The organism is Cupriavidus yeoncheonensis, from assembly GCF_905397275.1.
Lineage (GTDB): Bacteria > Pseudomonadota > Gammaproteobacteria > Burkholderiales > Burkholderiaceae > Cupriavidus > Cupriavidus yeoncheonensis.
The window spans coordinates 57,079-113,918 of the sequence record NZ_CAJPUY010000013.1; the positions used below are offsets into that span (position 1 = coordinate 57,079).

The following is a 56,840-nucleotide window of genomic DNA, read 5'->3' on the forward strand; positions in this document are numbered from 1 at the left end:
ACAAAGGTGGTCTTGTCGGCGCCCTCGTCGGCAATCGGGACGGCGGGGGCCGCGGGAGCCGCGGCATGCTCCACGACGGGCTCGACCTCGGCAGCCGCGTCCGGTCCTGCGAATACGGTGCGCGTAGCCGTGGCATCGGCATCGCCTTCGCGCTGCACCGCGACCTTGTAGACGAAGTGGCTGCCACCGAACGCAATCAGGTCCCCGTCGTCGAGCGGCACGCCGTGGTCGGTGAGCCGGTGGCCGTTGACGAACGTCCCGTTGGTGCTGCCCAGGTCTTCCAGGAACGGGATGCCGCACTTCAGGTAGATATGCGCGTGGCGCCGCGACAGGTAGTTGACCTGCTGCGGATGGCTGTCGCGGTAGCGCGCGAAGGTGTCGTCGGCCTTGCTGATCAGGTACGGGAAGCCGGTCAGCTCGACCGGCTGCAGGCCCAGGTCGCCGCGCTCGGGCATCAGCGTGACCGCGACGCGTGGCGGTTCCGCCGCGGGCACGCGCGGCGCAAGCCTGACATGGAACGAGAGCGCCGAACCGAAGGAAAGCTCGTCGCCATCGCGCAGCCGCAGCGGGTGCCCGGCGACGTCGGCGCCATTGATGCGCGTGCCGTTCTTGCTGCCCAGGTCCGCGACATAGACGGCCCCATGCTCGGCGAAAATGCGCGCATGCCGGCGCGACAGCGCCGCCGTCAGCTCTTCGGGGTAGGAAATGAAGGGTGCCTCGGTCCGTCCGACGGCGAACAGGTCGTCGCCGATGCGGATCTCGCCCAGCTCCGGACGAGAGACCGGTGTCAGCAGAATGTCGAACTCCTGACCCATCCTCACCGGCATTTCCATGATCAGTGCATCGTCAGGAGCCATGTTTCCAAGAAACCAACAGCGCAGCCTTGACCGCTGCCGCACCGGGGGATGAATCGACAATCAACATAGTAGGCCACGCCTCTCGCTAGTCAATTGGCTGAGTGCCGGCCGTTGCGCGCGGGGTGTCGCCCATGCGGCGCAAACCGCGGGCGTGCCCTGCGCTGGACCGAGCCGATGTATCGTGAACGCTGCCTGGCGCGCCCGTGCCGCACCACCGTCAGGGCGCGCTGTTCGATGCGGCGTTGCGCACTTGCACGTCGGACCAGCCGCCGCCGAGCGCCTTGTAGAGCGTGACAGTATCGGCAAGGATCTGTTGGTGGACGGCCAACAAGGACAGTTGCGCGGTCAGCAGCGAGCGCTCGGTCTCGAAGACTTCGAGCTGCGACACCACGCCTTCCCTGAGCTGCGCCTCGATCTGCGCGGACACCACGCGCAGCTGGTCAACCTGTTGCTGCAACTCGATGCGCTGTTTCTTGTGCGCGTCGACGTTGACCAGCGCGGATTCCACTTCTTCGAACGCGTTCATCACGGTGCGGCCGTAGTCGCTTTCCACGACCTTGACCTGCGCCTCGGTGGTCTTGATGCGGGCGCGAACGTTGGGGTCCAGCATCGGCAGGCTGATGGCCGGCGCGAGGCCGAATGTGAACGTCTTCAGCAAGCTGCTCAGCGCGAGGCTGGCCATGCCGCCGTTTGCGGTCAGGCTGATGCTCGGCAGCTGCGCGAGCCGGGCCTGGCCGACGATGTTGTATGCCGCCAGCACGCGATATTCAGCGGCCACGATGTCGGGCCGGCGCGCCAGCAGCTGCGACGGCAGGCCCGCCGGCACCGGCGGCGGCTTCACGCGGTCCTGCAACTTGCCGGGCGGCACCTTGAGATTGCCCGCCGGCACGCCGACCAGCGTGGCCAACGCGTTCTCCGTCACGTCGCGCGAGCGGCGCAGTTCGATCAGGTCCTTGGTGAGCCGGTTGATTTCCGCCTGCTGCTGCATGACGCGGATCTTCGGCACCAGGCCGTTCTGGAACATGGCCTGGTACGTGCCGAGGATCTGGCCGTTCTTCTGCACGGTGCGCGTCTGCTGGTCGATCTGTTCGTCGAACTGCAGGATCTGGAAGTAAGTCGTCGATACATTGGCGGCCAGCGTCAGGTAGCCGGCGCGCCAGTCCGCCTCGGTGGCATGGAACTCGGCGGTCTGCGCCTGCACGCCCTTCTCGACCTTGCCCCAGATATCGATGTCCCAGCTCAGCTGGGCGCCCGCGTTGAAGCTGCGCACAGTCGTCTGGCTGGTGGTCTTGGTGATGCTTGCGCCCGCGTTGAGATCGACCACCGGCAGCGCGCCGGCCTTGGCTTCGCCGATCTGCGCCTGCGCCACGCGGATGCGCGCGGCCAGCACCTTGATGTCGTAGTTGCCGGACAGCGCCTGCGTGATCAGCTTGTCGAGATACGGGTCCCGAAAGCCCTGCCACCAGTTCGGCTGCACGGTTTCGGCCGGCGATACCGTGATCGACTCCTGCCGCGTCCATTCCGTCTTGGCAGGCGTTTCGGGACGTTCGTACACCGGCGGCCGGAAGTCTGCACAGCCGGCGAGCCATCCCGCGCACGCAGCGGCGGCAACCCATGCAGCGGCACGAGGCGTCCGCGAAACAGTCAGTGGCGATTCGGTAGAGGCGTTGATCACGATGTCTTCCTGCAACCACGCGCGGGACCCCGGCCACCGTGGTGACCGGGCCTGCCTTGCGTGTCTGTATTGTGGTTCGCTGCGGCGCGCGCTCCAACCCCGAAATCGGGGCGGCGGAAATCGGACGGCGACGGCGGTGTGGGTGCCGACGGCGGCGGCTTAGCCGAAGCGGTGGTTCTGCAACGTGGTCATGTCGGGCTCCGATGGGAAGGGAATGCTGGTGTTGCTTTCCGGAGCACTGACGCATGGGGCGTGCCAGCTCCGCGCAGTGCGCGCGGTACTGGCGGCAAATGCCTGGAAACATGCGGGTTTCGGCGGTATCCAGGATTGGCGCGTGCGAACTGGGGTAGCGAGCATGTCACTGCGGATGACGGCCCGCGGCCAACAGTTGCACGACTTCTGTCGGCTGCCAGGCGACAGCCCGGGAGGATCTGCGCGGCGTTCTGCATGCCGCCGCGCGGATCCGGTCACTTCACGTAGATGGTGATCTTCTTGGAGTACACCGGCGGATTGGTCGGGATGTGCTTGTCATCGCCCATCAGCAACTGCAGGGTGTGCTTGCCGGGCGGCAGCTCCACCATGGTCTCGGTTTCGCCGGCGCCGAAATGCAGGTGGTTGCGATCGTTCGGAATCTCCTTGTCCATGGGCGGCAGGTCCGCGTCGATCAGCAGGTGGTGGTGGCCGGTCTTCGGAAACTTGACGTCCTTCGGCGCCACGCCCATGTTGCGCAGGCCGAACCATACGCGAAACGGCTTGCCGGCAGGCAACACCTGCCCGTTGTTCGGAAAGCCGATATACAGGTAAGCGTCGGGCGGTGCCGGCGTCTCGCCAGCCATGGCCGCGGCCGGCAGCAAGAGAATCACGCCCAGCAAGGTAGCAGCTAGCAGCTTGAACATGGTGGATCCCCTTCGCGCTATTTCACCGTGATGGTGATCTTCTTGGAGTAGAGCGGCGGGTCGAACGGCACGTGCTTGGCGTCGCCCAGCAGCAGCTGCAGCGTGTGCTTGCCCGGCGGCAGTTCGATGCGCGCATCGGTTTCCCCCGCGCCGAAGTGCAGGTGATTCTTGTCGGAGGGGATTTCCTTGTCCAGCGGCGGCAGGTCCGCGTCGATCAGCAGATGATGATGGCCGCACTTGGCCGACTCGATCCCCTTGGGACAGACGCCCATATTGCGCAGTCCCATGCGGATCCAGAACTTGCCGCCGGAGATGACGGCGCCGTCGGGTGGCCAGATGATGTACACCTCGGCGTTTTGCGGCGCCGATGTCGGCATCGAGACGGACGGCACCATGGCAACGGCCATGGCCGCCAGCAAGCGGAACAGGAATCGTCTGGACATACGCGGCGCCTCCCGGAGAGTGTCCGAAACCCGATCACGTTGTCCCGCAAGCCCATGGTTCTTCTGGTTGCTTTTGGCCAGCGCTCGGCGATTCGGTATTAGGTTAGAACGGAACCCGGCAAAAAGCGAACTCGCCATGACATCGGCGCGCGGCTGGTCCACGCCACGGATGCGCTGCGCGCCACGGCGCCGCATGCAAGCACCTCCGGATTCACAAACGCTGTGCTATCTTGAAGCAAGCCGACGTCACGGCAACACCACAATGCGCCCAGGCGCCGCCCAAGCGCGCGCATCGGGCTGGCCGCAGTTCCAACAGGGTCCGAAAATGTGGCGCAAACCTCCTGTCGTTCTGGTCGCATCCGTGCTGGGCACCAGCGCTATTTTCGCTGGCCTCGCTGGCCTGGCCGGCCCGGCATCCGCCGGGGGAACGTCGGCGGCACTCGAAGGGGCACATAAAGCGGCACCGATGCTGCTGGCCGGCATCCTGCCCAAGAACAGCGATGAGCAATACGAGCTGACGTTCTGGGAATCGATCAAGAACAGCAACTACGCCGGCGACTACGAGGCCTACCTCAAGCAGTATCCGAACGGTCGCTTCGCAGCGCTTGCCAGGTCGCGCATCGAGCGCCTTGCCGCTGCCAGCGCTCCGGCCGCCAAGAGCCCACCGCCGGAACACGCCAGGCCGGCCCCGCCGCCCGCCGCGGCGACCCCGCCAGCCAAGCCTGCGCCTGCGCCGTCAGCGCCGCAGCGGAGCGCGCCACCCGCCACCGCGGCAGCGCCCGCGGCCGCGGGCGCTGCCGCCGGCGCCGCAACGTCGGCCACGCAGCCCGGGCGCGCGGGCTCGACGGCCTCCGGCGCGGTCAGCGTGGGCGGCGAGCGCAAGCCGGTCGAAGTCAAGGGCGAGATCCACGATTGCCCGGTCTGCCCCGTGCTCGTCAGCCTGCCTGCCGGCAGCTTCACGATGGGCAGCAATGCCAGCGATCCGGCGGAGAAGCCGGCGCACCATGTCACGATCAGCCAGCCGTTCGCGATCGGCCGCTACGAGGTGACCGTCGAGCAATGGAATGCCTGCGTCGATACGGGTGGCTGCGACCGCATCGCCACGGTGGCGAATAGTGCGAAGACCGCGCCGATCCGCGATGTCAGCTGGGACGACGCGCAGCAGTACGTGGCATGGCTGAGCAAGACCACCGGCAAGACCTACCGCCTGCCCACCGAAGCCGAATGGGAATATGCGGCACGCGGCGGCACCGCCTCGGCCTTCTGGTGGGGCGACCAGATGCGCAAGGGCACGGCCAACTGCAAGGACTGCGGCGAGCCGTGGAGTCAGGACGCGCCGGCCAATGTGGGATCGTTCGCGGCCAACCCGTTCGGCCTCTACGACGTCAATGGCGGCGTGTGGGAATGGGTCAGGGATTGCTGGCACAGCAGCTACAAGAATGCGCCGGTCGATGGCCGGAGCTGGGAAGAAGCCAGCTGCGGCGCCCGCGTGATCCGCGGGGGCTCATGGCGCGAGGGCGCGAGCTACATGGTGTCTTCGACGCGCTTCAAGTACAGCGCGAGCGTGCGGCAGTCGCAGAACGGCTTCCGCGTCGCGCGCGACATGAAGTAGCCGCGCTCATGTGGCTCGTTCATGTGGCTCGTTCATGTGGCTCATCACGACGCTCATTTCGCGCGTGTCGAGATCTCCACCAGGTCCGCGCTGATGCGCTCCTGCCCATACTTGTGCGCCATCTGGCCGAGCGGCTTTTCGAGCGCCTTCAGGTAGTCCTGCCACGACTCCACGTCGGAGCGCCGTCCGTCGAACAGCGGTGCCGGCGTGGTCAGCAACACCACCAGTTCCGTGCCGAACGGCCGCGAGATCACCCAGTCGCCGCCATCGCCGATGGTGGCGCTGTAGCTGGCCGGTGCCTGGTGGCCCGGTACCCGCGCGCTGGGGACAAGATGGGCCACATTGCCGTCTGCGGCGAAGTAGTCGACGTACACGTATGAATCCTGCGCGGGGGTGCGCAGCTCGAGCACCAGCGGCGTGCCTTCGGTGAGCTGCAGCTTGTCGCCGCGCGTGCGCAGCGATGACGCGACCGCACCCTCGCGGCGTCCGGACCAGTACGGCGCGATCATGCGCGCGACATCGCACTTGTCCGCGCTGAGCGGCTGCGTATCCACGTCTAGTGATTTCACCCCCGGCAGCGCGTTGAGCTGCTCGCGCAGGCGCGACACACCCACGCTCTCGGCCAGGTAGCCACGCACGCGCACCCTGCCGTTTTCCGGCGAGGTCGCCGCAAGCAGCGAGCAAGGCACTGCGGCCATCACGCGCAACACGGCCGGCATCGAGAATGCCTCGGCCGGCGGACGTACGACGGGAGCCGGTGGTGCCGGCGGCGCAGAGGGCGTAGAGGGCGCAGAGGGCGAACTGTCGGCCTGCGCCACCACCGGCGGCGCCTGCGCCGGCCGGCTGGTGCGCCATGCGAAGTAGCCCACCGCCGACACGCCCGCCAGGGCCGCCACGGCGGCGCCTGCCAGCAGCGCCGAGCGCCGCGGCGCCGATACCCCGGACGCCGCGCTCATGCCCGCCAGGAAGCGATCGACCGTCGGCATGCGCGTCTCGCGGTCCAGCGACAGTGCCTCGCGCAGCGTCTTCCATTGCGTGCGCGACAGCTCGCGCGGCTGCACCGGCTTGAGCCCCGCCGCGCGCGCCTGGTTTGCCGACATGCGTTCATACGGATGCCGGCCGGTCAGCAACTCGTACGTCACGCAGGCCAGCGCGTAGATGTCGTCGCGCGGATCGGGCTCGCGGTGGTCGAACATCTCGGGGCTCGCGTAGGCCGGCGTCATGCCGCCAAGCGAGCCAGGATCGAACACGGTCTTATCGGATTCGTCCGCCGGCGGCAGAAAACCGCGCGCGATGCCGAAGTCGATCACCTTCACTTCGCTGCTGTCGGTCAGGAACACGTTGGCGGGCTTGAAGTCGCAATGCACGAAACCGCGCTCATGCGCATAGGCCAGCGCATGGCTCATGCCGGCGATAATGGGCATGGCCTTGGCCATGGGCATGCCATTGAAGCCGGGCGCCTTGAGGACCTGGCTGAGCGGCCTGCCGGGCAGGTATTCCATGGTCAGGAAGACCACCGGGCCATCGCGGTCGAAATCGTAGACGGTGACGATATTCCGGTGCGCGAGCGTCTGCGCCTTGCGCGCTTCGCGCTGCAGCGCAATCAGCGACTTCGGGTGGCCGCTGAACTGCAGGTTGAGCACCTTGATCGCGATATACGGCTTGCGGTCCGATGCCTCCAGCTTGCGCAGGTCCAGCGCCTTGTACACCGTCCCCATGCCGCCGACGCCGAGGCACTCCTCCAGCACGAAGCGACCGTTCAGCGTATCGCCGACGCCCTTCGGCCGCGATGCAGGCGGCACCGTGCCGACCGCCGGTGAGGTGGCATAGAGCGAGCCGGTCAGCGGACCGGAATCCATGTGAGTGGATTCACCCGCGGGATCGAACTGCGTCGTGCCGCTGCGTTCGATGCGACGCATGACCTCGGCGTACACCGCGGGCGGGAACGGGAAGCGGGTGTTCTCTTCGATGATGACGCGAGCCAGCTGGCTCGGCGTGGTGCGCTCCTGCGCCAGCGCCATGTCGAATGACGCGACGAATTCGTCGTCGGACAGCCCGCCGTTCTGGAACTTCCGAATCAGGTCTTTGACACTGGCCACCGGCGTTGCCCCGATATCGATGCAAGCGAAACGCGCTCACGCAAGCGCCCCATCCACGATGGATACTAGTGCGCACTCTTGGCATCCGCAAACCGCGCGTGCCGGGGCGGCAGCGCTATTGCCACGTTGCGCGCGCACGCGTCACATCGACGAAAGACGCTGTCGGAGGCAAGCCAACAGCGAACATCGAACTGTCGGCAGGTTCCCGACAGCCCGATCCATCCGGCGCGGGCAAGCTTGCCGCATGCCATGCGTTTTCATCCTGCAAAGCCGCCCCGCGCCTGCCGCTCGCGAGTTCCGTGCATGAATGGTCGGCAGCCTGGCATGGCTCGTGCGTCTTTTGCCTTCCCGGGAGACCGCGAGATGTCGACCGGAATGCGTCGCGCGCCGCGCGACAAGTGGTGCGGCGGCCTGCTTGCGCATCAGACCGCACGCCTATACTGAATCGGCGCCGTCCCCGCGCGGACGCGGCGCCGCACGACCGGAGAAAGCCATGGCAGTGATCGTCATCAAGGACCTGACCGAGAACGTCGACCTGGATCGGGAGGCCATGAGCGCCATTCTCGGTGGCAGCCGCAGCGGCGGCGCGAGTGGACGCGTGTGGCACGGACTGCGGCAGCGCGGGCCGTCGCGCCTGGTTTCGTATCCGCAAGGCTGGCCGGCAAATCCTCACGTCCGTCCGCTGGAGCGCATCGAGGGCAAGCTGCCCCGCAAGTGACGCGCGGCTTCGACGGCCGCCGGAAATAGAAAGCCCGCCATGGCCTGGCGGGCTGGTTGCGGACGGCCCCGGACTTCCTGGGTCAACGCCATCAGCAGTTCGGTCATTTCTTGTCGAGCAGGCTTCCCATGACTCCGCCCATGACGCGGACGCCCCACCGGACCACCCGGAGGTTCGAAGGAATTCTGGCAGTGACGACAATGACCGCAATGCTCACAGCGAGCAGTGATTCAGTATCGCTGTAGGAGGCCAATACGGGAACTTTATTGTCCGCCCCGTGCGAGCACCCCGTGCTCGCGCCTTGAGTATAGGCCGGCCCCTCCTGCTTGCAACCCGCAATTGGCACTGCACGGGAGTGAGTGCCAGCGCCCGGCACGCGATGTACCGCCGCGCCGACATAACTGGTTACCTTTTCGCAGCGCAACAATTTTTCACGGTTCTGTTATAATTCGCGCCGTGAGTTTCGCAACTGTGAGTTCCGCCACCCGCCAGGCACATCCCGCCAAGGCGCATCCGCTGCCCTCCCAAGCTCTGTTTATCCGCTGCCGAACGTGGCTTTTGCCTTGATTCAGTAGCCGACAGAACGCACCGCTCACCGACGTAGCCTCGTCTCCGATCCTGTTGAACAGCCTGAACTGAGCTGTTTGCCTGCCAGGGACCCAGCGGCTGGCCTAGCGCCTGCCGACCCCCTGCCTGCCGCCGTACTGTCAGCTGAGTCTGTCGTAACGGCCTCACCGATTGGCGCCGAAGCCTTTTTAAAGACTTTGCACTGCGCCCACCCCTATTTCGTTTGCGTTGCAGGGGTGCACCATGCACTTTTGATCATTACGACATGACCCAGCACGACACTCGTGCGGAGCAAGCTATTGCCTCCGCTACCGACGCTTCGATCACTTCCGCCGCCCAAAGCCCGCTCGACAAGCTCGACGCCATGCTCAACGGCCCGGAAGAAACCACCAGCGCCGACGCAGCGGAGAACGGTTTTGCCGCGCTTGGCCTGGATCCGGCCATCCTGCGCGTACTCTCCGAACTGAACTACAACAATCCGACGCCCGTCCAGGCGCAGGCCATTCCCGCCTTCCTGGCTGGCCGCGACCTGCTGGTATCGAGCCAGACCGGCTCGGGCAAGACGGCAGCGTTCATGCTGCCCGCCATCCAGCGCATCAGCGAAAAGCCGGCGCCGAACCGCCCGACCGAACCCGCCAAGCGCATGAAGGGCAAGCGTCCCCGCCCGTCCCCGGCACAGCCTGCGCTGCTGGTGCTGACGCCCACGCGCGAACTGGCGCTGCAGGTGACCGAAGCCGCCGCCAAGTATGGCCGCAACATGCGCCGCATCGTCTGCGCCAGCATCCTGGGCGGCATGCCCTACCCGAAGCAGCTCGCCGCGCTGGCCAAGATGCCGGACATCCTGGTCGCCACGCCGGGCCGCCTGCTCGACCACATCACGGCTGGCCGCATCGACCTGTCGGCACTCGACATGCTGGTGTTCGACGAAGCCGACCGCATGCTGGACATGGGCTTTGCCGATGACATCGACGCCATCGTCGACGCCACGCCTGCCAGCCGCCAGACGCTGATGTTCTCGGCCACGCTGGACACGCGCATCGCGCAACTGGCTTCGCGCCAGCTGAAGGATCCGCAGCGCATCGAGATCGCCGCGGCCCGTGCCGACCAGAGCCATATCGAACAGCGCCTGCACTTCACCGACGACATGTCGCACAAGGAACGCCTGCTCGACCACCTGCTGCGTGACGCCACGCTGAAGCAGGCCATCGTGTTCACGGCCACCAAGCGTGACGCCGACTCGCTGGCCGAGCGCCTGTCCGACACCGGCTTTTCCGCCGGCGCACTGCATGGCGACATGACCCAGGGCGCGCGCAACCGCACCCTGACGGCACTGCGCCGTGGCAACCTGCGCGTGCTGGTGGCCACCGACGTGGCCGCGCGCGGCATCGACGTGCCCGACATCACCCACGTGGTGAACTTCGACCTGCCCAAGCAGGCCGAGGACTACGTGCACCGTATCGGCCGTACCGGCCGTGCCGGCCGCTCGGGCGTCGCCATCAACCTGGTCAACCACGGCGACATGTTCCAGTGGCGCCGGATCGAGCGCTTCACCAACCATCGCATCGACGCCTCGGTGATCGAAGGCATGGAACCGCGCCGTTCGCCGAAGCCGCGTGCTGGCTTTGGCGGCGGCGGCAAGCCGGGCGGCGGCCGTGGCAATGGCGGCGGCTATCGCGGCGGCGAGCGCAGCTTCGGTGACCGCAACTTTGGCGAACGCAAGTTCGGCGGTGAAAGCCGTGGCTTCGGCAATCGCGGCGGCCAGGAAGGCGGCGCCCGCAGCTTCGGCGACGACAACCGCGGCGCCGGCAACCGTGAAGGCGGCTACCGTGGCGGCGAGCGCAGCTTCGGCGATCGTAGCTTCGGTGATCGCAAGGTCGGCGGGGTCGGCGGCGAAAACCGCGGCTTCGGCAACCGCGGCGGCCAGGAAGGCGGCCGCACCTTCGGTGACGACAACCGCGGTTTCGGCAACCGGGAAGGTACCGGCTACCGTGGCGGCGAGCGCACCTTCGGCGACCGCAACTTTGGCGATCGCAGTTTTGGTGACCGCAAGGTCGGCGGCGATAACCCCCGTCCTTTCGGTGACCGTGGTGACCGTGGCGGCCGTGATGGCGGCCGCAGCTTCGGCAACCGCGAAGGCGGTTTCGGTGGCCAGCAGCAGCGCAATAACCGTTCGCGTTTCGAGCGGTAAGGCACTGGCGGCGCCGCGCGCGCCGCTACAGTGATGAAGGGCACCCTGCGGGGTGCTCTTTTTTTTGCTTTCCTTCGGGTCAGCCCGGGGCTGGAACCAGTTCTACATCGAACAGGTCCGGAACCCCACGAACGCGAAATCGTCCTCCGGCAACAACGCCACCCGCGCCCGCACATGCCGCTGCCGCAAGGAACTGACAAACGTCGTCCCCCGCACCGCCTGATGCGTCCCGAAGCTCGCCACCATCTCACTGTCCGCCGGCGACGCCGCAAACCCCGCATACGGCTCGTACGGAGAAGCCGTCCACTCACGCAACATGCCCCACTGCAACCCGCGGTTCTGCAACGCCGCGAGTTCCCACTCCGCTTCCGCGGGCAGGCGTCGGCCGGCCCATCCGCACCAAGCCTGCGCTTCAAAAAGGGAAACGTGCCGCACGGCCTCGTCGGGATTGAGCGTGCGCAGCGTGCCAAAACGCTCCACCATCCAGGTACGCGATTCCGGGTGCCGCGACCAGTAGCGCGGCGCCGAGCGCTCCTGCGTCATCAGCCACTGCCGGCCAGCGGTCGACCACCAGGCCGGGTTCTCATAGCCCCCGTCCTCGACGAATTCCAGGAACTGCGCGTTGCTGACGAGCGCGGCGTCGATCTCGAATGCCGGTACATAAGTGGGCTGCGGCGGCAGTTCGTCCGGTTGCGCATAGCCGTCCGGATCCGACCAACCCTGCTTGAAGCGGCCGCCAGGAAAATGCAGCGTGCCGGCATGCGAGACCGAGATGCCCGGTCCTGGCGCGACCGGCGCAGCGGGTGCCAGGCCGAGCGCCTGCAGCAATGCAGCCAGGTTTTCCGCCTGCCCGTCTTCCAGGAAGAGCGCGCGGCGAAAAGGATAAAGCGTGAGGTCGCCATCGTCCGGCAACAAGGCCAGGCGGCGCAGCAGGCCATCCAGCACATCGGACGCGTATTGCTTGACCACGGCCACGTCGGGCAGGACGATTTCCCATCGCTCGTCCGGACCGATACGGTCGGGGTCGAACCATTCATCGGCACCGTCCAGCCGCGACGGATCGGCGGCCACGGGCACCGGCACGCCACCGCGATCCAGCTGCCGCACGCCGCGCAGGCACCACCATTCGGCATGCCAGGCGATATACCCCAGCGTCCACAGCGGCGGATTGGCATCGTGCTGGCGCGGTACGTCCCAGCCCTTGCGGGTCTGGCCGAAGGCGGCCAGCCAGGCCAGGGTGCGGCTGCGCGCGTCGACCAGCGCCTGGGCCAGTCCTTCGCGGGGCAGGCGCCGGGCGTCGGACCAGCCAGCCTGGCCGCCACTGAAGTAGAAATCGGGAAGCATGGAGAAGCCGCTCATCGGGTAGACATCCGTTCGGAGAGGGCGAAGGCGGGCGGCCGCCCGCCATGGCAGCGGCCATTATGACACCAGGCAGAAGACGCTTCAGGCGCGCGCGTGGAACACCGCGAACCAGCCCAGCGGATCGGTCCAGTACACCGGGTCGTCGAAGCCGGCCGCTTCCAGCAGCAAGGCGAAATCGCCAGGCCGGTATTTGTAGGAATCCTCGGTATGGATGCGCTCGCCTGCGCCGAACCTGCGCTCGCCTCCATGCCAGCGCACCCTGACCGGCGCGCGCGCCTGCAGGTGCATCTGGATCCGTGACGCCTGGCGGTCGAAGCTCGCGACATGGCACCAATCGTCGACGTCGAAATCCGTCTCGACAATGCGGTTCACATTGCGCAGCACATTGCGGTTGAACGCGGCCGTGACGCCCAGCGGATCGTCATACGCGGCGACCAGTGTGCTCTCGTCCTTGACCAGGTCCACGCCGATCAATACGCCGTCGCCACGCCCTGCCGCGCCACGCAGCCGCTGCAACAAGGCGAGCGCGTCGATGGGTGAAAAATTGCCGATGCTGGAGCCCGGATAGAAGAACAGCCGCCTGCCGCGCTGGACGCTGCGCGGCAGGTCGAAGCTGCCGCACAGGTCCGCGCCGAGGCCGAGCATGGGGATGGCCGGATTCTGCTGCTGCAGGCACGACAACGTGCCGCGCAGGAACTCCACCGAGATGTCCAGCGCCACATACTGCGCCGGCCTCAGGCTGCCGAACAGCCGCGCGGCCTTCTCGCAATTGCCCGCACCCAGGTCGATCAGCACGCAGCTGCTGCCCGCACGCGCGGCAATGGCGGGCGCGGCGCTGGCGAAGATCGACGCTTCGGTACGCGTCGGGTAGTACTCGGGCAGGTCGGTGATCGCTTCGAACAGGCGCGAGCCCAGCACGTCGTAGAAGAACTTCGGGCTGATGCTCGCCTCGGACTGGCGCAAACCGGCCAGCACCTGACCGCGCAGGGCGCTGCTGTCTTCGTGGTACTGCTGGATGAATTCGGGCTGCGGCGGGACGGTCTTGGGCCCGTGGCCGTTGGCCACGGTCACGAGCGAGGGATGGCCGTCGTGCGCGCCGGCTGCGTCCCTGGCGTCTCGTGCGTCGTTTGCGTTGCGGTGGCCGAAGCCGGATGGATTGGCGGAGCGGGAACCATTAAGCGGGGTCGGGACAGCCGGCATGACGTTTCCTTGTGTGTGGTTGTGGGTCCACTTCTTGTTCCCCCAAGGCGGACGCGTCCCTGCCTGCGTGGGCGCGCCGGGTCCGGGATGCGCCGCCTGTGCTGTCCGGGACGCATCGGCCGAAAACCGATCTTCAAGCATAGGTGCCACATGGCGAATGTGCTTGCTGCAATGCAGCAATCCCCGCGCGGGCTTGGTGCCACAGGCGAACATCTGGCTCGCCCCCGTATCTTCCCCAATGCCGCCAGGACACAACAATTCGTTTATAATCCCGCCCAGCGCGGAAGCACTCTGGTCCGCGTCCCTTCAAAGGGGAGTAGCTCCGGGGCCATGCCCTTAGCACAATCGTCATTCCGAGACTGACGTCTCCGGTTGTGCTGACACTGGTGCGCAGACCGCGCCAGGCGTCGAGCAAGACCTTTGCAACCTGGAATCATGGTTTGCAAAGGCGACCCCGGTCCCCCCCGTCTCACTCCATGACTCCAGGCGAACCAAACGCGCGTTTGCGGCTATTCGTACTTGAGGAGAGTTCATGGAGTGGTTTACCGATCTGTTCACGATGCAGTTCCTGACGGCACTGCTGTCCATCGTCGTCATTGACCTGGTGCTGGCCGGCGACAACGCCATCGTGATTGCCCTGGCGGCGCGCAACCTGCCGCCGCAACTGCAAAAGAAGGCCATTGTCTGGGGCACCGTCGGTGCCGTGGTGGTGCGTTCGGCCATGACGATCGGCGTGGTCTGGCTGCTCAAGATTCCGGGCCTGCTGCTGATCGGCGGTCTCGCGCTGGTGTGGATCGCCTTCAAGCTGCTGTCCGACGAGGGCGACGGCGAAGGCCATGGCTCCGGCGCTTCGACCCTGTGGGGCGCGATGAAGACGATCATCATCGCCGACGCGGTGATGGGCGTGGACAACGTGCTGGCCGTGGCCGGCGCCGCGCACGGCAGCTTCCTGCTGGTGGTGCTGGGCCTGCTGATCAGCATCCCGATCGTGGTGTGGGGCTCGAGCCTGGTGCTCAAGCTGATGTCCCGCTTCCCGGCGATCATCTACATCGGCGCCGGCGTGCTGGCCTTCACGGCCGTGAAGATGATCGTGCACGAGCCGCTGGTCAAGGCGTTCTTCGAAGCCAACCCGGTGATCAACTGGGGCCTGTACGTGCTGATCATCGGCGGCGTGCTGGGTGCCGGCTACCTGGTGCAGAAACGCCGGGGTCAATCCCAGGCGCAGCAACCGGCCGGCAGCCACTAAGGCTCGCGGCCAAGCCAGGGCCCGCCCTGGCCGCCCACCGGAAGGGCCGCAAGAAGGGCCACCCGAAGGGGTGGCCCTTCTTGCTTTAAAATGCCAGCTTTGCGGGCCCGTGCCCGCGTCACTTCTTCCCCGCCCCGCGCCGATGAAACAGTATCTCGACTTCATGCGCCATGTGTACGAGCATGGCACCGAAAAGGCCGATCGCACCGGCACCGGCACGCGCTCGGTGTTCGGCCACCAGATGCGCTTCGACCTGCGCGAAGGCTTCCCGGTGGTCACTACCAAGAAGCTGCACCTGAAGTCGATCATCCTGGAACTGCTGTGGTTCCTGCAGGGCTCGACCAACGTGCGCTGGCTGCAGGAGAACGGCGTTTCGATCTGGGACGAATGGGCTGACGAAAACGGCGAACTGGGCCCGGTCTACGGCTCGCAGTGGCGCTCGTGGCCCACGCCCGATGGCCGCCACATCGACCAGATCACCGACCTGGTGAACCAGATCCGCGCCAACCCGGACTCGCGCCGGCTGATCGTCTCCGCCTGGAACGTGGCCGACATCCCGCGCATGAAGCTGCCGCCATGCCACGCGTTCTTCCAGTTCTACGTGGCCGACGGACGCCTGTCCTGCCAGCTCTACCAGCGCAGCGCCGACATCTTCCTGGGCGTGCCGTTCAATATCGCCAGCTACGCGCTGCTCACGCACATGATCGCGCAGCAGACCGGGCTGGACGTGGGCGACTTCATCTGGACCGGCGGCGACTGCCATATCTACAGCAACCACTACGAGCAGGTGCGGACGCAGCTTGCGCGTGAGCCGCTGCCGCTGCCGACGCTGAAGATCGTGCGCAAGCCGGACAGCATCTTCGACTACCGCTACGAAGACTTCGAACTGGTCGGCTACCAGTCGCATCCCGCCATCAAGGCACCGGTGGCCGTATGACGCTGCTGACCCTTGTCGTCGCCCGCGCCCGCAACGGCACCATCGGCCGCAACAACACGCTGCCGTGGCGCTTGCCGGAAGACCTGGCGCATTTCAAGCGCACCACGCTGGGCGCGCCGATCATCATGGGCCGCAAGACCTGGGACTCGATCGGCCGACCGCTGCCGGGGCGCCGCAATATCGTGGTGAGCCGCAATACCGCGCTGAAACTGGAAGGCGCCGAAGTGGCCGGCTCGCTCGAAGACGCGCAATTGCTGTGCATCGGTGTCGAGCAGGTGTTCCTGATCGGCGGTGCGCAGCTCTATGCCGAAGCGCTGCCCAGCGCGGACCGGCTCGTGGTGACCGAGATCGATGCCGATGTCGAAGGCGATGCGTTCTTTCCCGCCATCGACCGGGCGCAGTGGGTCGAGACGTCGCGCGAGACGCATCACTCGGAAGCGAATGGCTTCGACTACGCCTTTGTGACGTACGACCGGCCTCCCTCGGGTGAAGAGTAGTCAGCCCGCAAGCCAGGCAATATGAAAGCAGGTGCGATCGGCACCTGTTTTTTTTGGGTTGGTCGCGGACGCCGCAACGCTCTTGACAGTCGGATCATCAATCTGTCGCCGATGCACGAACAGCCGCCGCGAGGTGTTGGCCGGCAGCCAACATGGCCTTGCCGTCCTGGTCAGGCCACGGGCGCACGGAAAATCGTATTTCCCCTTTTCTTTCAGGGACTTGAGATACCCGGAAAGGGCTTTGACCCGCTCTGGCACACCCTGTGCGTATATGCCTGCGAGCGCAGCAAACGTGCTCTCAGCCAACCAGCCAGCCATACCCAAGGAGTCGATCATGTCCCTGACCATCCAGAACCTCCCGCTCGAACAAGACCTTGACCGCGCCAAGATGGGCGCAGTGCGCGGCGGCAGCCTGTTCCTGAACAGCGCCGTCAATGCCATCGCCGGCGGCGGCGGTGTCATGTTCGCCAGCCCCAACACCATCGTGGCGCCAGTCACGCAAGTCGATGCCTCGACCCGCACGGACGTCGACATGAAGAGCGTCATGAACTCGATCAACAATGTGGGGGGTGTCGTCGCGGCGCTGCAGCACTGAGCCACGCGACCGGAGCGGAGGAAGGGATCGGAGAAGCCGGCGCCAGTTCGCGCTATCCGTCCCATGCAGGGCCCGGCAGCGGTACGCCGGGCGCAAAAAAAGACCGCCCGATTTCGGGCGGTCTTTTTTTGCTCTGGCCGGGGCAGCGTGCCGTCAGTTGCCGGCGATCGTCATCTGTTCGATCAGGATCGAGCCCGTCTCCTTGGTGCCGCGCACCAGGGAATCCGAGCCGATGGCAACGATCTGGCGGAACATCTCGGCCATATTGCCGGCAATGGTGATCTCCTCGACCGGATACTGGATCTCGCCGTTCTCGACCCAGTAGCCCGAGGCGCCGCGCGAATAGTCGCCGGTCACGTAATTGACGCCCTGCCCCATCAGTTCCGTCACGAGCAGGCCGGTGCCGAGCTTTTTCAGCATGCCGCGGAAATCGTCGCTGGCGGTGGCGAGACTGCTGGTCAGCGTCAGGTTGTGCGAGCCGCCGGCGTTGCCCGTGGTCTGCATGCCGAGCTTGCGCGCCGAGTAGGTCGAGAGGAAGTAACCCTCGACCACGCCGTCGCGCACGACGTCACGCTCGCGGGTCCGCACGCCCTCCTCGTCGAACGGCGCGCTGCCCATGGCGCCGGGAACGTGGGGCCGCTCGTGGATCTGGATATGCGGGGCGAACACCGCCTTGCCCAGCGTGTCATGCAGGAAGGTGGACTTGCGATACAGCGCGCCGCCCGAGACCGCCTGCACGAAGGCGCCGAGCAGGCCGGCGGCCAGCGGTGCTTCAAACAGCACCGGACAGCGGCGCGTGGACAGCTTGCGCGCGTTCAGGCGGGCCAGCGCGCGTTCGGCGGCATAGCGGCCGATGTCTTCCGGCGCGGCCAGCGCCAGCGGCGAACGCTTGGACGAGTACCAGTCGTCGCGCTGCATGCCGCTGCCCGAGCCGGCGATCGGCGCGCAGGAAATGAAGTGGCGCGAATACGGATAGCCGCCCGTGAAGCCGCGCGTGGTGGCCAGCACGAACTGCGAATGCTGCGCCGATACGCTTGCGCCATCGCTGTTCTTGATGCGCGGCGACACCGCCAGCGCGGCGGCTTCGGCGCGGCGCGCGATGTCGATGGCGCCTTCGGCATCGATGGTCCAGGGGTGGAACAGGTCCAGGTCGCGCGGCTCGCGTTCGAGCAGTTCTTCCTCGGCCAGGCCGGCGCAGTCGTCCTCGGCGGTAAAGCGGGCGATGTTGTAGGCCGCCTCGGCCGTGGCGCGCAGCGCGGCCGGCGAAAAGTCCGAGGTGCTGGCATTGCCGCGGCGCTTGCCGATCAGGACCGTCACGCCGACCACCTTGTCGCGATTCTGCTCGATGGTCTCCACCTGCCCCTTGCGCACCGACACGGACAGGCCGCTGCCCTCCGAGATCTCGGTCGCGGCGTCGGTCGCGCCGAGCTCGCGTGCCACACGCAGCACATCGGCCGCCATCTCGCTGAGCTGGGCCTGGGTATAGGTGAAATGCGCGGTCTGTTCGGCGATGGAATCCATGCTGGGCGGTGTCATCAAAGGTGCAAGCGGGAATCATAGCAAGATAAAATGCCGTCCATGACGCGAAATTCCCGTAATTCCCCCGGCTCCCGCTTTCCTGGCGCCTTTGCGCCGGAACCCGATATGGACGAGCCCAAAAGCAAGTCGCAGAAGAAGCGCGACATGACCGCCCTGCAGGCCATTGGCGCTGAACTGGAAGCCCTGCCCAAGGACCGCCTGACGCGCGTCCCGATGCCCGAAGCGCTGGCCGACGCCATCCACGAAGCACGGCGCACCACCAGCCACGAAGGCAAGCGGCGGCAGATGCAGTTCGTGGGCAAGGTCATGCGTGGCCTGGAAGACGACGAAGTGGACGCCATCCGCGGCGCCCTCGAAGGCTTCAAGGGCACCAGCAAGGCCGAGACCGCGCGCATGCACCTGATCGAACGCTGGCGCGAGCTGCTGCTGGCCGACGACGCCGCGCTCACCCGCTTCCTGGGCGAGCACCCCGGCAGCGACGTGCAGACCCTGCGCAACATCATCCGCAGCGCCCGCAGGGAAAAGGAGCAGGCCAAGCCGCCGCGCTACTTCCGCGAGCTGTTCCAGGCCATCAAGACCGCGCTGGAAGCCAAGGACGGCGCGGCAGCGGCAAGCGAGCAACCCCCTACCCCGGAGCCCGACGCATGACGCAGACCACGCAACCGATCGCCCGCAACCACCCCGACGAGCTCGTGGTCGGTTTCGTCTCGATTTCCGACCGCGCTTCGGCCGGCACCTACCAGGACGAAGGCATCCCGGCGCTGCGCGAATGGTTTGGCCGCACGCTGACCTCGCCCTGGCAGGGCGTCGAGCGGCTGATCCCGGATGAGCAGGCGCTGGTCTCGCGCACGCTGATCGATCTGGTGGACGTCGCCGGTTGCGACCTGGTCCTGACCACCGGCGGCACCGGGCCCGCGCGCCGCGATGTCACCCCCGAAGCCACGCTGGCGGTGGCGACCAAGGAGATGCCCGGCTTCGGCGAGCAGATGCGCCAGGTCAGCCTGCATTTCGTGCCGACGGCGATCCTGTCGCGCCAGGTGGCGGTGATCCGCGAAACGGCGAGCCGCGCGGCGCTGATCATCAACCTGCCGGGCCAGCCACGCGCCATTCGCGAAACGCTCGAAGGCCTGCGCGACGAGGCCGGCAAGCCGGTCGTCCAGGGCATTTTTGCGGCGGTGCCCTACTGCATCGACCTGATCGGCGGCCCCTACGTCGAGACCGACGAGAGCGTGGTGAAGGCCTGGCGGCCCAAGCAGGCGATCCGCAGCAAGCCCGCCGCCTGAGCGGCAGCAAACCCCGGGGCTTAGCGCAGGCCCAGGTAGAGCCCCACCGGCACGAACAGCACGGCGGCAATATTGCCGAGCATCACGATCGATGCCACCTGGTCCGGCTCCTGCCGGAAGTGGTCGGCCACCAGGAAGTTCAGCACCGCTGGCGGCAGCGCGGCAAAGACGAAGAGCAGTCCGCGCTGCAGCCCGGTCAGCGGCACCCAGTGCGCGAGCGCCAGCGCCACCGCGATGCCCGTGAGCGGACATGCGACGGCCCCCACGATCCCCATGCCCCAGTTGCGCAGGCTCACGTCCTTCATGCGCACACCAAGCGCGAACAGCATCAGCGGGACCGTGGCATCGCCGAGCAGCTTGATGGACTGGTAGACCGGCTCCGGCAATGCGAACCACGGCTTGGCCAGCGACAGCCCCACGCCGGCCACGGTAGCCAGCACCATCGGGTTGCGCGCGATCTGCGTGATCGAAGCATGGCGGTTGACGATCTTCATGCCGATCGTGAAATGCATGAGATTCGATGCCGCGAACAACGCCACCGCAGGCGCCAGGCCGGCCGGCCCGAAGGCAAAGACCGACAGCGGCAGCCCCATGTTGCCGCAGTTGTTGAACATCATCGGCGGCACGAAGGTGCGCGGATCGACCCGCAGCGCGCGCGCAACGATCCACGCGAGCACGCCCGAGCCGATCACCACCGCGATCGCGCAGGCCAGCAGCACGAGCTGGTCGGCCAGCACGAACTCCTTGCTGACGAAGGCCGACACCACCAGCAGCGGCGCGATCACGTCCAGCGTCGCGCGGTTGATGCCCGCCATGTCCGGGTGCGCCTTGCGTCCGTACAGCCAGCCCACCAGGATGATCAGGATGACCGGCGTGATGATGGAGACGATGCGGGCAAACATGGGACGGGCTGAGCGGGCGGAGCGAAGCTAAGGCGGCCCGCACGATGCAGGCGGGCGGCGTGACCGGCCGCTGGCCGGCCCGCCGGTTCTTGTTTATTGCGCGGCGGTGTCGGCGCCCGGCGTGGCGGGCGCTGCAGGTGCAGCCGGTGCAGCCGGTGCAGCCGGTGCAGCAGGCGTATGGCGAATGAAGTGCGTGCGGTAGTAGCGCAGTTCCTCGACCGACTCCAGGATATCGGCCAGCGCCGTATGCAGCTGGCGCTTGACGAAGCCCTTGTGGATCGCCGGCTCCCAGCGCTTGCACAGCTCCTTGAGCGTCGACACGTCCAGGTTGCGGTAATGGAAGAACGCCTCCAGCTTGGGCATGTAGCGCGCCATGAAGCGGCGGTCCTGGCAGATCGAGTTGCCGCACATCGGCGACTTGCTGGCCGGCACCCAGCGCTTGAGGAAGGCCAGCAGCTCGGCTTCGGCCTGCTCTTCGGTCAGGGTCGAGGCCTTGACCTTGTCGATCAGGCCCGAGCGGCCATGGGTGCCTTTGTTCCAGTTGTCCATGCCGTCGAGCACGGCGTCGGACTGGTGGATCACCAGCACCGGGCCCTCGGCCAGGATGTTGAGTTCGGAATCGGTCACGACGATCGCAACCTCGATGATGCGGTCGTTTTCCGGCGACAGGCCGGTCATCTCCATGTCCAACCAGACCAGGTTGTGTTCACTCTTGACGGATTTGGTGGCGGATTGGCTTGTCATCTGGACTGCGGTGTCTGGCTGTAGGGAAAAGCGCCGCGGAAGTCCCGCGCGCGCGAACAACTTATAATTCTCGCATATCGTCCGTCGTGTCCGTCGCAGCGCACCTGCGGCGCCCCACGCGGATAACCTGCGCAGCGTCGGTCACCCGTGGTCGCCACTGCCTTCGCCAACAAGGCTCCTGCCGATGTTCACCCTCATATTCCTCGCCGCGCTGGTCGTCATGGTGCTAACCAAGCTGTGGCTGGCGGCCCGCCAGGTGCGCCATGTTGGCCTGCACCGCAACGCCGTGCCGCCCCGCTTTGCCGACACCATCGCGCTGCCATCGCACCAGAAGGCAGCCGACTACACCATTGCGCGCACGCGCCTGTCGATGCTCGAGGTACTGGCCGGCGCAGCGGTGCTGATCGGCTTCACCATGCTGGGCGGGCTGCAGTGGCTGAACCAGTTCTGGCTCGGCATGTTCGGCCCCGGCTATCCCTACGGCGTGGCGCTGATCGCAAGCGTGGCGCTGATCGGCGGGGTGGCGGAGCTGCCCTTCACGCTGTATGGCCAGTTCGGCATCGAGGAGCGCTTCGGCTTCAACAAGATGACGCCCGGCCTGTGGCTGGCCGACATGGTCAAGATGCTGCTGGTCGCCTGCGCGCTGGGCCTGCCGCTGCTGCTGGCGGTGCTCTGGCTGATGGACCGCGCCGGCAGCCTGTGGTGGGTCTGGACCTGGCTGGTGTGGATGGCCTTCAACCTGCTGCTGCTGATCGTGTTCCCCACCTTCATCGCGCCGCTGTTCAACAAGTTCGAGCCGCTCGACGATGAGTCGCTGCGCCAGCGCATCGAGGCACTCATGCGGAAATGCGGCTTTGCCAGCAAGGGCCTGTTCGTGATGGACGGCAGCAAGCGCAGCGCGCACGGCAATGCCTACTTCACCGGCTTTGGCGCGGCCAAGCGCATCGTCTTCTTCGACACGCTGCTCTCGCGCCTGTCGGGCGACGAGATCGAGGCGGTGCTGGCGCATGAACTCGGCCACTTCAAGCGCCGCCACGTGGCCAAGCGCATCGTCGTGACGTTCGCGCTGAGCCTGGTCTTCCTGGCCCTGCTGGGCTGGCTGTCGACGCGCACGTGGTTCTATACCGGGCTGGGCGTGGCGCCCAACCTGGGCGTCTCCAACAGCGCGCTGGCGCTGGTGCTGTTCTTCCTGACGCTGCCGGTGTTCACTTTCCTGCTGGGCCCCCTGTCCAGCCAGTCGTCGCGCCGGCACGAGTTCGAGGCCGATGCCTTTGCCGCGGACCAGACCAACGCCAGCCACCTGGTCTCGGCACTGGTCAAGCTGTACAAGGACAACGCTTCCACGCTGACGCCCGACCCGCTCTACAGCGCGTTCTACTACTCGCACCCGCCCGCCGCGCAGCGGATCGACCGACTGCTGGCGCACGCATGAGCCGCACCAGCCGACACCGTATCGCCGGCGGTAATACCGGCACCGGCAAGACCGCCGAAGGCGCCCTGGTCATTGCCGCGCACGGCCGCCACTACGTGGTGGAGCTGGCCGACGGCACGCACATGCACGCGTTCCCGCGCGGCAAGAAGAGCGACACCGCGGTGGGCGACCATGTCAGCGTGGAACGCACCGCGGTCGACCAGTGCGTGATCACCGCCGTCAGGCCGCGCAAGAACCTGCTGTACCGCTCTGACCAGTTCAAGTCCAAGCTGCTGGCGGCGAATATCGACCAGGTGGTGGTCGTGCTGGCCACCGAGCCTGGTTTTTCGGAGGATCTGCTCGGGCGCGCGCTGGTCTCGGCCGAGGCCATGGAGATCCGCCCGCTGATCCTGCTCAACAAGACCGACCTGCCCGACCGCCTCGACGATTCGCGCCGCAGGCTCGCGCTGTACCGGGACCTCGGCTACGACACGGTCGAGCTGTCGGTGCACGGTGCCCCGGACGATGCCCTGGCCGCGCTGAAGCCGCGTCTGGCCGGGCTCGCCAGCATCCTGATCGGCCAGTCGGGCATGGGCAAGTCGTCGCTGCTCAACCTGCTGATCCCGGGTGTGGAGGCGCAGACGCGCGAGATCTCGGCCAAGCTCGATTCCGGCAAGCACACCACGACCTTCACGCGCCTGTACCACCTGCCGCCCGAATGGGGCAACGTGGATGGCCACGGGGGTTGCCTGTTCGATTCGCCGGGCTTCCAGGAATTCGGCCTGCACCACCTGAGCGAGGGCATGCTGGAACGCGCGTTCCCGGAATTCCGGCCGCTCCTGACCGAGTGCCGCTTCTACAACTGCCACCACGTCAACGAGCCGGGCTGCGGCGTGCTGGCCGCGATCGAGAACGGCGGCATTTCGGAGCGCCGCCACCAGCTCTACACGCAGCTCCTGCACGAATCCAGCCAGCAGAAGCCCTGGTAGCCGTGGTAAGGTGGCTGCACCTGCATTGCCGGTGCGCTGCCAATGAAACTGCTGCTGTCCGCCACCTCGATCGTGCACGCGGCGCATTGCCGCAACGTGTTGCGCGCTGCCGGCATCCGCGCCGAACTGCGCAACACGTGGCTGTCAGGCGCGATCGGCGAAATCCCGTTCCGGGAAAGCGCGCCGCAGGTCTGGATTCTCGATGATCACATGGAGGCGCAGGCCTGGGCCGCGCTGAAAACGGCGGCGGAACCGCCGCCGGGGCCGCACTGGCAGTGCCGCCACTGCCACGAATGGCATGAGCCGCAGTTCGGCGCCTGCTGGCGCTGCGGCGCGTCGCGGGATTAGATCAGCCGACCGGTCAGCCCACCGGTCAGCCCACCGCTCAGCCCACCGCTCAGCCCAGCGCTCAGCCCACCGCTCAGCCCACCCAAAGCGCCAGCGACAGCATCGCCAGCAGCAGCATCCACAGCACCACGGCGCGCCACACCAGCCCCACCGCAGACTGCAGCGTACGCACGCCCGGCTCCGCGCCGAACTCCGGCGCCACGGGCTCGGGGCCGTTGTCCTCTTCCATGCCCGGTGCGTAGTCGATCGCGGGGCCAGCCGCCATGCTGGTGCGCAGCACGACGCTGGAGTCGTCTTCCGGTAGCGGCGTGCCCAGGCGCACGCCCAGCGCCCCGCCACCGCTTGCGAGCAGGATGCCGTTGACCGCGTCGTTCCACTTGCGGGCGTGGTTGCGCCACGCGTAGACCGCGTCCTCGAAATTGCCCACGATCGCAAACCCGATCGCCGTCAGCCGCGAAGGCACCCAGTCGAGCACGTAGAACGCGCGCGCGGCGAAGCGGCCCAGCGCCGGGCTGCGTTCGGTCGACGGCAGGTTCCACTGGCGGCCCAGGAATTCGGCGGCGCGGTACAGCACCACCCCGCCCGGCCCGATCGGCACCAGGAACCAGAAGAACACGCCGAACACATGGCGGTGCACGGCCACGATCGCCGCTTCAAGCGTGTGGCGCACGATCTCGGTCACCGGCATCTCGATGGTGTCGATGCCGGTCCACTCATGCAGCAGCGCGCGCGCCGCGAGCAGGTCGTCGCGGTTCAGCGCCTCGTGGATATCGGTGAAATAGTGGCTGAACTGGCGGAAGCCCAGCGTCAGGTACAACACCAGCACGTTCCACGCGAGCGTGAGCGCGACGCTGATCGACGCGAGCAGGTAGTGCACCACCATCACGGCCAGCGTGAGCGGCAGCACCACGGTGAGCCAGGCCAGCGCGGCGTCGCGCGGGCGGCCGGTGTCGAACGCGTGTTCGGCGCGGTCACCCAGCGCGCGCACGATCTCGTGGATCGGGTTGTTGCGACCCAGGGCGCGGAACTGCTCTGCGATCAGCGCCAGGAGAACGGATACGAAGGTCATCTCGGTACTGGGTGACGGGCCCGGTGTCGGCCAGGCCGGAAACTAGGGGGCGGCAACCTGCCGGCGATGTGCCGGGCCGGTCGCAAATACATAGCGAGAAGATAGCACAGCGGTACATGCCCGACGACGATACCGCCCTAAGAACCCATTTCAAAATGGGTTCTAAAGGCAGACAGCCCGCGGGCGCGGGCCGGCGGGCTGTGTTGGAACGGCGGTGCAGCGCGTCGGTTCCGCGCCGGCCCGGCCCCCGGGATCAGGGCAGGTCGAAGACCAGGACTTCGGCGCCTTCGCCCTGCGTCAGCGCCAGGGCGTCCACGGACTCCAGCTTGGCCGCGTCGCCGGTTTCCAGCGTCTGGCCATTGATGGCGATCCGGCCACGCGCCACATACACGTAGGCACGGCGTCCGGGCTGCAGCGCCAGCGTGGCGGACTCGTCGCCGTCGAACAGGCCTGCGTACAGGCGCATGTCCTGATGCACGAGCACCGAGCCTTCCGCGCCATCCGAGCTGGCAACCAGACGCAGCCGGCCGCGCTTGTCCTCCGCATCGAAGCGCTTTTCCTCATAGCCCGGCTCGATGCCGGTCTGGTTCGGCATGATCCAGATCTGCAGGAAATGCGTGGTGTCGTGGGCGGCGTGGTTGTACTCCGAATGCCGCACGCCGGTGCCTGCGCTCATGCGCTGCACGTCGCCCGGGCGGATCACGCTGCCGTTGCCCATGCTGTCCTTGTGCGCCAGCTCGCCTTCCAGCACATAGCTGATGATTTCCATGTCGCGGTGACCATGGGTGCCAAAGCCCATGCCCGGCGCGACGCGGTCCTCATTGATCACGCGCAGCGGCCCGAACTGGGTGTGCTGCGGATCGTAGTAGTCGGCAAAGGAGAACGAGTGATACGACTTCAGCCAGCCATGGTCCGCGTAACCGCGCTCTTCCGACCTTCTGATTTCAATCATTTTGATGGCCCTCCTTGTGGCCCTGGCTTGCCTTCCCTCTACGGCTTAGTGCCGTGGGATATGGCGTTTGCTTACGATGCTAGGAAGTTTAGGCGCAGTGGCGTATATTGAACGGCATCGTCTTAGAAGTAATCATTCAGAATTTCTGAATATGCCACTCTCCCTCGAATCCCTCGAAGTCCTGGACGCCATCGAACGCAAGGGCAGCTTCGCCGCCGCCGCCCACGAGATGGGCAAGGTGCCCTCCGCGCTGACCTATGTGGTGCGCAAGCTCGAAGAAGACCTCGACGTCCTGCTGTTCGACCGCCGCCGGCACCGGGCCGAACTGACGCCGGCCGGGCGCGCGTTGCTGGATGAAGGGCGTCACCTGCTCCACGCGGCGGACGACCTGGCGCGGCGGGTCAAGCGGCTGGCTACGGGCTGGGAGGCCACGCTGACCATCGTGGTGGACGACCTGATCAACTTTCGCGCCCTGCTGCCCGTCATCCAGGATTTCTACGACGAGAACACGGCCACGCGGCTGCGCTTTGCCAAGGAAGTGCTCGGCGGCGCCTGGGACGCGCTGGTCAACAACCGCGCCGACCTGGTGATCGGCGGCGCTTATGACGCCCCCAGCACGCAGGGTTTCCAGATCCGGCCGATGGGCAGCATGCCCTTTGTCTTCGCCGTGGCCGCGCATCACCCGCTCGCGACCGAGGAAGGGCCGCTGACGACCGTCCAGATCGCCAGGCACCGGATCGTGGCCGTGGGCGACACCTCGCGCAACCTGCCGGCGCGTACGCACGGCGTGCTGGCCGGACAGGACGTGCTGGTCGTGCCGACCATGCGCGACAAGCTCGAAGCGCAGATCCGTGGCCTTGGCTGCGGCTGGTTGCCGGCGCCGATGGCGCAGCCGCACATCGAAAGCGGCGTGCTGCAGGCGCGCGAGACCGTCGAAGTGCGCGCGCCCGGCAACTTCAAGGTGGCCTGGCGCACGAGCAATCGCGGCAAGGCGCTGCAATGGTGGGCGGGCAAGCTCGAAGACCCGCGGCTGGCGCAGGCACTGCTGCAGCAGCAACCGGACCTGGGCGGCTGAGGCGGAGATACGCGCATGGCAGTATCCGCCAGCGGCTACCGCGGTCGCTTTGCCCCATCGCCCACCGGCCCGCTGCACATGGGTTCGCTGGTGACCGCACTGGCCACGTGGCTCGACGCGCGCGCGCATGACGGCCAGTGGCTGGTGCGGATCGAAGACATCGACTATCCGCGCTGCGTGCGCGGCGCCGACACGGACATCCTGCAGACGCTCGAACGGCTGGGCCTGGTGCCCGACGAAGCGCCGGTCTGGCAAAGCCGGCGCGAGGCCCTCTACGCCGACGCGCTGCATCGCCTGGACATGGCCGACCAGCTCTACCCCTGCGGCTGCTCGCGCAAGGAAATCGCCGATTCGCTGCTGCATGTGCGCGAACGGCACCAGACGCTCGGCTATCCGGGCACCTGCCGCAACGGGCTCAATGGCAAGCTGCCGCGCGCGTGGCGCGTGCGCGTGCCGGACGGCCCGGGGGCCACCATCTGCTTCGACGACCGCTGGCAGGGCCGGCAATGCCAGGACCTTGAAACCGAGGTGGGCGACTTCGTACTGCGCCGCGCCGACGGGCTATGGGCCTACCAGCTTGCGGTGGTGGTCGACGACGGCCTGCAGGGCATCACGCACATCGTGCGCGGCGCCGACCTGCTCGACTCCACGCCACGCCAGATCCACCTGCAGCACCTGCTCGGGCTGCCGACGCCCACTTACCTGCACGTGCCCGTGGTGGTCAACACGGTCGGAGAAAAGCTGAGCAAGCAGAGCGGCGCCCAGGCGATCGACACGAGCGCTCCGCTCGACGCGCTACGCATGGCCGGCGAGCACCTCGGGCTGCGAAATGTCGGGAAGGATGTGAAGGATTGGCTCGAACGAGCCACCGCGGACTGGCTGCAGCGCCTGACGACGCTGCCAGCCGTGGCCGGGCGCTGACAGGCAGCGCCGGCCTCGCGGCTCACGCGATGATCAGGACTTGCGCGGCGCGCCGCCCAGCAGGGCCGCGACGGGGCGCTTGGGCGCCTGGCGGCCACGCGACAGCGCCGCCGCAATCATCTCTTCGGCAGGCTTGGCCGAGCTGCTGTTCGGGCTGGGCTCGTAGGGACGCGAGAAGAACGGGTCGTCCGACGGCCGGAACGCGTTGCGGCCACCGCCGTGGTCCGGGCGGCGCCGACGGTCATCGCCACCTTCACTGTCACCGTTGCCGCGCGCGCGGCGCACGTCCACGCGCTGGCGGCGTCGGTCGGAGTCTTCCTGGCGGGCCTTCTCGCCGGTGGGATCGAATCCCTCCAGCGTGCTGCGCGGGACGCTGCGCTTGATCAGCTTCTCGATGTCGACCAGCAGGCGCTCGTCGCTCGGCACGTAAATCGACAGCGCGTCGCCGCTGGCGCCAGCGCGGCCGGTACGGCCGATGCGGTGCACATAGTCTTCGGCACTGAACGGCAGGTCGAAATTGATCACGCACGGCATATCGGGGATGTCGAGGCCGCGCGCCGCCACGTCAGTGGCCACCAGCGAATCGATGGAGCCGTTCTTGAAGCCTTCCAGCGTCTGCATGCGCTCGGTCTGGGTCTTGTCGCCGTGGATCGCCGCGGCGTTGATGCCCTCGCGCTCCAGGTGGCGCGCCAGGCGCGAGCAGCCGATCTTGCTGTTGACGAACACGATGCACTGGCGCGACAGGCCCTGCTCGGCGCGCTGGCGCAGCAGGTGCACCACGGCAGCCTGCTTGTGGCCGTCTTCCACCTGGTACACCATCTGGCGCACGTTCTCGTTGGTGGAGTTGCTGCGCGCCACCTCGATGGTGACCGGCTGCTTCAGGTAGCTCGCGGCCAGGCGCTTGATCTCGGGCGAGAACGTGGCCGAGAACAGCAGCGTCTGGCGCTGCGCCGGCAGCAGGTTGATGATGCGCTGCAGGTCGGGCAGGAAGCCCATGTCCAGCATGCGGTCGGCTTCGTCCAGCACCAGCATCTGCACCTGCGACAGGTTCACCGCCTTCTGCTGCACGTGGTCCAGCAGGCGGCCCGGCGTGGCCACCAGGATTTCCACGCCGCGGCGCAGGGCGTCGGTCTGCGGATTCATGTCCACGCCGCCGAACACCACCGTGCTGCGCAGGTCGGTGTGCTTGGCGTAGCGCGCAACGTTGTCATAGACCTGGTCGGCCAGCTCGCGCGTGGGCGTGAGCATCAGCGCGCGCACCGGGTGGCGCGCCGGCGAGGCGCTCGCGTTGGCCATCGGCAGCAGGCGCTGGATGATCGGCAGCGCAAAACCAGCGGTCTTGCCGGTGCCGGTCTGGGCGGCGCCCATCACATCCTTGCCGAGCATCACCACGGGGATGGCCTGCGCCTGGATCGGCGTCGGCTTGGTATAGCCTTGCTCGGACAGGGCGCGCAGGATGAGCGCGTCCAGGCCAAAGCTCTCGAACGTCTGCTCGGCTGTGTTCTGGTCAGGTAGGGTCGTTGTCGTCATGGTATCGGGGTGTGGCGGGAGGCGAACCCGGCACAAACGGATACGCGTCTGGAACTCATCTCGCCTTGCTAGAGGCCGGATCCGGGGCGGATCTCGGCGCGGCAATGCCTTCAACGGCATTTGCCCAAGCGAATCAAAGACTTACATTCTAGCACCTCTGCCGCCGCACTGAACAGGTGGGCGACGCGGCACAGCAGGTTTCCCAATTCAGTGTGGACACCGCGGGTTTCAACAACATGTCACATGGCGGCGCGATGATGCACGTCACAACCCGCCGGTCATTGGGACTGGCCCACCGCAGAATACGACAAGAATATCGACATGGACCTGGACTTCCTTCGCCTCGCGCGCGACCGCTTCCTGCAGACTTCCACCATCTTCCTGGGACTGGCTGGCGTGCCGGTCCTGGCCATGCCGTCCGGCAGCCCCGCAAGCCCGCCAGACGGCTCCAGCCCGCCGTTGCCCGCGTGGCCGTTTGCGCAGCACGGCCTGCCGGCAACGGCCTGACCAACCGGGCGTACTCAGAGGCACATCGGCCCGGCCCGGAACAGGCGCGCATCCATCTCGCGCAGGTCCTCCGCCACGGCCACAGGCGTGGCGCACTGGTCAAGCACGTCGCGCTGCAGGTCCATGCCCGGCGCGATCTCGATCAGCGTGAGGCGCGGCTCGCCCCCGTCGCCGGCCCGCATCTCGAACACGGCCCGCTCGGTGATGTACAGCACGGAAATACCCAGCGACGCTACATAGGGGCCGTTGAAGCTCAGGTGCGAAACCTCGGGCACGATCTTCTTCACGCGCCCTTCGCGCACGATCTGCAGCTTGCCGTCGACGGCGCGGACTTCCAGCCCGCCCGCCGTCAGCGTGCCCATGAACACGACGGCGCGCGCACTCTGCGTGATGTTGATGAATCCACCTACGCCGGCAATCAGCGCGCCCTCGCCCTCGCCGAACTTGCTGACGTTGACGTTGCCGTGGCCATCCAGCTCCGCCAGGCCGAGGATGGCCAGGTCGATGCCACCGCCTTCGTAGAAATCGAACTGCGCGGGCTGGTCCACCACCGCCTCGGGATAAGCCGATGCGCCGAAGCTCAGGCCGTCGGCCGGGGTGCCGCCAATCGGCCCGGCCTCCACCGTCAGCGTAAAGCCGTCGAGCCCCGCTTCGGCGGCCATCATGCCGACTGCTGCCGGCATGCCGACGCCAAGGTTGACCACGCGCGGCCGGCGGCTGCCGAGTTCCATGGCGGCACGGCGCTGCACGATGGTCCGTGCGTCGGGCGCGGTGCCTGCCGGCGTCACCGCGGCGGGCGGCGGGCTGGCCGACTCGCCCTGCCAGGGCGTGACGTAGGCCGGATTGAACGACTCGGCAAACGTCATCTGGTGGTTGGCGGGGTTCTCGCAGACGACCACGTAGTCCACCAGGATGCCGGGCACGTGGATCGCATGCAGGTTCTCGTGATGATCCACCAGGCTTTCGACCTGCGCGATCACGATGCCGCCGGAATTGTGCGCGGCCTGCGCCATCGCCAGCAGTTCATGGTGGAAGGCTTCGCGATGCGTGCTGAGGTTGCCGCGCGTGTCGGCGGCCGTGCAGCGCAGCAGCGCGCAATGGATCGGGAAGCTCGGATAGAACAGGTATTCGTCGCCGCGGAAATCCACCGCCTCGACCCAGTTGGCCTTGCCATCCGCCAGCGCGCGGCGCGCGCGCTCATTGACGGCACCGCCGTGGTAGCGCGGGTCCCGGTCCGTGCGCGGATCGACGAAGGTGTGCAGGCCGATCTTCGTCATCACGCCGGGCTTGCCCCCGGCGATCGCTCGATACAGGTGCGTGAGCACGCCCTGCGGCAGGTTGTAGCCCTCGCACTGCTCGGCCATGGCCAGCGTGGCCAGGCGCGTCGCGGAGCGCCAGTGGCCGCCGACGATGCTGGCCGTCATGCCGGCATTGCCGAAGTGGTTCACACCACGCGCGCCGCGGTCGCCCTGTCCGGCCGAGTACACCAGCGTGAGCTCGCGCGGCAGTCCGCCATGCAGGAAACGCTGCTCCAGCGCCTCGGTCACGGCCTCGGCATGGCCGGCGCCGACAAACCCTGCACTCGCTACGGTCCAGCCGTCCTGCACGAGCGCGGCCGCTTGCTGCGCGGTAATCACCTTCATGGCGGTCTCCGGATGCCTGTCATCGGCATGTCCCGCGCCGTGGCGGGATATGCGCTTTATCGAACCCGTGTTCGCAAGACGCATATCGTACGGAGTCGCCGGCATGGGACGCAAGTCCGGGCCGCCGCCGGCGGGCATGTCCGCGCTGGCTCGGCAGCCGTCGACCACGGCACTCACTTCAGGCGGCGCCCCAGCGTCTCGGGCACCAGCGCCAACCCGATCAGCGACACCAGCCCGCAAGCAATCACGTAGAGCGCCGGCGCATTGGTGTCACCGGTAATCTGGATCAGGCGCGTCGAGAAGTACTGCGCAAAGCCGCCGAAGATGGCAATCGCCACGCAGTAGGCAATCGACAGGCCGGTGGCGCGCAAGCGCTGCGGCAGCACCTCGCTGACCAGCACCATCGAGGCCGGCGCGGTCATCGACATCGGCACCGACAGGCAGGCCACCACCACCAGCAAGCGTGCCAGCGAAGGCTCGGCGTTGATCAGCACGAATGCCGGGTAGACCATCACCAGCAGCGCCACGCGCGACCACAGCACCACGGTCTTGCGGCCGATGCGGTCGGCCAGCCGGCCGGCGAACGGCGACAGCGCCACCTGCACCAGCGCCGCGATGCAGCCGGCCCAGATGCTCAGCGACAGCGGCATCTTCAGCACGCTCACGGCATAGTTGCTGAGGTAGTAGATGACGATATAGGTCGACGAGGCCAGGCCGATCATCAGCAGGATGCTGGCAAGCACCTCGCGTGCATGCCGGCGCAGCAGCGGCCATTGCGCGGCGTGCTCGCCGTGATGCAACGGCGCGGCGGTTTCTTCCAGCCGGCGGCGGATCACCAGGCCGACCGGAATCACGAGAATGCCGATCAGGAACGCCAGGCGCCAGCCCCACGCTTCCAGTTCGGCCGGCGCCAGCACATTGCTGAGCACCAGGCCGGTCACCGCGCCCAGCAGCGCCGCCAGGCCCTGGCTGAACGGCTGCCATGCGGTATAGAAGCCGCGCGTGCGGTCATCGGCGTACTCGAGCAGCAGCGCGGTGGACGCGCCCATTTCGCCGCCGATGGCAAAGCCCTGCACCAGCCGCGCCACCACCACCATCACCGGCGCCAGGATGCCGATCTGCGCGTACGACGGCGTCACCACGAAGATCAGCGAGCTCAGGCCCATCAGCCACAGCGTCAGCGCGACGGCCGGCTTGCGCCCGGCGCGGTCGGCATACATGCCGATCAGCAGGCCGCCGAGCGGGCGCATCAGGAAGCCGACGCCAAACGTGGCGAACGACATCAGCAACTGCCCCGTCGGATTCTCGACAGGAAAATACAGCCGGCCGATCAGCGTGGCAAAGAAGCTGTAGACGACGAAATCGTAGAACTCCAGGCCATTGCCGATGGTGATCGCGGCAATGGCCCGCGCGCGTGACAGCTGCGGCTGTGGCGCCGCAACCGCCGCGCCGGCGGTGCTTTGAATGGACATGGGTGTCTCCGTGAACGGTATCGCAACGGGCCGGGCGCGTGGGCAACCCGCCCGTCCAGGCAGCTCTTGTTGGCAGGTCTCGTCAGTGGCGCAATCAGTCGCGCAATCCGTCGCGCAATCCGTCGCGCACTCAGTCGCGCAACATCGGCAGGTCCAGGCCCTGCTCGCGTGCGCAGTCGACGGCGATGTCGTAGCCCGCATCGGCATGGCGCATCACGCCGGTGGCCGGATCATTGTTCAGCACGCGCGCGATGCGCGCGGCGGCTTCATCGGTGCCGTCGCAGACGATCACCACGCCCGAATGCTGCGAGAAGCCCATGCCGACACCACCGCCGTGGTGCAGGCTCACCCAGGTCGCGCCGCTCGCGGTGTTGAGCAGCGCATTGAGCAGCGGCCAGTCGGAGACAGCGTCCGAGCCGTCCCGCATGGACTCGGTCTCGCGGTTCGGGCTGGCGACCGAGCCCGAATCGAGGTGGTCGCGGCCGATCACGACCGGCGCGGACAGCTCGCCGCTGCGCACCATCTCGTTGAACGCCAGGCCCAGCCTGGCGCGCTGGCCCAGGCCCACCCAGCAGATACGCGCTGGCAGGCCCTGGAAGCTGATGCGCTCGCGCGCCATGTCGAGCCAGCGATGCAGGTGGGCGTCGTCGGGGATCAGTTCCTTGACCTTGGCGTCGGTCTTGTAGATGTCCTGCGGATCGCCCGACAGCGCGGCCCAGCGGAACGGGCCGATGCCGCGGCAGAACAGCGGTCGGATATAGGCCGGCACGAAGCCCGGGAAATCGAACGCATTGTCGACGCCCTCTTCCTTGGCCATCTGGCGGATGTTGTTGCCGTAGTCGAAGGTCGGCACGCCCAGCTTCTGGAAGGCCAGCATGGCGCGCACATGCGCGGCCATCGAGGCCTTGGCGGCCTTCACCACCACGGCCGGCTCGCGCTGGGCGCGCTCGCGGTATTCGTCCCAGCCCCAGCCGGCGGGCAGGTAGCCGTTGAGCGGATCATGCGCGCTGGTCTGGTCGGTGACCATGTCCGGGCGCACCCCGCGGCGCACCAGCTCGGGCAGCACTTCGGCGGCGTTGGCGCACAGCGCGATCGAGACCGACTTGCCTTGCGCGGTGTAGCGGTCGATGCGCGCCAGCGCGTCGTCCAGGTCGGTGGCCTGCTCGTCGACATAGCGCGTCTTCAGGCGGAAGTCGATGCGGCTCTGCTGGCATTCGATGTTCAGCGAGCACGCGCCGGCCAGCGTCGCGGCCAGCGGCTGCGCGCCGCCCATGCCGCCCAGGCCCGCGGTCAGCACCCAGCGGCCCTTGAGGCTGCCGCCGTAATGCTGGCGGCCGGCCTCGACAAAGGTTTCATACGTGCCCTGCACGATGCCCTGGCTGCCGATATAGATCCACGAGCCGGCGGTCATCTGGCCGTACATGGCCAGGCCTTTGGCGTCGAGCTCGTTGAAGTGCTCCCAGTTGGCCCAGTGCGGCACCAGGTTGGAGTTGGCGATCAGCACGCGCGGCGCGTCGCGGTGGGTGCGGAACACGCCGACCGGCTTGCCGGACTGGACCAGCAGGGTCTCGTCGTCTTCCAGGCGGGTCAGCACCTCGACGATGCGGTCATAGCATTCCCAGTTGCGCGCGGCGCGGCCGATGCCGCCGTAGACCACCAGTTCCTTCGGGTTCTCCGCGACCTCGGGATCGAGGTTATTCATCAGCATGCGCAGCGGCGCTTCGGTCAGCCAGCTTTTGGCGGTCAGCTGGTTGCCACGCGGGGCACGGATCTCAACATCGCGGAATCGCGGGTTCTGGGGGTTCTCACTCACGGCAGCTCCTTCGGAATCACTGGCCCGGCCACGCCGGGAAACATCACCTGATAGGGGTGTATAGTCTTGTATATACAAGCACAGATGTATTGGGGTATTCCCGAGTTATTCCTAAGGATCGGCAAGATCAGCGGCCAGATGTGACGATGCCCGGACCTGGCCGGGCATCGGGTGCAGTCATCGCTATCTGAAATCAGGCGGATACGAGGCGCCTAGCGCTCCTCGTCAGGACTTGAACCGTCCTTCCAGCCGGTGCATGGAGCCCGGATGAAGCAGGCGCACCGACGTCACGACGCGGCTGGCGGACCACGTGCGGCGACGGATCAGCAGGCATGGCTCCCCGCGATCGATCTGCAGCAGCGCACATTCGTCGGGCGTGGCCAGCACGGCCTCGACCACGTGCTCGCCCTCGGTGAGCGGCGCTACGCGCGACAGGTATTCGTACGGCGTCTGGCGGGTGAAGTCCTGCGCCAGATAGTCGGGCGCCACCGTCGCGTTGACATAGCGGTCCTCGAGCTGGATCGGCACATCATCCTCGTAATGCACGATCACCGTGTGGAACACGCGCTGCCCCTCGCCCACATCGAGCGCGGCTGCGCGCGCGGCACCCGCCGGCTCCTCGCTGCTCTTCACCACCCTGGCATGGTGGCGGCGGCCGCGTGCCGCGATCTCCTCGGCGATATTGTTGACCGCGTACAGCGCCGAATTGCGCTTGGGCTCGGCGACAAATGTGCCGACACCCTGCATGCGCACCAGCAACCCGTCAGCCGTCAGCTCCCGCAGCGCGCGGTTCACCGTCATGCGGCTTACGCCGAGTTCCTCGACCAGCTCGGTTTCGGACGGCACGCGATGATGCGGCGGCCAGCTGCCGTCGCCGATCTTGCCGCTGATGTATTGCTTGACGCGCGCGTAGAGCGGCGCCGGCAGCGTGTCGGACAGCCCGGCGGCGGGCCGGCCCGGCTGTGCGGAGGCTTGAGACAACTGTTTTCCCCATGAGGCGGATACCCGTCGGCAGTCACGCGCCGATATCCGCCGGACTTGTATAGAGCGGTGTTTACATCACCGGCGAATGTACCACGCGGCGCACGCCGGTCAACCCGTCGCGAGCCGCCGCAGCGCCGCCGGCTGCAGCAATTCCACCTGCCGGTAGTGGCGCCGGATCCAGCCGGCGTCTTCCCATGCCTGCAGGTATTTGGCGACGGTCTGGCGCGAGCGGTTGACCATGTCGCCGAGGTCTTCGGCGGAGACCCGCACCACGTGATCGGTACGGTCCGCCAGTTCCAGCAGGCGCGCGGCCATGCGCGCGTCGACGGGCGCCTGCTGTGCGCGCTCGGCGTGATCGAAGGCGACGCGCAGGCGCGCGCAGATCTGCTGGACGATCAGCTGCATGCCTTCCGGATGCACGGCCAGGATGCGGTCGAAGTCGCGCCGGCCCAGCACCAGCAGTTCGGTGCTGCCCACGGCGAACGCGTCATGCGTGCGTGGCTTGCCGTCGAGCAACGAGATCTCGCCGAACCAGCGGCCACGGCCGACCACCGAATAGACCGACTCGCGCCCGTTCGCGCTGACGCGGCTCATGCGCACGCGGCCCGCCAGCACCATGCAGAAATACGTGGGCGGATCGCCGCGCGCGAAGATCATGTCGCCGTCGCCGAAGCGCTGGCGGCGTGCCGCCTTCTGCACGGCGTCAAGCACGCGGCCCGGCGCATTGCGCAGCCAGCCGCTTGCCAGCACGCTGCGCGGCAGCGCCCTGCCTGAATCCACGGCTTTCACATCACCCTCCCGCTGGCCAAAGCAAGATTGTCCAATACTTAACAGACTTGCGCGCAAGCCCGGGCGCAGAATGCCACCGCACTCACGACACAGAACACACCCCCGGAGGCATTCACATGGCGCAAGTACAACCCGTCGATTCCGTCAGGGATCGCGTTTCCGACGCGGAATGGCAGATGCGCGTCGACCTCGCAGCGGCCTACCGCCTGGTCGCGCATTTCGGCTGGGACGACCTGATCTTCACCCACATCTCGGCACGCGTGCCCGACGCGCCGGACCAGTTCCTGATCAACCCCTACGGCATGCTGTTCGACGAGATCACGGCGTCCAGCCTGGTCAAGGTCGACCATCACGGCCAGCCCGTGCTGGACACGCCGTATGACGTCAACCCCGCCGGCTTCATCATCCACAGCGCCGTGCACGAGGCGCGGCCCGAAATCGGTTGCGTCATGCACACCCACACGCCGCATGGCGTGGCAGTGTCCGCGCAGCAGGCGGGCCTGCTGCCGCTCTCGCAGCAGGCGATGTTCGCGCGCATGGGCCTGGCCTACCACGACTACGAAGGCGTGGCGCTGCGCGAGGACGAGAAGGCGCGGCTGGTGGCCGACCTCGGCAGCGGCAAGCAGATGATCCTGCGCAACCACGGCCTGCTGACCTGCGGCCGCTCGGTGGCCGACGCGTTCCTGACGATGTACACGCTGGAATCCGCATGCCGCATCCAGATCCTGGCGCAGAGCGGCGCCACGCCGCTGACGCTGGTACCGGAATCCGCCAGCGCCGACGTGGGCCAGCAGGCGCGCCAGGCCACCAAGGGCAAGGGCTCCGGTCTCGCATGGCCCGCCCTGCTGCGCCGCCTGGACCGTATCCAACCCGACTTCCGCAACTGACATGGGCATCCTCGTACATCTTCCGTCGTTCATGGCGGGCCCCATCACCGCCGCGCTGCGTGAAGCCGCTCCCGACATCCCCGTCTGGAACGGCCGCGAGAACGCGCCCGCGCACGAAGTCGAAGCCATCATGGCCTGGGGCCTGAAGCCCGGCGTGCTGCCCGCCTTCCCCAACCTGCGCCTGGTGTGCGCCGCCGCGGCCGGTGTCGACAAGCTGCTGGCCGCGCCCGACCTGCCGGCGGGCATGCCGGTCACGCGCGTGGTCGACCCGGGCCAGCAGACCGGCATCGCGCACTACGTGCTGGCCATGGCCCTGCGCCATGCGCGGCGCCTGGGCAGCTATGCCGAGCAACAGCGCCGTGGCGAATGGAAGCGCCACCCGGCCCCGGACCTCTCGTGCTGCCGCGTCGGCGTGCTGGGCATGGGCGAGATCGGGAGCGCCGTGGCGCGCACGTTCGCGGCCATCGGCTTTCCGGTCGCGGGATGGAGCCGCAGCGGCAAGGGCATCCCCGGCGTGACCGACTACACCGGCGATGCCGGCCTGTCCGCCATGCTCGCGCGGACCGACATCCTGGTCTGCACGCTGCCGCTCACGCCGCAGACACAGGGGCTGCTCAACCGGCAGACGCTGTCGCAGCTGCCGGCCGGCGCGTTCTTCATCAACGTCGGCCGCGGCGAGCACCTGGTCGAACCCGACCTGGTCGCGCTGATCGACGAAGGCCACCTGGCCGGCGCGGCACTCGATGTGTTTGCGAAGGAGCCGCCGGAGCCCGGCGACCCGGTATGGAACCATCCGCGCATCGAGGCGACGCCGCATATCGCGTGCGATCCGTCGTACGAACTCGTCGCGCGGCAGTGTGTCGAGAACGTGCGCCGGATGCGGGATGGCCGGGAACTGATGAACCTGGTCGACCGCGCGGCCGGATACTGAGGTCGATCGGCAGCCCGCACCCGGCTGCCGCGTGTCACGCCGCCGTCGCCTGCCGCACAGCCCGTTGCGGAATGCGCGCGGGGGCGGCCAGCTTCCATCGGGATGGGCAGGCGCGCACGCGCGGACCCACCCGTATCGGGTTGCCGGCCTCCCACCCGGGCCCTCCGTTCCTGGTCCGTTCCTATAATCGGCCAACACCCGTCGCCCGGCTTCCGAGGAGTTCCCGTCATGCCGCCAGCCGCAGGCATGCCGGACACGCTGCCACTCACGCCCCCCATCTCGCCGAGCAAACTCACGCCACCGCGCAGCGCGCGCCCGCTGATGCGGCGTGACAGCCTCACCGCGCGCCTGACCGAAGCCCGCGACCTGCGCTGCGTGACGATCCAGGGGCCGGCCGGCAGCGCCAAGACAAGCACCCTCGTGGCATGGCGCCAGTCGCTGCTGGCGCTCGACTACGACGTCGCCTGGCTGTCGCTCGCCCCCGAAGACGATGACCCGGCCAGCTTCCTCGATGCCCTGCTCGCCAGTCTGGCGGCGGTCGATCCGTCCCTCGCCGCCAACGCCCAGCTGCTGGCTGGCCGCGACAACACCCCGGGCGCCGCCGAGCATTGCGTGATTTCGCTCGTGCGCACCATCGCCATGCACCGTCGCAAGCTGGTGCTGATGTTCGACGACGTTCACCTGCTGCGCGATCCGCGGGTGCTGGCCACGCTGCGCTGGCTGCTCGACTACGCGCCGCAGCAGTTGCATATCGCGCTGGCCTCGCGGCAGCCGCTGCCGGAGCCCGTGTCACTGTCGCTCGCCCGGCTGGAGGCGCGCGGCAAGGCGGCGCGTTTCGACCTGCACGACCTGCGTTTTTCCGCGCAGGAATCGGCGCGCTTCCTGCGCGACCAGCTCGGCGCCATCGCCGCGCACGACGCCAGCCGTCTGCACGAGCTGACCGACGGCTGGCCCGCCGGCCTGCAGCTGTTCGCACTGGACCTGCGCGCCAAGCAGGGCGGCGCCTACGTGCCCGTCCATGTGCGCGATGCTGAGACCTTCGCCAGCTATCTCGAGCGCGAGGTGCTGGTGCGGCTGGCCCCCGCCGACCTGCATCTGCTGACCTGCCTGTCCGCTTGCGACCGCTTCTGCGGCGCGCTCGGCGCGGCGCTGCTCGCCACGCCCGACGCCGGCCCCGAGATCGCGCGGCGCCTTGCCGGCCTGGCGCTCGACGGGCTCTTCCTCGTGCGCATCAGCGACGCCACCGGCGACCGGACCTGGTATCGCCTGCATCCGCTGCTGCGGCAGGTGCTGCAGGAACGCGCCGCAATGCTGCCAGCCGATGACCGCCACATCCTCCACACGACCGCGTGGCACTGGCTCGCGGCCCATGGACTGATCGAGGAAGCCGTCGGCCACGCGGTGCGCGCGGGCAGCGCCGACGCGGCTGCCGACATGGTCGAGCAAGCCGCGATCGACCGCCTCAAGCGCGGCGAACTGAGCCAGCTTGCGGCGCTGCTGCGCCGGCTGCCGGCCGCCACCATCGCCGGCCGCTTCCGCCTGGAACTGGCGATGGCCTACCTCCACATGTACGCTGGCGAAGGCGATGCCCTCGAAGCGAGCCTGTTGCGCCTGCATGCGTGGCCCGAGTCAGCGGACACGTCCGGCGCGCGCCGCCGCTATGTGCTTGCGGTCCTGCGCGGCGGACTGGCGCTCGTGCGCGACGATACCGATGGCGTCGCCGCGCTCCTGCCCGAACTGCATCGCCCACCGCCTGGCGCCGACGACTTCGCGTTCACGGCCCGCGCCAACATCCTGTCGTGGATGCACATCTATCGCGGCGAATATGGCGAGGCGCGCCAGGTGATCGAGGACGGCGCGCCCTGCGACGGCGCCCCGCGCGGCATCCTGCTCGGCCGCTGCATGGAAGGCATGACACACGCCGCCCAGGGCGACGTGCTGCTCGCCGAACGCATCTTCCGCGACGTGCTGGCCGAGTCCGAACAGCAGGGCCGCACCTACGCGGGCGTTGCAGGCATGGCCGCCGCGCTGCTCGGCGAAGCACAGTACGAACTGAACGACGTCGATGCCGCGGCGCAGATGCTGGCCGCGCGTGTCGACGTGCTGGAGCGCATCGCGATTCCCGACACCGTGCTGCGCGCGCTGCAGGCCCTGTCGTGCGCCGAGTGGCTGGCCGGGCGCCGCGCCGAGGCGCTCGCCTGCCTTGACCGGCTCGAACGCTACGCGCGGCGCCGCCAGACCGATCGGCTGCTCGCGACCGCACAGTGGCTGCGCGTGCGCCGCCATCTTGAAGCCGGCGAGACCGACGCCGCCGCGTCGGTCCTGCGCGGCTTGGACGCACTCGCCACGCGATACCGCGGCGCCACCCTCAGCACCGCATGGGAGGTGCGGGTGTGCGCCGACCTGGCGGCCACGGCCATGCATCTGCACCATAACGATTTCGACGCCGCGCTCGCCCGGCTGGCGCCTCTGCACGAATTGTCCAGGGCCGGGGGGCGCTGGTGCCGGGTGGCCGCCCTGCACGTGCTGGTGGCCATCGCCGAGACCGGGCGGCATGACGCCGGCGCGGCGCGCGCCCATCTGGTCGAAGCGCTGCGGCTCGGTCATCGCCTCGGCCTCGTTCGCAGCCTGCTGGACGTCTCGCCGCACGTGCCGGCCATGATGGCCGATATCGCACGCGACCCGTCGCTCGACCCCGTACTGGGCTTCTATGCCCAGCGGCTGGCGAACGAAGCCGGACAGGACACGATGCTCGCGCCGGGTCCCGCGCCGTCCCGGCCCACGGCGCTCGCCGCACTCAGCGAGCGCGAGACCGAAGTGCTGATGCTGCTCACGCAGGCCATGCCGAACAAGAAGATCGCCCGCGTGCTCAATGTGTCGCTCGACACCGTGAAATACCACCTGCGCAATGTCTACGCCAAGCTCGGTGTCGGCAACCGCGACGAAGCCGTCGCCCGCCTGCGCGAGACCCAGGCACCCCGCATGCACTGATTCGCGTTCGATCTGCAGACCTACACCACGGGTGTAGGGATTTCGCCCGCCCCCTCGCCCACACTGTCCTCATTGCGGAACCGATCCGGTGCCGCCAACGGATCGGGAGAGTCAGCAGTGGAAATCCAGCGCAGCGTTTACCGCGAAGACCATGAAATGTTCCGCGCCACCGCGCGCCGCTTCTTCGAAACCGAGTGTGCGCCGCGCCAGGCCGCGTGGGACAAGGCCGGCCAGGTCGAACGCGACATCTGGCTGAAGGCCGGCCGGGAGGGCCTGCTGTGCGTCACCGTGCCTGAGGAATACGGCGGCGGCGGCGGCGACTTCGGACACGCAGCCGTGCTGGCCGAGGAATACCACCGCTCCAGCGTGTCCGGCCCGAGCTTCTCGGTCCACTCCGATATCACCGCGCCGTACATCGTCCGCCTCGGCACCGAGGAGCAGAAGCACCGCTGGCTGCCGGAAATCTGCCGCGGCGAGAAGATCCTCGCCATCGCCATGACCGAGCCGGGCACGGGCTCCGACCTGAAGTCGATCCGCACCACGGCCGTGCGCGACGGCGACGACTTCGTCATCAATGGCAGCAAGACCTTCATCTCCAACGGGCTGACCGCCGACCTGATCGTCGTGGTCTGCAAGACCAACCCCTCTGCCGGCGCCAAGGGCGTGAGCCTGATCATGGTCGAGGCCGAGCGCGATGGGTTCCGGCGCGGCCGCAAGCTGGAGAAGGTCGGCCAGCACGCCGCCGACACGGCCGAGATGTTCTTCGACAACGTGCGCGTGCCCGCGAGCAATCTGATCGGCGTCGAGAACAGCGGTTTCATCCACCTGATGGAGGAACTGCCCCAGGAGCGGCTGATCATCGGCGTCTACTGCGCCGCGCGCCTGGAGCGCCAGCTCGAACTCACGCTCCAGTACGTCAAGGACCGCAGGGCGTTCGGCCAGGCCGTGTGGGATTTCCAGAACACGAAGTTCAAGCTGGCCGACATCAAGACGCAGGCCATCGCCGTGCGCACGATGATCGACTACTACATCGGCCAGCACATGGCGCGCAAGCTCACGCTCCAGGAAGCGGCCGTCGCCAAGCTGTTCGCCACCGAGACCATGTGGAAGTGCCTGGACGAAATGGTGCAACTGCACGGCGGCTACGGCTACATGCTCGAGTACCCCATCGCCCGCTCGTTCGTCGACATGCGCGTGACGCGCATCTTCGGCGGCACCAGCGAAGTCCTGCGCGAGCTGATCTCGCGCAAGCTGTAATGCCTGACATTCCAGGCAAGGAGTCAATATGAGTGAAAAAGTGCTGGTTGCCGGCGTCGGCATGATCCCGTTTTCCAAGCCGGGCGCAAGCCCGAGCTATACCGAGATGGGCGCCGAGGCCACGCGCCGCGCGCTGGCCGATGCCGGCATCGGCTACGACGACGTGCAGCAGGCCTTCGCCGGCTACGTCTACGGCGATTCCACCTGCGGCCAGACCGCGCTGTACGAGGTCGGCATGACGGGCATTCCGATCGTCAACGTCAATAACAACTGCTCGACCGGCTCCACCGCGCTCTACCTCGCGCGCCAGGCCATCGCCACGGGCGACGCCGACTGCGTGCTGGCGCTGGGCTTCGAGCAGATGCAGGCCGGCCCGCTCAGGTCGTTCTGGACCGACCGTCCCGTGACCCGCGCCCGCTTCCAGCCGATCATGCACAGCCTCACCGCCGACATGGACGGCATGCCGCAGGCGCTGCGCACCTTCGGCGGCGCCGGCCGCGAGTACATGCAGCGCTACGGCGCCGGCATGGAGACTTTCGCCGCGGTGCGCGCCAAGGCCAGCCGGCACGCGGCGAACAACCCGCTCGCACTGTTCCGCAAGGTGCTGACCACGGAAGACGTGCTGAACGACACCGTGCTGCTGCCCGGCGTGATGACGCGCCTGATGGCGTGTCCGCCGACCTGCGGCGGCGCGGCGGCCATCCTCGTGTCCGAACGCTTTGCCCGCAAGCACGGCCTGCGCACCGACGTGCAGATCCTGGCGCAGGCGCTGACCACCGACCCGCCCGCCTCGTTCGATCCGCCGTCCATGCTGAACTACGTCGGCACGCACATGACGCGCTCGGCGGCCAACAAGGTCTACGAGAAAGCCGGCATCGGCCCCGAGGACATCGACGTCTGCGAACTGCACGACTGCTTCGCGCAAAACGAAGTCATCAGCTATGAGGCGCTCGGCTTCTGCCCCGAGGGTGGCGCCGAGAAGTTTGTGCGCGACGGCGACAACACGTACGGCGGCAAGGTCGTGGTGGGACCGTCGGGCGGGCTGATGTCAAAGGGCCACCCGCTCGGCGCGACCGGGCTCGCGCAGTGCTTCGAGCTGACGCACCAGTTGCGCGGCACGGCCGAGCAGCGGCAGGTACCCGGCGCCAGGCTCGCGTTGCAGCATAACCTCGGACTCGGTGGCGCCTGCGTGGTGACGCTCTACGGCGGCAACTGAGCGTCCCCCGCTCCGCAAGCATGGAGGAGACAAGATGAGACAGACATTGTTCAGGCGCGTGCTGGGCCTCGGCCTGGCCTGCGCGACGCTGGCGCCGGCCATCGTGCCGACGCCCGCCGCCGCCACCGCCACCGACAACTATCCCTCGCGGCCGCTGCGTTTCATCGTGCCGCTGACGCAGGGCAGCGGGTCCGACACCGTGACGCGCTTTATCGCCGAGCGTGTCGGCGTAGCGCTGGGCCAGCCGGCCATCGTCGAGAACCGCCCGGGAGCCGACACCGTGATCGCCGTGCAGAGCATGCTCAACGCCCCGGCCGACGGCTACAGCGTGCTGATGATCTCGCCGAGCGCAATGGTCATCAACCCCCTGGTGCACGCCAGCCTGCCTTACGAGCCCAGGCGCGATATCCGCCCGTTGGCCGCGGCCATCCGCGCCACGTCGGTGCTGGTGACCGGCCCGGCCTCGCCGTACCGCACGTTCGCGGACCTGCTGGCCGGCGCCAGGCAGAAGCCGCGCTCGGTCAGCCTGGCGAACTATAGCTACCACTACCGGCTCGGCGCCCTCCAGATGCAGCAGATGTCGGGCGTCGAGTTCAACCACATCCCGTACAAGGGCGCCTCGCAGGTGCAGACCGACGTGATGGGCGGTGCGGTGGACGGGGCGCTGCTGGACATCGGCGGTGCGCTGCCGCTGATCCGCGCCGGCAAGCTGCGTGCGCTTGCCGTCACGGGCAAGACGCGTCATCCCGAGCTGCCGAATGTTCCGACCGTCGCGGAAAGCGGCATACCGGGCTATGAGCTGACGGTCTGGATCGGCTTCGGCGTCAGCAGCAAGACGCCCGAGCCCGTCGCCGCCAGGCTTGAGGGCGCGCTGCTCCAGGCGATCAGCTCGCCCGCCTTCAAGACCTTCGCCGCCACGACCGCCTATGCGGACGTGCTGGGCCTGCCGGGCCCGAAGATGAGCCAGATGATCGACGCCGAGCGGACCCGCTACGGCGCGCTGGTCAAGACCTACGACGTCAGCGCGCGCTGACGCTGACCGCCGCCCCTGCCGACCGGAGGTAGTGGCGGTAGCGGCGGTCCCACTGGAAGGAAACACCATGCAGCAGATTTGCAAGGACCGAGTCGTCGTCGTCACGGGCGCCGCACGCGGCATTGGACGCGAGTACGCGCTGGAGTTCGCGCGCCAGGGCGCGAAAGTGGTCGTGAACGACCTCGGCGGCCGCAGCGACGGTTCGGGCGCGGCCAGCGAGCCGGCCATGGAAGTCGTCGCCGAAATCGAGGCGCTCGGCGGCGAAGCCGTCGCCAGCTTCGACGACGTGGCCGACTGGGACGGCGCCCATCGCATGATCCGGACCGCCGTCGATCGCTTCGGCGGACTCGACGTGCTGGTCAACAACGCGGGCATCCTGCGCGACCGCACGCTCGCCAATATGTCGGAAGACGACTGGGACGCCGTGATCCGTGTCCACCTGCGCGGGACGTTCGCGCCGTCGCGCCATGCCGCCGCATACTGGCGCGACGAAAGCAAGGCGGGCCGGCAGCGCGCGGCGCGGCTGATCAACACCAGTTCGTCGTCGGGGCTCTACGGCAATCCGGGCCAGGCCAACTACGGCGCGGCGAAGGCCGGCGTCGCCACCATGTCGATCATCGCGGCACAGGAACTGGGCCGCTACGGCGTGACGGTCAACGCCATCTATCCCACCGCCATGAGCCGGATGACCGAGGCGCTCTTCGCCGCCAATCACTTCAAGCACGTCGAGGCCGCCCCCGAGGGCTTCAACCAGCTCGATCCGTCCAACGTCGCCCCGCTGGTCGCGTGGCTTGGCAGCGAGGCCTCCGGCGACATCACGGGGCGCGTATTTGGCGTGCGTGGCGGCCGCATCGTCGTGGCCGAAGGCTGGCACGCGGGCCCGCGTATCGAGAAGGCCGGGCGCTGGGACGCCGCCGAGCTTGGCGCGCTGATCCCCGCGCTGGTGCGCCAGGCCACCCCTAACGCCGAAGTTTCCGGCGAAATTCCCCGGGTCTGACCGGAGGCACACGCCATGACGACTCCAAAATACCTCGGCGATCACGCCGCACTGACGCCGCACAAGCCTGCCGTCATCAACGGCACCACCGGCGACCGGCTGAGCTATCGCGAGCTCGATGAACGGTCGAACCGCTTCGCCCAGTACCTGCATGCGCAGGGACTGCGGCGCGGCGACCATTTCGCGATCGTGCTGGAGAACAACATCCGCTGCTTCGAGCTGTGTTGGGCAGCGTTGCGCTCGGGCCTGCTGGTGACGCCGGTCAACCGCTATCTCACGGCGCCGGAAGCGGCCTACATCATCGCGGACAGCAATGCCCACGCCGTCGTGACCGCATGGGCGATGCGCGATCTCGCCGCCGAGTTGCGCGACCTGATCCCCGCCGGCTGCAAGCGGCTGATGATGGACGGCACCATTCCGGGCTGGGTCAGCTACGAGGAGGCCGTCGCAGGGCATCCCGCGGCACGGCTGGCGGATGAATGGCTAGGCGCCACGATGGTCTACAGCTCCGGCACCACGGGCCGTCCCAAGGGCATCATCCGCGCGCAGCCGGACGGCAAGGTCACCGCAGGCTCCGGCTCCGCGCGCCGCCCGCAGTTCGACCGCTACGGCTTCGACGCCGACACCGTCTACCTGTCGCCCGCGCCGCTGTACCACACGGCGCCGCTCGGCTACGGCCTGGAGACGCAGTTCGGCGGCGGCACGGTCGTGTTCATGGAGAAGTTCGATGCCGAGGAGGCACTGAGCCTGATCGGGCGCTACCGCGTCACCCACAGCCAGTGGGTGCCGACCATGTTCATCCGCATGCTGAAGCTGGACGCGGCAAAGCGCAGCGCGTACGACCTGTCGAGCCACCGCGTGGCAATCCATGCCGCCGCTCCTTGCCCGCAGGAAACCAAGCGCGAGATGATCGACTGGTGGGGCCCGATCCTGCACGAGTACTACGCCGCCACCGAAGGCAATGGCTCGACCACGCTCGACACGCACGAATGGCTCGCGCATCCGGGCTCGGTAGGCAAGGCGCTGCTCGGCCGCATCCGCATCTGCGACGACGACGGCAACGAACTGCCTGTCGGCGAGACCGGGACGGTGTACTTCGAGCGCGACACGCTGCCGTTCCACTACCACAACGATCCGGACAAGACGCGCGCCGCGCAGCACCCGCGCCATCCGACCTGGACCGCGGTGGGCGACGTGGGGCGTGTCGATGCCGACGGCTACCTGTACCTGACCGACCGCAAGGCGTTCATGATCATCTCGGGCGGCGTCAACATCTATCCGCAGGCGATCGAGGACGCGCTGGTGATCCACCCCAGCGTGGGCGACGCTGCCGTCATCGGCGTACCGAATGCCGAGATGGGCGAGGAAGTGAAGGCGATCGTGGAGCCGGCCGCGGGCGTCGAACCCGGGCCGGACCTGGCCGAGGAACTGCTCGCCTACCTGCGCACGAAGGTGGCGAAATACATGGTGCCGCGCTCGATCGACTTCATCGACGCCATGCCCCGCCTGCCGACCGGCAAGCTGTACAAGACCGCATTGCGCGAGCGCTACTGGAAGCCATCATGACGCTCGCGCCGTTCCGGACACGGTTGACCGACCTGTTCGACATCCGTCATCCGCTGCTGCTGGGCGGCATGCACCATCTGGGCGAGTCCGGCGTAGTGGCCGCCGTGGTCAACGCCGGGGCGATGGGCTTCATCACGGCGCGCTCGTTCGCCACGCCCGACGCGCTGCGGCAGGACTTGCGCCGTTGCCGTGAACTGACCTGCGGCAAGCCGTTCGGTGTCAATCTGACGCTGGCGCGCCGCGCCGGCCACAACGATGCCGTGCAGGACTGGATCCGCATTGCGCTCGACGAGGGGGTGCGCCATTTCGAGAGCGCGGGAAATTCGCCCGCCGATCTGGTTGGCCCGATCCAGCGCGCGGGCGGCGTCTTGATCCACAAGTGCCCCAGCGTGCGCCACGCATTGTCTGCAGAGCGCCTTGGCGTCGACGCCGTAGCGCTGGTGGGGCTTGAGGAAGGCGGCCATCCCGGTGCCAACAAGTTGTCGGCCTTCGTCAACGGCGCCTTCGCGCTCGAGCGCATACGCGTGCCGCTGGTCATCGGTGGCGGCATCGGCAGCGGCCGCCAGATTGCGGCGGCGCTGGCGATGGGCGCCGACGGCGTCGTGATGGGCAGCCGCTTCATGGTGGCGGAAGAGATCATCGCGCACGAGGCGCTGAAGGCGCGCATCGTGGCTGCCGATGAACATTGTTCGGTCACCATCCTCGACTCGCTCGGCGATACCTGGCGCGTCCTGGCCAATGACACAGCCCGCGCGGTGCAGCAGCGCGAAGCGCAGGGCGCACGCTCGCATGCCGAATTCGGCGACATGATCCTGTCGGCACGCACGCGGGAACGCGTGTACGAAGGCGGCGACGTCGAGGCGGGCATCGTCTCGCTCGGTCCGGCCGGCGGATTCGCCGATCGCATCGAGCCGGCCGGTGCCATCGTCGCGCGGCTGATGGCCGACGCGCGGCATGCCACCGCACGCGTCGGCGCCCTCATGTCGTGACGGCACTTTGTACAAGAAGCGATACAGGAGACCCCAAATGCAACCTCATCAAGACTCCCGGGACATCGCCGTGCGCCATGACGGCCACGTGGCGATCGTCGAGCTGGTACGTCCGCCCCACAACTACTTCGACGAGGCGTTGATCCATGACCTCGTTGCGATCTTCGAACGCCTCGACGACGATGCGTCGTGCCGCGTCATTGTGCTCGCCGCGCAGGGCAAGGCCTTCTGCGCCGGCGCCGATTTCACGGGCGGCCCCACCGATCCACAGATGCCGCGCCGGCTCTACAAGCACGCCGTGCGCCTGTTTCGCACGCGCAAGCCGATCGTCGCCGCGGTACATGGCCCGGCCATCGGCGGCGGCGTCGGGCTCGCCCTGGTGGCCGACTTCCGCGTGACCTGCGACGCCGCGCGCTTCGCGGTCAATTTCAACCGGCTCGGCATCCATCCGGGCTTCGGGCTGTCGGTCACGCTGCCTCGCCTGCTCGGCGTGCAGCAGGCGACGAAGCTGTTGTTCACCGGACGCCGGATCACCGGCCGGGAGGCGGTCGAAATCGGTCTCGCCGACGTGCTGGCGCCGGACGACGCCGTGCTCGAGCACGCCGTGATGTTCGCGCAGGACATCGCGGCATCGGCACCGCTGGCCGTGATGTCGACCCGCGCCACGCTGCGCCAGGGCTTGGCCGACGCCGTGTCAGGCGCCGTGGACCGCGAGGCGTCTGAACAGGAATGGCAGGTGCGGACCGCCGATTTCGCCGAAGGCGTGGCCGCGACGGCCGCGCGCCGCGCCGCCGTATTCGTGGGGAAATAGTGATGCTGAGTCAGTTGCTGCAAACCTTCCGCCTCGCCCAGCTTCCGCCCGAGGCCGAGGCCTTCCGCGCCGAAGTCAGGCAATTCCTCGCCGAACACCAGCCGACGGCGTCCGCCGACCGCCGCGCGCGCTCGTGGATGGGGTTCGACGCCGATTTCAGCCGCCGCCTCGCCGCGCGCGGCTGGGTCGGCCTGACGCTGCCGCCCGCCTACGGCGGCGCGGGCCTCGATGCGTTCCGCCGCTTCGTGCTCGTCGAGGAACTGCTGAGCACGGGCGCGCCGGTCGCCGCGCACTGGATCGCCGACCGCCAAAGCGGTCCGCAGATCCTGCGCTATGGCAGCGAAGTGCAGCGGCAGTTCTACCTGCCGCGCCTGTGCCGTGGCGAGGCGTTCTTCTGCATCGGCATGAGTGAGCCCAATTCCGGCTCCGACCTCGCCAGCGTGCGCAGCCGCGCCACCCGGACCGAGACGGGCTGGCGGCTGAACGGCCAGAAGATCTGGACCACCAATGCCCATCACTGCCAGTACATGATCGCGCTGGTGCGCACGTCGGGCGCACCGGAGGACAAGCAGAAAGGGCTGTCTCAATTTATCGTCGACCTGTCGCTGCCGGGCGTCACGATCCGCCCGATCCAAGATCTCACGGGCGACGCGCATTTCTGCGAAGTCGTCTTCGACAACGTCGAGCTTGCCGCCGATACGCTGATCGGCGACGAAGGCAGCGGCTGGGAGCAGGTCAATGCCGAACTCGCCTTCGAGCGCAGCGGGCCGGAGCGCATCTATTCGAGCGTGGTGCTGCTCGACCTGTGGGCGAACCACCTGCGCCGCCATGGCGCCACGCGCGAACAGTCCGCCGCGCTCGGTCGATTCGTCACGCATATCGCCGCGCTGCGCAGTATGTCGGTCGCCGTGACGGCCAAGCTTGCGCGTCACGAAAGCCCGGTGGTCGAGGCCGCGCTCGTGAAGGACCTCGGCACGGAAATCGAACAGGCCATTCCGGCCTGCATCGAATCCGCGATGGCCGCCGACCCGGACGCGCCGCCCGACCCCGAGTTGTACCGCACGGTCGCATACCTGAGCCAGATCTCGCCGACCTTCTCGCTGCGCGGCGGCACCCGCGAAATCCTGCGCGGCATGATCGCGCGCGCGTTGGGCTTGCGCTGAGGCGCCCCCGCAGGCCATATACGGGAGACCACCATGTTCACAGAAGCCATTGAAGCCATCCTGCAGGACCAGTTCACGCCTGCCGCCATCCGCGCGATCGAAGCCGGAGCCGATCCTGCGACGGCGTGGAACGCGCTCGCCGACGCCGGATTCCTCGAACTGCTCGCCGCCGAAGATGCCGGCGGCGCGGGACTGTCGCTGTCGGACCTCTTTCCGATCTTCGTTGCCATCGGCCACCACGCCGTGCCGGTGCCGCTCGCACAAAGCATCGCCGCCCGCGCGCTGCTCGCACGCACCGGCACCGCCGCGCCGGCCGGCATGATCACGCTGGCACAGTCGTGCCGCCCCGAGCCCGACGGCACGCTCGTGTGCGCCTACACGCCGTTCGGCGCGATCGCCGACTTCACGCTCGCCGGCACGGCCGACGGCTTGCTTCTGCTCGACTGCCGCGCGGCCGAACGCATCGGCACAGGCGTGCACGGCAGCCAGAGTGCGACGTTGCGCTGGCTGCCCGGCCATATCGCCACGCCTCTGCCCGGTGCGACCTCAGCCGACGTCCAGGCATGGGGCGCTGCACTCCACGCCGCGCTGATCGCGGGCGCCGCCGCGCGCGTCGGCGCGATGACGCTGCAGTACTGCCAGGACCGCTCGCAGTTCGGCAAGTCGATCGGCAAGTACCAGGCGATCCAGCATCAACTGGCGGTCATGACCGAACACATCGCCGCCGCCACGGTGGCCGCCGAACTCGCGTTCGGCACCAACGGCACGCAGCCGCAGCGACTGACGGCGGCGCTCGCGAAGGCACGCAGCAGCGAGGCGGCGCAACTGGTGGCCGCGAGCGCGCATGGCCTGCATGGGGCGATCGGGGTGACGGAGGAGTACGACCTGCAATTGCTGACGCGGCGCTTGCACGATTGGCGGACGGCGCACGGATCGGAGGCGTGCTGGTCTGTCCAGGTCGGGGAGGCCCTCCTGGCCAGTGAAGCTGGCACCGTGGAGTTCGTGAGAAAAGCCACGCGGATGGAGGAGCAAAGCGGGGCGTGGTAAGCCTGAATGGTGCCAGATATGAACAAGGGGTTACAGGCCGAAGCGCTGTAACCCCTTGATTTTTTATGGTGGGCCTCCCGTGAGTCGAACACGGCACCAACGGATTATGAGTCCGCTGCTCTAACCAGGCATGAGCTAGAGGCCCTTGGAAGCGTTTAGTTGCCTTCCAGGAAACTCTTCAGCTTGTCCGAGCGGCTCGGGTGGCGCAGCTTGCGCAGTGCCTTGGCTTCGATCTGGCGGATCCGTTCACGCGTGACGTCGAACTGCTTGCCGACCTCTTCCAGCGTGTGGTCGGTGCTCATTTCAATGCCGAAGCGCATGCGCAGCACCTTGGCTTCGCGCGGCGTGAGCGAGTCCAGCACGTCCTTGACGACGCCGCGCATGGAGCCGTGCAGTGCCGCTTCGGCCGGAGCCAGCGTGTTGGTGTCCTCGATGAAGTCGCCCAGATGGGAGTCGTCGTCGTCACCGATCGGCGTTTCCATGGAGATCGGCTCCTTGGCGATCTTCATGATCTTGCGGATCTTGTCTTCCGGCATCTCCATCTTCTCGGCCAGCGTTGCCGGATCCGGCTCATTGCCGGTTTCCTGCAGGATCTGGCGCGAGATGCGGTTCATCTTGTTGATCGTCTCGATCATGTGCACCGGGATGCGGATGGTGCGCGCCTGGTCGGCGATCGAGCGCGTGATGGCCTGGCGGATCCACCACGTGGCGTACGTCGAGAACTTGTAGCCGCGGCGGTATTCGAACTTGTCCACGGCCTTCATCAGGCCGATGTTGCCTTCCTGGATCAGGTCGAGGAACTGCAGGCCGCGGTTGGTGTATTTCTTGGCGATCGAGATCACCAGGCGCAGGTTGGCCTCGGTCATCTCGCGCTTGGCTTCGCGCGCGCGCTTCTCGCCCTCGGCCATCTTGCGGTTGACGCCCTTGAGTTCCTTGAGCGGCAGCACCACGCGTGACTGCAGGTCGATCAGCTTCTGCTGCAGCTCGTGCACGGCGGGTACGTTGCGCTCGACGATGGTGCTGTACGGCTTGCCGTCGGCGATGACCGTGTTGATCCACTCAAGGTTGGTCTCGTTGCCCGGGAAGCGGGCGACGAAATCCGCGCGCGGCATGCCGCACTTGTCCACCACGTTGTTCAGGATGGCGCGTTCCAGCTTGCGCACTTCGTCCACCTGGCCGCGCAGCGTATCGCACAGCCGCTCGACGCTGCGCGCGGTGAAGCGGATGCCCATCAGCTCGGCCTGGATCGCTTCCTGGGCCTTCATGTAGGGCTTCGAGTTGTAGCCGTCCTTCTCGAAGGCGCGGCGCATCTTGTCGAACTGCTCGGCAATGACGCGGAATTTCTCGAGCGCGGACTGCTTCAGCTCTTCCAGCTGGCGCGCCGAAGCGCCGGCGCCGGCAGCGTCGTCGTCTTCGTCTTCCTCGTCGGCGTCCTCTTCTTCATCCGACTCCAGATCCTCTTCGTCCGCCGCCGATGCACCCGCGGCGTCGTGCGCCACGTCGTCGGCGTTCGGGTCGATCAGGCCATCGACGAATTCGTCGATCTTGATCTCGTCGCTGGCGACGCGCTCGGCATTGGCAAGGATCTCCGAGATCGTGACCGGGCAGGCGGAAATGGCCATCACCATGTCCTTCAGGCCCGCCTCGATACGCTTGGCGATCACGATTTCGCCTTCACGCGTGAGCAGCTCCACCGTGCCCATTTCACGCATGTACATGCGCACCGGGTCGGTGGTGCGGCCGAATTCCGAATCCACCGTGGACAGCGCGGCTTCGGCTTCTTCTTCAGCCTCTTCCTCGCTGGTGGCCGACGGCGCGTTGTCGTTCAGCAGCAGCGTTTCGGCGTCCGGCGCCTGTTCGTACACGGCGATGCCGATGTCGTTCAGGGTGGCGACGAGCGTGTCGATCGTCTCCGAATCGACCATGTCGTCCGGGAGGTGATCGTTGATTTCCGCGTAGGTGAGATAGCCGCGCGACTTGCCGAGCTTGATCAGCGCCTTGAGCTTCTGGCGGCGCAGCTCGAGCTCTTCCTCGGTGCCCTGCTGGGTCGAGGCGAACTCCTTGAGCAGGGCCTTTTCCTTGGCCTTGCGGTCCTTGGCCTTCTGCTTTTCGGACTTCGGTGCCGCGGCAGGTGTCGCAGCGCGGATCTCGCTCTCGTCAAGCTCTTCGGTCACGTGGTCTGTCGTGCTGTCGTCGTGCTGCGTCTCGGCCTTGGGCTTGCGGCCGCGCTTTTTCGGCTCGGGCTTGCTCGCCGGCGCTGCGGGACGCTCGGGTGCAACGGCTGCGGCAGACGCGGCGCGCGCCTTGGGCGCGGGCGCAGCGGCGCCCGCCTTGGCGCCTGCGCTCTTGGCACCGGCTGCTGCCGCCTGTTTGCTCTCGACTTCGGTATTCTGCTGTTTCGCCACGGTGATACTCTTGCCTTTCACTGGTGCAGATACGGCGACCTTGCCGCTGGTACTGGCGCTCTTGCCGCTCTCGCGTGCCGAGGTCGAGGCCTTTGTCGTTTCAGATGTGCGATTCCTGGTGGCAGTGGTCACGGCGGGCGATTCGGCGCCTCGCGCGGACTTTGATGGCGCAGACCGGGCTGGCGTCTTGACTGGCGCGGGCGATGTCTTCGCCGCCGCTGATTTCACAGACGCCTTGCCGCTCCCTGATTGGGGAGCCTTTACGGAAACCTTTTCGGTTGCTTTGGCCTTTGCCATTGGCACGCTCACTTTCACCAGATCTGGAGAGAAAGATTTCGCAATCCAAACCGGCTATTGTAGCACGCCACAGATAGCCAGCTTCCTGTCAGGTATGGGTTTCACCTGAAAAATCAAGGCTTAAGCTCGATACCGCATCGGCTCAGACCCCTACATCTTCGCTGCTGCAACCTCCAAATGCACCATCGGCAGCACGCATCGCGCGCTAGCCATGCCGCCTGCGGCGATGGATTTCGCCGACCAGCCAGCGCATGCGCTGCTTGGCCGCATCGTCGGCGGTGCCCGCGATCACGGCGGCCTGAAGCCTGTCCAGCTCGCGGCTCAGCGGTTCGGCCAGCAGCTTTGTGACGGCGGCGTCGAACTCCTGTGTCGCGGGCTCCTCTTCAATCTCTTCGCGCAGCACCGCGGTGCGTGCTGCTGCATACGCCTCGGCATACGGCGATTGCGCCAGGTGCTCGCTGAATGCCGCGAAATTCACCTGGCCCTCCACCTCGTCGCAGGCGGCCACCAGATGCGCCAGCACCTCGGCCTCCCCGCCCTCCGAGCCGAGCAGCAGTGCGCGGCTGTCCTCGTCAAGCCGCGCCGACAGTGCCGGATAGCACATCAGCAACTGCAGCACGCGTTGCTCCAGCCCGGTCGGCGCCTGGCGCCGGGCGCGCGGCCGCGGCTGGGCGAAGCGGCCGGCGCGGGCGGGGTCGCTGCGCAGGCCGCAGAGCGCCTCGATTTCGGCGGGCGTCGTGCCAGTAGCATCGGCAAGTCCGCGGATGATCTGTAGCCGCAGGCCGCCGGCCGGCATGGCCTGCAGCAGCGGCTTGGCCTCATACTGCGCCCGGGCGCGGCCTTCGGGCTGGCGCATGTCCAGCTCTTCCGTCACCGATTGCAGCAGGAAGCGCGACAATGGCATGGCATCGCGCACTTGTGCGGCAAACGCCTCGGTACCCTCTTCGCGCACATAGCTGTCCGGGTCGTGCTCAGCCGGCAGGAACAGGAAGCGAATGGCCTTGTTGTCCGCGACATGCGGCAGGCAGGCTTCCAGCGCCCGGCGCGCGGCACGGCGGCCGGCCGCGTCCCCGTCGAACGAGAACACCACCGAATCCGTCTGCCGCAGCAGCTTCTGCACGTGCACGGGAGTACACGCCGTGCCCAGCGTCGCCACGGCATTGGCGAACCCGAGCTGCGCCAGCGCCACCACGTCCATATACCCTTCGACCACGAGGACGTAGCCGGTTTCCCGGATCGCATGACGCGCCTCGAACAGCCCGTACAGCTCCGTGCCCTTGCTGAACAGCGGCGTCTCGGGCGAGTTGAGGTATTTGGGCTCGCCCTGCCCCATGACGCGCCCGCCGAAGCCGATCACGGCGCCCTTGGTGTTGCGGATGGGGAACATGATGCGATCGCGGAACCGGTCATAGCGGCGCGGCTTGCCGTCCGCATCGCGCTTTTCGCTGCTCTCGATCAGCAGGCCGGCTTCCACGAGCGGGGCCGCGATCCCGTCGTCGCGGTAGCTGCCAAAGACGGCTTCGAGGCCCTGCCAGTCATCCGGCGCGTAACCAAGGCCGAAACTGGCCGCGATCTCGCCGGTCAGGCCGCGCCCTTTCAGGTACTGGATGGCTTGCGGTGCGCCGCGCAACTGGCGGCGGTAGAAATCGGTGGCGCGCGTCATGGCATCCGACAGGGCCACCGAGCGCGCCTGCTGCTCCGCGCGCTGCCCCGGGGGCAGGCGGTCGCGCTCCTCGGGCACGGTCATGCCGACCGACTGGGAAAGTTCACGCACCGCTTCCGGATAGGACTGCCCGGAATACTCCATCAGGAAGCCGATCGCCGATCCGTGCGCGCCACAGCCGAAGCAGTGATAGAACTGCTTGGTCGGCGATACCGTGAAAGACGGCGACTTCTCGTTATGGAAGGGGCACAGCCCCATGAAATTGGCGCCGCCCTTCTTCAGCTGCACATACTTGCCCACCACATCGACAATGTCGACACGGTTGAGCAGGTCCTGAATGAAGGATTGCGGAATCACCCGACTGACCGTCCTGATGGCATGGCCGTCCCGTGGCCGGGCAGCCGCTTTTTAAGAATGCGTGACCGGAAATGCTCCCGGCTGCTATCGAATAATTGTAGTGTAGGCACGACACCACGCCCGCACTATCTGCATCGCCGGCCAATCCCATCCATCTACCGGCGATTTTCACGCAACTGAGTTAAACGCGCACTTACCTGGTAAGTGCCGCCTTGACCAACGCGGAAACGGCGGTCATGTCGGCACGGCCGGCCAGCTTCGCCTTGAGAACGCCCATGACCTTGCCCATGTCCTGCGGACCGACGGCGCCGGTATCCGCGACGGCTTGCTGGACTTCGGCGGCGACTTCGGCGTCGGACAGCGCGGC

The 56,840-nt window shown here is 67.5% G+C and carries 50 protein-coding genes and 1 tRNA gene (2 of these 51 only partly in view); 28 read left to right on the forward strand and 23 right to left on the reverse strand.

Annotated features, from left to right (window positions below):
• The 4 genes from KHO22_RS18490 to KHO22_RS18505 all read right to left on the reverse strand — a co-directional run.
• A protein-coding gene (locus KHO22_RS18490; protein ID WP_211948620.1) for an FHA domain-containing protein crosses the window boundary here: on the reverse strand, nucleotides 1-857 show its beginning. 1,753 nt of this gene lie to the left of the window's left edge; 857 of the gene's 2,610 nt are visible here — the first part of the coding sequence; its start codon is at nucleotides 855-857; the stop codon falls past the left edge of the window.
• Nucleotides 858-1,074: 217 nt separating this feature from the next.
• Nucleotides 1,075-2,505: an efflux transporter outer membrane subunit gene (locus tag KHO22_RS18495; protein WP_230426931.1), complete on the reverse strand. Its 1,431-nt coding sequence runs from the start codon at nucleotides 2,503-2,505 to the stop codon at nucleotides 1,075-1,077.
• A gap of 494 nt (nucleotides 2,506-2,999) precedes the next feature.
• Entirely contained in the window at nucleotides 3,000-3,428 is a 429-nt protein-coding gene (locus KHO22_RS18500) for a DUF4399 domain-containing protein (protein ID WP_211948621.1), read from the reverse strand.
• A gap of 17 nt (nucleotides 3,429-3,445) precedes the next feature.
• Entirely contained in the window at nucleotides 3,446-3,871 is a 426-nt protein-coding gene (locus tag KHO22_RS18505; protein ID WP_211948622.1) for a DUF4399 domain-containing protein, read from the reverse strand.
• 325 nt (nucleotides 3,872-4,196) lie between these two features.
• Here KHO22_RS18505 and KHO22_RS18510 point away from each other — a divergent pair, with 325 nt between their 5' ends.
• Nucleotides 4,197-5,483 carry a formylglycine-generating enzyme family protein gene (locus KHO22_RS18510; protein ID WP_211948623.1) on the forward strand — a complete coding sequence of 429 codons (1,287 nt, stop codon included), beginning with the start codon at nucleotides 4,197-4,199 and terminating at the stop codon, nucleotides 5,481-5,483.
• 53 nt (nucleotides 5,484-5,536) lie between these two features.
• Here the strand turns inward: KHO22_RS18510 and KHO22_RS18515 are convergent, their stop codons facing one another.
• The gene (locus tag KHO22_RS18515) at nucleotides 5,537-7,597 is read right to left on the reverse strand and encodes a serine/threonine protein kinase (protein ID WP_211948772.1); all 2,061 of its coding nucleotides are present in this window, start codon (nucleotides 7,595-7,597) and stop codon (nucleotides 5,537-5,539) included.
• Nucleotides 7,598-8,075: 478 nt separating this feature from the next.
• Between KHO22_RS18515 and KHO22_RS18520 the strand changes: the two genes are divergently transcribed.
• Nucleotides 8,076-8,300 carry a hypothetical protein gene (locus tag KHO22_RS18520; RefSeq protein ID WP_211948624.1) on the forward strand — a complete coding sequence of 75 codons (225 nt, stop codon included), beginning with the start codon at nucleotides 8,076-8,078 and terminating at the stop codon, nucleotides 8,298-8,300.
• A gap of 832 nt (nucleotides 8,301-9,132) precedes the next feature.
• Nucleotides 9,133-11,055 (forward strand): DEAD/DEAH box helicase, encoded by a 1,923-nt coding sequence (locus KHO22_RS18525; protein WP_211948625.1) that lies wholly within the window; start codon nucleotides 9,133-9,135, stop codon nucleotides 11,053-11,055.
• 102 nt (nucleotides 11,056-11,157) lie between these two features.
• Here the strand turns inward: KHO22_RS18525 and KHO22_RS18530 are convergent, their stop codons facing one another.
• Entirely contained in the window at nucleotides 11,158-12,414 is a 1,257-nt protein-coding gene (locus tag KHO22_RS18530) for an SUMF1/EgtB/PvdO family nonheme iron enzyme (protein ID WP_211948626.1), read from the reverse strand.
• An 84-nt stretch (nucleotides 12,415-12,498) separates the two neighbouring features.
• Nucleotides 12,499-13,617 carry an L-histidine N(alpha)-methyltransferase gene (gene egtD, locus KHO22_RS18535; RefSeq protein WP_211948627.1) on the reverse strand — a complete coding sequence of 373 codons (1,119 nt, stop codon included), beginning with the start codon at nucleotides 13,615-13,617 and terminating at the stop codon, nucleotides 12,499-12,501.
• Between the two features lie 532 nt (nucleotides 13,618-14,149).
• Here egtD and KHO22_RS18540 point away from each other — a divergent pair.
• The 3 genes from KHO22_RS18540 (at nucleotide 14,150) to KHO22_RS18550 (ending at nucleotide 16,297) form a co-directional block, all read left to right on the forward strand.
• On the forward strand, nucleotides 14,150-14,863 hold the full coding sequence (locus KHO22_RS18540) for a TerC family protein (RefSeq protein ID WP_211948628.1): 714 nt from the start codon (nucleotides 14,150-14,152) through the stop codon (nucleotides 14,861-14,863).
• Nucleotides 14,864-15,005: 142 nt separating this feature from the next.
• Nucleotides 15,006-15,800 (forward strand): thymidylate synthase, encoded by a 795-nt coding sequence (locus KHO22_RS18545; RefSeq protein WP_211948629.1) that lies wholly within the window; start codon nucleotides 15,006-15,008, stop codon nucleotides 15,798-15,800.
• Nucleotides 15,797-16,297 (forward strand): dihydrofolate reductase, encoded by a 501-nt coding sequence (locus KHO22_RS18550; RefSeq protein ID WP_211948630.1) that lies wholly within the window; start codon nucleotides 15,797-15,799, stop codon nucleotides 16,295-16,297. Before KHO22_RS18545 ends, KHO22_RS18550 begins: the two co-directional genes overlap by 4 nt.
• Here the strand turns inward: KHO22_RS18550 and KHO22_RS18555 are convergent, their stop codons facing one another.
• Complete coding sequence (locus KHO22_RS18555) at nucleotides 16,298-16,633, reverse strand: hypothetical protein (protein WP_211948631.1); 336 nt, start codon at nucleotides 16,631-16,633, stop codon at nucleotides 16,298-16,300. It lies immediately after the preceding gene.
• Here KHO22_RS18555 and KHO22_RS18560 point away from each other — a divergent pair.
• Nucleotides 16,632-16,892 (forward strand): hypothetical protein, encoded by a 261-nt coding sequence (locus tag KHO22_RS18560; RefSeq protein WP_211948632.1) that lies wholly within the window; start codon nucleotides 16,632-16,634, stop codon nucleotides 16,890-16,892. The two genes, KHO22_RS18555 and KHO22_RS18560, sit on opposite strands and share 2 nt — an antisense overlap.
• Nucleotides 16,893-17,045: 153 nt before the next feature.
• Here the strand turns inward: KHO22_RS18560 and pmbA are convergent, their stop codons facing one another.
• Nucleotides 17,046-18,413: a metalloprotease PmbA gene (gene pmbA, locus KHO22_RS18565; RefSeq protein WP_211948633.1), complete on the reverse strand. Its 1,368-nt coding sequence runs from the start codon at nucleotides 18,411-18,413 to the stop codon at nucleotides 17,046-17,048.
• A 57-nt stretch (nucleotides 18,414-18,470) separates the two neighbouring features.
• Between pmbA and yjgA the strand changes: the two genes are divergently transcribed.
• A complete protein-coding gene (yjgA, locus tag KHO22_RS18570) occupies nucleotides 18,471-19,079 on the forward strand; it encodes a ribosome biogenesis factor YjgA (protein WP_420839619.1) in 609 nt (202 codons plus the stop codon).
• The gene (gene mog, locus KHO22_RS18575; protein ID WP_211948635.1) at nucleotides 19,076-19,714 is read left to right on the forward strand and encodes a molybdopterin adenylyltransferase; all 639 of its coding nucleotides are present in this window, start codon (nucleotides 19,076-19,078) and stop codon (nucleotides 19,712-19,714) included. The genes yjgA and mog overlap by 4 nt, the downstream gene beginning before the upstream one ends.
• A 20-nt stretch (nucleotides 19,715-19,734) precedes the next feature.
• On the opposite strand, the gene KHO22_RS18580 is transcribed toward mog, so the two are convergent.
• Entirely contained in the window at nucleotides 19,735-20,616 is an 882-nt protein-coding gene (locus KHO22_RS18580; RefSeq protein ID WP_211948636.1) for an AEC family transporter, read from the reverse strand.
• 93 nt (nucleotides 20,617-20,709) lie between these two features.
• Nucleotides 20,710-21,360, reverse strand: coding sequence for an oligoribonuclease (gene orn, locus KHO22_RS18585; RefSeq protein ID WP_211948637.1), 651 nt, complete (start codon nucleotides 21,358-21,360; stop codon nucleotides 20,710-20,712).
• A gap of 184 nt (nucleotides 21,361-21,544) precedes the next feature.
• Between orn and KHO22_RS18590 the strand changes: the two genes are divergently transcribed.
• The 3 genes from KHO22_RS18590 to KHO22_RS18600 are packed head-to-tail and all read left to right on the forward strand — an operon-like array spanning nucleotide 21,545 to nucleotide 24,108.
• Nucleotides 21,545-22,792, forward strand: coding sequence for a M48 family metallopeptidase (locus KHO22_RS18590; RefSeq protein WP_211948638.1), 1,248 nt, complete (start codon nucleotides 21,545-21,547; stop codon nucleotides 22,790-22,792).
• Nucleotides 22,789-23,760, forward strand: a complete 972-nt coding sequence (gene rsgA / locus KHO22_RS18595) for a ribosome small subunit-dependent GTPase A (RefSeq protein ID WP_211948639.1) — start codon at nucleotides 22,789-22,791, stop codon at nucleotides 23,758-23,760. Before KHO22_RS18590 ends, rsgA begins: the two co-directional genes overlap by 4 nt.
• Before the next feature lie 42 nt (nucleotides 23,761-23,802).
• Nucleotides 23,803-24,108, forward strand: coding sequence for a putative signal transducing protein (locus KHO22_RS18600; RefSeq protein ID WP_211948640.1), 306 nt, complete (start codon nucleotides 23,803-23,805; stop codon nucleotides 24,106-24,108).
• 73 nt (nucleotides 24,109-24,181) lie between these two features.
• Here the strand turns inward: KHO22_RS18600 and KHO22_RS18610 are convergent, their stop codons facing one another.
• Complete coding sequence (locus KHO22_RS18610) at nucleotides 24,182-25,177, reverse strand: CobD/CbiB family protein (protein WP_211948641.1); 996 nt, start codon at nucleotides 25,175-25,177, stop codon at nucleotides 24,182-24,184.
• 253 nt (nucleotides 25,178-25,430) lie between these two features.
• Nucleotides 25,431-26,129 carry a pirin family protein gene (locus KHO22_RS18615; protein ID WP_211948642.1) on the reverse strand — a complete coding sequence of 233 codons (699 nt, stop codon included), beginning with the start codon at nucleotides 26,127-26,129 and terminating at the stop codon, nucleotides 25,431-25,433.
• A gap of 151 nt (nucleotides 26,130-26,280) precedes the next feature.
• Between KHO22_RS18615 and KHO22_RS18620 the strand changes: the two genes are divergently transcribed.
• Entirely contained in the window at nucleotides 26,281-27,204 is a 924-nt protein-coding gene (locus KHO22_RS18620; protein WP_211948643.1) for a LysR family transcriptional regulator, read from the forward strand.
• A gap of 15 nt (nucleotides 27,205-27,219) precedes the next feature.
• Complete coding sequence (gene gluQRS / locus KHO22_RS18625) at nucleotides 27,220-28,125, forward strand: tRNA glutamyl-Q(34) synthetase GluQRS (RefSeq protein WP_211948644.1); 906 nt, start codon at nucleotides 27,220-27,222, stop codon at nucleotides 28,123-28,125.
• A gap of 33 nt (nucleotides 28,126-28,158) precedes the next feature.
• On the opposite strand, the gene KHO22_RS18630 is transcribed toward gluQRS, so the two are convergent.
• Nucleotides 28,159-29,655: a DEAD/DEAH box helicase gene (locus KHO22_RS18630; RefSeq protein WP_211948645.1), complete on the reverse strand. Its 1,497-nt coding sequence runs from the start codon at nucleotides 29,653-29,655 to the stop codon at nucleotides 28,159-28,161.
• Nucleotides 29,656-29,976: 321 nt separating this feature from the next.
• Between KHO22_RS18630 and KHO22_RS18635 the strand changes: the two genes are divergently transcribed.
• On the forward strand, nucleotides 29,977-30,162 hold the full coding sequence (locus KHO22_RS18635; protein ID WP_211948646.1) for a hypothetical protein: 186 nt from the start codon (nucleotides 29,977-29,979) through the stop codon (nucleotides 30,160-30,162).
• 14 nt (nucleotides 30,163-30,176) lie between these two features.
• On the opposite strand, the gene KHO22_RS18640 is transcribed toward KHO22_RS18635, so the two are convergent.
• The 5 genes from KHO22_RS18640 to KHO22_RS18660 all read right to left on the reverse strand — a co-directional run bounded on the left by KHO22_RS18640 (nucleotide 30,177) and on the right by KHO22_RS18660 (nucleotide 36,854).
• Nucleotides 30,177-31,805, reverse strand: coding sequence for an acyl CoA:acetate/3-ketoacid CoA transferase (locus KHO22_RS18640; RefSeq protein WP_211948647.1), 1,629 nt, complete (start codon nucleotides 31,803-31,805; stop codon nucleotides 30,177-30,179).
• A 173-nt stretch (nucleotides 31,806-31,978) separates the two neighbouring features.
• On the reverse strand, nucleotides 31,979-33,277 hold the full coding sequence (locus KHO22_RS18645; RefSeq protein ID WP_211948648.1) for an MFS transporter: 1,299 nt from the start codon (nucleotides 33,275-33,277) through the stop codon (nucleotides 31,979-31,981).
• Nucleotides 33,278-33,407: 130 nt separating this feature from the next.
• Nucleotides 33,408-35,090: a urocanate hydratase gene (gene hutU / locus KHO22_RS18650; protein WP_211948649.1), complete on the reverse strand. Its 1,683-nt coding sequence runs from the start codon at nucleotides 35,088-35,090 to the stop codon at nucleotides 33,408-33,410.
• A 225-nt stretch (nucleotides 35,091-35,315) separates the two neighbouring features.
• Complete coding sequence (gene hutC / locus KHO22_RS18655) at nucleotides 35,316-36,071, reverse strand: histidine utilization repressor (protein ID WP_211948650.1); 756 nt, start codon at nucleotides 36,069-36,071, stop codon at nucleotides 35,316-35,318.
• A gap of 111 nt (nucleotides 36,072-36,182) precedes the next feature.
• Nucleotides 36,183-36,854, reverse strand: a complete 672-nt coding sequence (locus KHO22_RS18660; RefSeq protein WP_230426923.1) for a Crp/Fnr family transcriptional regulator — start codon at nucleotides 36,852-36,854, stop codon at nucleotides 36,183-36,185.
• Nucleotides 36,855-36,979: 125 nt separating this feature from the next.
• On the opposite strand from KHO22_RS18660, the gene KHO22_RS18665 reads away from it, so the two are divergent.
• The 12 genes from KHO22_RS18665 (at nucleotide 36,980) to KHO22_RS18720 (ending at nucleotide 51,751) form a co-directional block, all read left to right on the forward strand.
• Nucleotides 36,980-37,750, forward strand: coding sequence for a class II aldolase/adducin family protein (locus KHO22_RS18665; RefSeq protein ID WP_211948652.1), 771 nt, complete (start codon nucleotides 36,980-36,982; stop codon nucleotides 37,748-37,750).
• A gap of 1 nt (nucleotide 37,751) precedes the next feature.
• Nucleotides 37,752-38,681 carry a 2-hydroxyacid dehydrogenase gene (locus KHO22_RS18670; protein ID WP_211948653.1) on the forward strand — a complete coding sequence of 310 codons (930 nt, stop codon included), beginning with the start codon at nucleotides 37,752-37,754 and terminating at the stop codon, nucleotides 38,679-38,681.
• Nucleotides 38,682-38,909: 228 nt separating this feature from the next.
• Nucleotides 38,910-41,672 (forward strand): LuxR C-terminal-related transcriptional regulator, encoded by a 2,763-nt coding sequence (locus KHO22_RS18675; protein WP_211948654.1) that lies wholly within the window; start codon nucleotides 38,910-38,912, stop codon nucleotides 41,670-41,672.
• A 117-nt stretch (nucleotides 41,673-41,789) separates the two neighbouring features.
• Nucleotides 41,790-42,929, forward strand: coding sequence for an acyl-CoA dehydrogenase family protein (locus KHO22_RS18680; protein ID WP_211948655.1), 1,140 nt, complete (start codon nucleotides 41,790-41,792; stop codon nucleotides 42,927-42,929).
• A 28-nt stretch (nucleotides 42,930-42,957) separates the two neighbouring features.
• Nucleotides 42,958-44,145, forward strand: coding sequence for a lipid-transfer protein (locus tag KHO22_RS18685; RefSeq protein WP_211948656.1), 1,188 nt, complete (start codon nucleotides 42,958-42,960; stop codon nucleotides 44,143-44,145).
• Nucleotides 44,146-44,179: 34 nt separating this feature from the next.
• Entirely contained in the window at nucleotides 44,180-45,178 is a 999-nt protein-coding gene (locus KHO22_RS18690; RefSeq protein ID WP_211948657.1) for a Bug family tripartite tricarboxylate transporter substrate binding protein, read from the forward strand.
• Between the two features lie 67 nt (nucleotides 45,179-45,245).
• A complete protein-coding gene (locus KHO22_RS18695) occupies nucleotides 45,246-46,175 on the forward strand; it encodes an SDR family oxidoreductase (RefSeq protein ID WP_211948658.1) in 930 nt (309 codons plus the stop codon).
• A gap of 15 nt (nucleotides 46,176-46,190) precedes the next feature.
• Nucleotides 46,191-47,741, forward strand: coding sequence for an acyl-CoA synthetase (locus tag KHO22_RS18700; RefSeq protein WP_211948659.1), 1,551 nt, complete (start codon nucleotides 46,191-46,193; stop codon nucleotides 47,739-47,741).
• Nucleotides 47,738-48,730 carry an NAD(P)H-dependent flavin oxidoreductase gene (locus KHO22_RS18705; protein ID WP_211948660.1) on the forward strand — a complete coding sequence of 331 codons (993 nt, stop codon included), beginning with the start codon at nucleotides 47,738-47,740 and terminating at the stop codon, nucleotides 48,728-48,730. The genes KHO22_RS18700 and KHO22_RS18705 overlap by 4 nt, the downstream gene beginning before the upstream one ends.
• 37 nt (nucleotides 48,731-48,767) lie before the next feature.
• A complete protein-coding gene (locus KHO22_RS18710) occupies nucleotides 48,768-49,541 on the forward strand; it encodes an enoyl-CoA hydratase/isomerase family protein (protein ID WP_211948661.1) in 774 nt (257 codons plus the stop codon).
• A gap of 5 nt (nucleotides 49,542-49,546) precedes the next feature.
• Entirely contained in the window at nucleotides 49,547-50,704 is a 1,158-nt protein-coding gene (locus KHO22_RS18715) for an acyl-CoA dehydrogenase family protein (RefSeq protein WP_211948773.1), read from the forward strand.
• A 33-nt stretch (nucleotides 50,705-50,737) separates the two neighbouring features.
• Nucleotides 50,738-51,751, forward strand: a complete 1,014-nt coding sequence (locus KHO22_RS18720; RefSeq protein ID WP_211948662.1) for an acyl-CoA dehydrogenase family protein — start codon at nucleotides 50,738-50,740, stop codon at nucleotides 51,749-51,751.
• 66 nt (nucleotides 51,752-51,817) lie between these two features.
• On the opposite strand, the gene KHO22_RS18725 is transcribed toward KHO22_RS18720, so the two are convergent.
• Together KHO22_RS18725 and rpoD are read right to left on the reverse strand one after the other, a co-directional pair.
• Nucleotides 51,818-51,896 (reverse strand) — tRNA-Ile (locus KHO22_RS18725).
• A gap of 10 nt (nucleotides 51,897-51,906) precedes the next feature.
• Nucleotides 51,907-54,177, reverse strand: a complete 2,271-nt coding sequence (rpoD, locus tag KHO22_RS18730; protein ID WP_211948663.1) for an RNA polymerase sigma factor RpoD — start codon at nucleotides 54,175-54,177, stop codon at nucleotides 51,907-51,909.
• Between rpoD and KHO22_RS18735 the strand changes: the two genes are divergently transcribed.
• Nucleotides 54,167-54,562 carry a hypothetical protein gene (locus tag KHO22_RS18735; protein ID WP_230426924.1) on the forward strand — a complete coding sequence of 132 codons (396 nt, stop codon included), beginning with the start codon at nucleotides 54,167-54,169 and terminating at the stop codon, nucleotides 54,560-54,562. The two genes, rpoD and KHO22_RS18735, sit on opposite strands and share 11 nt — an antisense overlap.
• A gap of 96 nt (nucleotides 54,563-54,658) precedes the next feature.
• On the opposite strand, the gene dnaG is transcribed toward KHO22_RS18735, so the two are convergent.
• Together dnaG and KHO22_RS18745 are read right to left on the reverse strand one after the other, a co-directional pair.
• The gene (gene dnaG / locus KHO22_RS18740) at nucleotides 54,659-56,473 is read right to left on the reverse strand and encodes a DNA primase (protein ID WP_211948664.1); all 1,815 of its coding nucleotides are present in this window, start codon (nucleotides 56,471-56,473) and stop codon (nucleotides 54,659-54,661) included.
• 193 nt (nucleotides 56,474-56,666) lie between these two features.
• On the reverse strand, nucleotides 56,667-56,840 hold the end of the coding sequence (locus tag KHO22_RS18745; RefSeq protein ID WP_211948665.1) for a GatB/YqeY domain-containing protein. Its footprint extends 273 nt past the window's final position; only the last 174 of its 447 coding nucleotides appear in the window; its start codon lies off the right edge, out of view — the gene reads right to left on this strand; it ends in the stop codon at nucleotides 56,667-56,669.

Excerpts from the sequence above, each read along its gene's own strand:
- KHO22_RS18630 (WP_211948645.1), bottom strand. The coding sequence starts at position 29,655 with ATGACGACAACGACCCTACCTGACCAGAACACAGCCGAGCAGACGTTC.
- KHO22_RS18525 (WP_211948625.1), top strand. The coding sequence starts at position 9,133 with ATGACCCAGCACGACACTCGTGCGGAGCAAGCTATTGCCTCCGCTACC.
- KHO22_RS18510 (WP_211948623.1), top strand. The coding sequence starts at position 4,197 with ATGTGGCGCAAACCTCCTGTCGTTCTGGTCGCATCCGTGCTGGGCACC.
- KHO22_RS18590 (WP_211948638.1), top strand. The coding sequence starts at position 21,545 with ATGTTCACCCTCATATTCCTCGCCGCGCTGGTCGTCATGGTGCTAACC.
- KHO22_RS18700 (WP_211948659.1), top strand. The coding sequence starts at position 46,191 with ATGACGACTCCAAAATACCTCGGCGATCACGCCGCACTGACGCCGCAC.
- KHO22_RS18505 (WP_211948622.1), bottom strand. The coding sequence starts at position 3,871 with ATGTCCAGACGATTCCTGTTCCGCTTGCTGGCGGCCATGGCCGTTGCC.
- KHO22_RS18685 (WP_211948656.1), top strand. The coding sequence starts at position 42,958 with ATGAGTGAAAAAGTGCTGGTTGCCGGCGTCGGCATGATCCCGTTTTCC.
- KHO22_RS18580 (WP_211948636.1), bottom strand. The coding sequence starts at position 20,616 with ATGTTTGCCCGCATCGTCTCCATCATCACGCCGGTCATCCTGATCATC.
- KHO22_RS18720 (WP_211948662.1), top strand. The coding sequence starts at position 50,738 with ATGTTCACAGAAGCCATTGAAGCCATCCTGCAGGACCAGTTCACGCCT.
- KHO22_RS18705 (WP_211948660.1), top strand. The coding sequence starts at position 47,738 with ATGACGCTCGCGCCGTTCCGGACACGGTTGACCGACCTGTTCGACATC.
- yjgA (WP_420839619.1), top strand. The coding sequence starts at position 18,471 with ATGACGCGAAATTCCCGTAATTCCCCCGGCTCCCGCTTTCCTGGCGCC.
- KHO22_RS18600 (WP_211948640.1), top strand. The coding sequence starts at position 23,803 with ATGAAACTGCTGCTGTCCGCCACCTCGATCGTGCACGCGGCGCATTGC.
- egtD (WP_211948627.1), bottom strand. The coding sequence starts at position 13,617 with ATGCCGGCTGTCCCGACCCCGCTTAATGGTTCCCGCTCCGCCAATCCA.
- KHO22_RS18500 (WP_211948621.1), bottom strand. The coding sequence starts at position 3,428 with ATGTTCAAGCTGCTAGCTGCTACCTTGCTGGGCGTGATTCTCTTGCTG.
- KHO22_RS18690 (WP_211948657.1), top strand. The coding sequence starts at position 44,180 with ATGAGACAGACATTGTTCAGGCGCGTGCTGGGCCTCGGCCTGGCCTGC.
- KHO22_RS18545 (WP_211948629.1), top strand. The coding sequence starts at position 15,006 with ATGAAACAGTATCTCGACTTCATGCGCCATGTGTACGAGCATGGCACC.
- KHO22_RS18530 (WP_211948626.1), bottom strand. The coding sequence starts at position 12,414 with ATGAGCGGCTTCTCCATGCTTCCCGATTTCTACTTCAGTGGCGGCCAG.
- KHO22_RS18560 (WP_211948632.1), top strand. The coding sequence starts at position 16,632 with ATGTCCCTGACCATCCAGAACCTCCCGCTCGAACAAGACCTTGACCGC.
- KHO22_RS18615 (WP_211948642.1), bottom strand. The coding sequence starts at position 26,129 with ATGATTGAAATCAGAAGGTCGGAAGAGCGCGGTTACGCGGACCATGGC.
- KHO22_RS18555 (WP_211948631.1), bottom strand. The coding sequence starts at position 16,633 with ATGATCGACTCCTTGGGTATGGCTGGCTGGTTGGCTGAGAGCACGTTT.
- orn (WP_211948637.1), bottom strand. The coding sequence starts at position 21,360 with ATGACAAGCCAATCCGCCACCAAATCCGTCAAGAGTGAACACAACCTG.
- KHO22_RS18635 (WP_211948646.1), top strand. The coding sequence starts at position 29,977 with ATGGACCTGGACTTCCTTCGCCTCGCGCGCGACCGCTTCCTGCAGACT.
- mog (WP_211948635.1), top strand. The coding sequence starts at position 19,076 with ATGACGCAGACCACGCAACCGATCGCCCGCAACCACCCCGACGAGCTC.
- KHO22_RS18520 (WP_211948624.1), top strand. The coding sequence starts at position 8,076 with ATGGCAGTGATCGTCATCAAGGACCTGACCGAGAACGTCGACCTGGAT.
- rsgA (WP_211948639.1), top strand. The coding sequence starts at position 22,789 with ATGAGCCGCACCAGCCGACACCGTATCGCCGGCGGTAATACCGGCACC.
- KHO22_RS18710 (WP_211948661.1), top strand. The coding sequence starts at position 48,768 with ATGCAACCTCATCAAGACTCCCGGGACATCGCCGTGCGCCATGACGGC.
- KHO22_RS18670 (WP_211948653.1), top strand. The coding sequence starts at position 37,752 with ATGGGCATCCTCGTACATCTTCCGTCGTTCATGGCGGGCCCCATCACC.
- KHO22_RS18540 (WP_211948628.1), top strand. The coding sequence starts at position 14,150 with ATGGAGTGGTTTACCGATCTGTTCACGATGCAGTTCCTGACGGCACTG.
- KHO22_RS18640 (WP_211948647.1), bottom strand. The coding sequence starts at position 31,805 with ATGAAGGTGATTACCGCGCAGCAAGCGGCCGCGCTCGTGCAGGACGGC.
- KHO22_RS18645 (WP_211948648.1), bottom strand. The coding sequence starts at position 33,277 with ATGTCCATTCAAAGCACCGCCGGCGCGGCGGTTGCGGCGCCACAGCCG.
- KHO22_RS18620 (WP_211948643.1), top strand. The coding sequence starts at position 26,281 with ATGCCACTCTCCCTCGAATCCCTCGAAGTCCTGGACGCCATCGAACGC.
- gluQRS (WP_211948644.1), top strand. The coding sequence starts at position 27,220 with ATGGCAGTATCCGCCAGCGGCTACCGCGGTCGCTTTGCCCCATCGCCC.
- KHO22_RS18675 (WP_211948654.1), top strand. The coding sequence starts at position 38,910 with ATGCCGCCAGCCGCAGGCATGCCGGACACGCTGCCACTCACGCCCCCC.
- KHO22_RS18550 (WP_211948630.1), top strand. The coding sequence starts at position 15,797 with ATGACGCTGCTGACCCTTGTCGTCGCCCGCGCCCGCAACGGCACCATC.
- pmbA (WP_211948633.1), bottom strand. The coding sequence starts at position 18,413 with ATGGATTCCATCGCCGAACAGACCGCGCATTTCACCTATACCCAGGCC.
- KHO22_RS18665 (WP_211948652.1), top strand. The coding sequence starts at position 36,980 with ATGGCGCAAGTACAACCCGTCGATTCCGTCAGGGATCGCGTTTCCGAC.
- KHO22_RS18610 (WP_211948641.1), bottom strand. The coding sequence starts at position 25,177 with ATGACCTTCGTATCCGTTCTCCTGGCGCTGATCGCAGAGCAGTTCCGC.
- KHO22_RS18695 (WP_211948658.1), top strand. The coding sequence starts at position 45,246 with ATGCAGCAGATTTGCAAGGACCGAGTCGTCGTCGTCACGGGCGCCGCA.